This is a genomic window from Candidatus Liberibacter sp., from assembly GCF_014048425.1.
Lineage (GTDB): Bacteria > Pseudomonadota > Alphaproteobacteria > Rhizobiales > Rhizobiaceae > Liberibacter.
Genome location: NZ_JACETX010000003.1, coordinates 1 through 42580, shown reverse-complemented (window position 1 = coordinate 42580; position 42580 = coordinate 1). Strand labels below are relative to the sequence as shown.

The window sequence follows — 42580 nt, the reverse complement described above, 5'->3', positions numbered from 1 at the left end:
AGACGGTGATGAACTCGCCTGTGCTAGGGAGGCAGGAAATAAGAACCCACCACTCCAGAACTGCAACAAAGCAGGGATTATTAAAAAATATATAAAATGAAATCGACTAGTCCACATTAAGGAGATTCTAATAATGCAATCACATAAAGAAATCACTAAGTCGACAAAATAGGACAATCTTTGTAAGGAATTCCTCTTTGTCAATATAAAGTTACACTGCACGATTCTATGCCATAATATTCTAATATGCAAGGTGCAAAGCGATTTAGTTTAAATCTTAAAGATGTAATTTTTGCACATTCATTCAGATGATGAGGGGAGAATGCTTCCTGTGAAATTCGTGTCGCTAATATATAGATACAGAAGATTGGGAGAATGCATCTTGTAAAATCCGCCAATGGGTTCTTGCTAATAGAAACAAATTAAACAGGAGAGCCTGAAGATTGGTTTTTATTTTTTTTAGAGATAGTATCATCAACATGAGAATCAATCCGATAATTTTGATAGAATCCGACACAGAAGGGACAGTTGTTCCTAGTGTTTTTGTATTGCTCTTGCAATCAGTTTCCGGACCATATTCCTATGCAGTTCCGTTTGGAATTCAAGTTGAACTTGGATCCATTGTGCGTGTTCCCCTGAAATCACGTTCTGTGCTTGGTGTGGTTTGGTATAACAGATCAAAACATCAGATTGATGTGCGAAAATTGCGTTTTATTGAGCGTGTCTGTGACTGTTCTCCGCTTTCACAGAAAATGTGTCAATTCATCGATTGGGTTTCTAATTACACATTATCACCAATAGGATTGATAGCGCGTATGGCGGTTTCTGTCTTTTCAGAAGCAGAAAAAATGGAAGAAAAGATTCAATTTACTGGCGTTTTTCCTCAGCGTAACTCTCCAGCTCGTCTTCGTGTGATGGACAAGATTAAGGATGGGAAAATATGGCAAAAAAGAGAATTGCTTCGTGCTACAAAGGTATCGTCCGGCGTCATTGATGGATTAAAAAGGCAAGGAGTGATTGAACAGATTTGGGAGTTGCCTTCACCTGTTGTAGGAAAGCCTAATGTAGAATTCTTTTCGCCAAAATTAGAAAAGAATCAACAGGAAGCTGTCGCACAGCTTTTGCCTATATGTGCAGATGGTTTTTCGGTTTCACTTATTAGTGGAGTAACGGGTTCCGGAAAAACCGAAGTTTATTTAGAAGCCGTTTCTGAAGTTTTGTCTTTGGGTAAGCAGGTGTTGATTTTATTGCCAGAAATTTCTTTGACTTCCGCCATTTTAGAGCGTTTTCAAAAGCGTTTCGGGGTCAAGCCTGCAGAGTGGCATTCAGCTCTTTCTTTAAGTGTGCGTCAAAAAATTTGGAAACAGGTGCAAAGAGGCGAAATATTGGCAGTTGTTGGAGCACGATCTGCATTATTCTTATCTTTTAAAGAATTAGGTTTGATTGTTGTCGATGAGGAACACGATCCTTCTTATAAACAAGAGGATGGGATCACTTACAATGCTCGGGATATGTCCATTGTTCGTGGCAAAATTGAATCTTTTCCTGTTGTGCTTGTTTCAGCCACGCCGTCGATAGAGAGCCAAGTTAATAGCGTGTGTAAACGTTACGGCTGTGTCCACTTATCTTCGAGATACCGCAACGTTTCTTTGCCTGATTTACGATTAATTGATATGCGCAATCAATCACTGAAATATGGGAAATTCCTCTCTTTGGAAATGCTGAATAATATCAGAGATACTCTTGATAAAAATGAGCAAACTTTACTTTTTATTAATAGAAGAGGATATGCGCCGCTGACTTTATGTCAGGTATGTGGATATAGGATAAAATGTTCTTATTGTTCTTGTTGGTTGGTAGAACATCGCTCTCGGGGAAAGTTGCATTGCCATCAATGTGGTTATGTCGCGCCTTATCCAGAATCTTGTTCTGAATGTGGCGTTTCTGGACGTATGATAGCTTGTGGTCCTGGAGTTGAGCGTATTGATGAAGAAATACGGGGATATTTCCCTGCGGCGCGGATTTCTGTTCTATCATCTGATTTAGACGGAAGTGAAAAGAAACTGAGATCACAGTTGGAAGCTATTTCTAAAGGCGAAGTTGACATTGTTATAGGTACGCAACTCGTTGCAAAAGGGCATAATTTCCCGCGCATGTCTTTGGTTGGTATTGTTGATGGTTATTTCGGTCTTTCCAGTGCAGATTTTCGAGCTGCCGAGAGAACGTTTCAGCTATTATCACAAGTAACAGGTCGCGCTGGGCGTTTTGGCATAAAAAGTCTTGGGCTTATTCAGGTTTATCAGCCGATACATCCAGTCATGCAGGCTCTTGTTTCTGGTGATTCCAACGCCTTTTACGAAGCGGAAATTCAAGGGAGAAAAGATCTGTCCTTGCCTCCATTTGGTCGTTTGGCGGCAGTCATTGTTTCAGCTAGTGTGCGTCAAGAAGCAGAAACATATGTGCGTGAGCTAAAAAAAAGATCTCCTGTTAATTCAGATATTTCAGTTTTTGGACCAGCAGAAGCGCCGTTGTTTTTGGTGCGAGGACGATATCGTTTTCGCCTTTTGCTTCATGGGAAGAAGCGTAACGCTAATTTGCAAAAATTCTTTAGTTGTATGTGTTACGGCATGCCTAAGAAGCCAATTTCGTTGCGTATACAATTTGATATGGATCCACAAAGTTTCTTATGAATATCTGCAAGAAAACTACGGTTTTTGTGAGCATAAAAGATCGATGGAATAGCTTTATAGGATTGAGGGATTCTATCGTCAGGACAAGAAAAGTTTTTATGGAGTTTTGAATGTAAGTTTAATATTAAAATATATTGTTTACCTGATATAAATTCTCTGATATCCTTATAATATGTTTGTTGCGATTCAATGTGGTATTTAACAAAGAGTGATCTATCTATCTATCTTGGAAAGATTGTTCCTGATCAATGTGTGTTGCAATCAAAACAGTTTATGGATAGGTTTTTTAACAAAATGCATGCTTTAAATTCTGGAGTGAATTTATGATGGGATGGATATCTGTGGTATAGCATTTGAATTATCGTTGATTGTTTGTGTGGTCCAAAGAAACAGGGGATGATGCAGCTTTGTATAAAAAAGATATGGTTTTTTTTAATGAAAAGAAGATTTGTAGCTTTTATGGTGCAATTGATATGTGAGCAAATTATTGCGCGTTTGGCTGTCCTGTGTTAGACACGATAGGTGAGATTTTATTCAGGATATGTTTTTTGGTTTTTTATCTATTGGATTTTAAAATTCTATTTGATGGTAGAGGATTGGTGTAGGTGTCAGATCTATATAGTCTTTTTTCTGGTTTGCCTGGAAGATATGCTCATTCCTTGTTCGGAGTAGCTAGTGCTGAGGGTTTTTTGGAGAAAATTACAGAGGATATTGCTCTTTTGGAAACACTTCTTTCAGAATCTGTTGATTTTAGATGTTTCGTTACGAGCCCTATATATTCTATGAAAGACAGGAAATCTGTTGTTGATGATTTGATAAAAAAAGCTCATTTTTGTACGACAATGGGAAATTTTCTACAGCTTTTAGTTGTTAATGGTCGGATGTCAATTTTATCCTCTATTATCACGTCTTTTCATAGGGTATGCTCATATTATCGTGGTGAAGTTTTAGCTCGCGTCAAAACATCTTCAGGAAGTTTATCGTTGGATCAGCAGGATCAATTAAAGGATTTTTTGGGAAAAATGTTACGTAAGCGAGTTTTATTGGATATAGTTGAGAATTCTTCGCTTATGGGTGGTTTCGTAGTAGAGATGGGATCCACTCAAATAGATGCATCTCTTCGCGCAAAGTTTTCTAGGCTTGCGCTTATATTAAAAGAGGTTAATTAATGAATATCCATGCTGCAGAAGTCTCTGAAATTCTTAGAAATAGGATTAAGAATTTTAGCGATAGTGCGGAAATATCTGAGATAGGTCGCGTCCTTTCTGTTGGGGATGGTATTGCGCGTGTCTATGGTCTGGATAAAATTCAGGCGACTGAGATGGTTGAATTTCCCCATGGCGTTTATGGGATAGCTCTTAGTTTAGAGACTGACAACGTAGGTGTGGTGATTCTTGGTTCTCATGAGCATATTTCTGAAGGAGATATTGTAAAGCGTACAGGTCGTGTTGTTGATGTTCCGGTTGGTCCAGAGCTGCTTGGTCGTGTCGTGGATGCTCTTGGGAATCCGATTGATGGACGAGGTCCTATTAAGAGTACGCGTAGATCTCCTGTTGAGGTTGATGCGCCAGGCATTATAAAACGTCAGTCTGTGCATGAGCCATTGTACACCGGCATCAAAGCCATAGATGCGATTATTCCGATAGGTCGTGGTCAGCGTGAATTGATAATTGGCGATAGGAAAACCGGGAAGACTTCAATAATTTTGGATTCTTTTTTGAATCAAAAACATATCCATGAGAATGGTGAGGAAAAGGATAAGGTTTACTGTATTTATGTTGCAATTGGACAAAGACGTTCCACCGTGGCTCGGTTGGTTAAGACTTTGGAAGATCGTGGCGCTTTAGAGTATTCTATCATTGTCGCGGCAACAGCTTCGGATTCTGCATCAATGCAATTTTTAGCACCTTTTACAGGTTGTGCTATGGGAGAATATTTCCGCGATAGTGGTCGTCACGCATTGATTGCATATGATGATTTATCTAAGCAGGCCGTTGCGTATCGGCAGTTATCTCTTCTCTTGCGTCGTCCTCCTGGTCGAGAGGCTTATCCTGGAGACGTTTTTTATCTACATTCGCGTTTGCTAGAAAGAGCTGCGAAGATGTCGGATGCAATGGGAGCTGGTTCTTTAACCGCTTTGCCTGTCATCGAAACGCAGGTTAATGACGTTTCTGCTTATATCCCGACTAATGTGATATCTATTACAGATGGTCAGATTTTTTTGGAAACAGAATTGTTTTATCGTGGTATTCGTCCAGCTATTAACATTGGATTGTCAGTGTCACGTGTTGGTTCCTCAGCTCAGGTCAAGGCTATGAAACAGGTCTCGGGTTCTGTTAAGGGGGAGTTAGCTCAGTACCGTGAAATATCCTCTTTTTCAAAATTTGGTTCTGATCTAGATGTAGCTACTCAAAAGTTTTTAAATAGGGGAGAAAGACTTACAGAGCTTTTGAAGCAACCACAGTTTTCTCCTTTAAGGATGGAAGAGCAGGTAATAATGATATTCGCTGGGATTAATGGATATCTTGATGGGATTGAGCTGTCGCAGGTAAGTAAGTTTGAGCTAGAGTTTTTAGCTCATTTGCGGGTTTCGGCTAAAGAAATTTTGGAAGATATCAATGCTCAAAAGGTATTAACTGACGAAATCAGCAGCAGGTTGAAAAGTGAGCTTGATGCTTTTTTGAAGAATTTTTAACTGAGATATTGAATAATGTCCTCTCTAAAAGAGCTAAAGAATAGAATATGTTCTCTGAAAGAAACGCAGAAAATCACTGAAGCCATGCGGATGGTTGCGATTTCTAGTTTGCGCCGTGCACAGACTGCGATGAAGGACGCTTCCTTATATCAGTCCCGCATACAAGAGTTTCTTAGGATAATAGAGATTGATATAGATTCTGATGGGAGTCTGCCTGCTTTAGTTAGGGGCACAGGCAAAGATAAGACATATTTGCTTATCATTTGTGCTGCGGAGAAGGGATTGTGTGGTGGTTTTAACTCCCAGATTATCCGTTTTAGTAGAGATAGAATAGAAGAGTTCATTGCAGAAGGTAAGAAAGTTAAGATATTGGTGGTGGGGAAGAAAGGTTATGAAATTTTATCTCAAAAACTATCTTCAATGATTATTGATTATGTGAAATTATCTTCTAAACAGGGAGTGGATTTTATCCAAGCTCATAACATTAGTCGTAAAGTAATGTCTCTTTTTCAGAATGACGTTTTTGACTCTTGCTTTTGTATATATTCAGAGTTCAAATCGGTCATACAACAGGTTCCTGTAATGCGGAAGTTGATACCAGTAGATTTGGTTCAGGACTTTAAGGAAGGAAAAGATAAAAAAAGTGATATTTCATCTGTTTATGACTATGAATCGACTTTGCATTCAGTATTAAAAAAGCTTTTATTTCAAAATATTTCAGCTCAGTTATTTCAAGTTCTTTTAGAAAATGGAGCGAGTGAAGTGGGGGCAAGGATTACTGCTATGGATAATGCTACTCGTAGTGCTGGTCGGATGGTAGAAGATCTGGTTGTCTCATATAATCGTCAGCGTCAGGTACGTATTACTACTGAGCTTATTGAAATAATTTCAGGCGCAGAGGCAGTTTAAAACAATAAGGGATAGAAAAGAAGGAAACGCGCTCATGTCCACTAAGGCGGAGACTAGGAATTTTGGTACGATACGGCAAGTTATGGGTGCTGTTGTAGATGTTGTATTTGCGGACTCTTTGCCGGAAATTTTTGGTTCCCTTGAAACCAAGAATGGTGAATCTCGTGTCGTACTGGAAGTTGTTCAACATTTAGGCGAAAGAACAGTTCGATGTATTGCCATGGGTAGAACGGAAGGTTTAGTTCGAGGTGAGGTTGTTATTGATATTGGAACGCAGATTGTTGTCCCTGTGGGAGAGGAGACATTGGGACGTATCATGAATGTCATAGGAGAGCCTGTTGATGAGCAGGGTCCGATCGTTTCTTCTGAAAAACGTGCAATTCATCAGTCAGCCCCCTCCTATGTTGAACAATCACCAGTTTCCAATATTCTCACGACGGGAATTAAAGTTATTGATTTGATTTCTCCGTACCAAAAAGGTGGAAAAATAGGGCTTTTTGGTGGCGCAGGTGTTGGTAAGACTGTTTTAATTATGGAATTAATCAATAATGTTGCAAAGGCTCATGGTGGTTATTCGGTGTTTTCCGGTGTTGGTGAACGTACTCGTGAGGGAAATGACTTGTATTATGAGATGATCGATTCAAAAGTTAATATTGATCCAAGTAAGAACAATGGTTCGGCTAAGGGTTCAAAATGTTCTTTGGTTTATGGTCAGATGAATGAACCTCCAGGTGCTCGTGCCCGTGTCGCTTTGACAGGTTTGACAGTTGCTGAGCATTTTCGAGATCAGGGTCAAGACGTTCTATTTTTTGTGGATAATATTTTTCGATTCACCCAAGCTAATGCGGAGATCTCGGTTTCTTTGGGGAGGATACCTTCAGCGGTGGGGTATCAATCCACTCTTGCTACGGAGATGGGGGAGCTTCAAGAGCGTATCACAACGACTTTGACAGGTTCCATTACTTCTGTGCAGGCTGTATATGTCCCTGCGGATGATTTGACAGATCCTGCTCCCTCCACATCTTTTTCTCATCTTGATGCCACGACTGTCTTGTCACGAAAAATTTCAGAAAAGGGAATTTATCCCGCCATTGATCCTTTAGATTCGAGTTCAGTGATTTTAAGTCCGGAAGTTGTTGGTGAAGAGCATTACAACGTATCTCATATGGTACAGGAGATCTTGCAGAAATATAAATCTCTGCAAGATATCATTGCAATTCTTGGAATAGATGAGCTTTCTGAAGAAGATAAGTTGGTGGTTTCTCGTGCACGTAAGATTGAACGTTTTATGTCACAGCCATTTCATGTTGCCGAGGTTTTTACGGGATCTCCAGGCAAGTTTGTTCCTTTGGAAGATACGATTAAGGGTTTTAAGGGATTGGTAAATGGTGATTATGATCATTTGCCAGAGCCTGCTTTCTATATGGTTGGTTCAATAGAAGAGGCTGTTAAAAAAGCAGAGTCGTTGTCTCTTTAGTGTTCTCATTGGTTTTTCAGATTGTTTTTATATAAACTAAGATTTTATGGTTATAACATGCAATGTCTACAGTGAGTGATTTTTATTTTGAATTAGTTTCTCCAGAAAAATGTGTTTTTTTGGAAGTGGTTAGGTCTGTTATATTACCAGCTGTTTCTGGCGATATAACAGTTCTTATCGGTCATTCTTCCCTTTTGACGACTGTAAAACCTGGTATTATTACGATTGAGCTTCCCTGTGGAGATCTTCGTCGCTACGTTGTGTTTGAAGGGGTTTCAGATATTACGCCTTTTCGTTGTACGGTTTTATCTGAGACTATTTTCTCAATGGGAGAAGGATGCGTCGACACATTGAATAAAAGGATTGAGGAAATTCAGCATGATCTTGATGGTGGTAACCATGAGCCCTGTCAAAGATCTCAACTTGAAAATTTTTTAGTAGATTTATCTCGTTTACGTACGATTTTATAGCTAGTATTATATTTGTACAATGTAAAATACTATTGCAAATGATTTATGATTTGATATCTGAATAATAAAATAGAAAGACTAATCCCTTAAAATTTTGGTTTGAACATTTGGTATAATCAGATTTTTATCTACGAAGGATTCTTCTATGAGGGTGATGACGTCTAGAAGAATGAACAAGATGTTTTAAAACTGAGTTTTCTAAGGTGGATTTCAGCATAAATCCGAAGTCATTCATATTATAACTTTTATAATTATCACCCTTGCCTTTTTTATTGGAACTAGGGAGAGAGATATAATATCTATTCTGCCTACGGGCATACTATCAAGTAAATGCAGGAATATGCGATTGGTTTCTAAACCAGAAAAGGCAGTTATACGAAAAGAATTTGAAGAATTGTCTACTAGGTTGATCGCATAGATGCCTATAATGAAGATTCAAAAAAGAGAGATGAGAAGAAACAGAAGGGCATAGATGAGCTTTTAAATATCTTTCATGCCTGGTATTTTTTATGCTTATTGAGAAGAAAAAAAGCTATTAATGTTATTTCAGGGATACAAAGGTTCCTGTTGTGGAGTTAGGGATATGTTTTCCTTTGTAGCCCGACATGCATTATTTTCTAGGTTTGCATTCTAACATTAAAAAATTAAAAACTGAATACCTGTATAAGGATTTATAGGAACAGGGAAATTCCCTTTTTGAGAACGTTCATTGGAGGCTTTTATGTAATCTGGCAGTGGTGCGGGTGGTCGGAATCGAACCGACACTCTGTTACCAGAAACGAATTTTGAGTCCGTCGCGTCTACCATTTCCGCCACACCCGCTTAATTTTTTAATAGCATTTTTACAAAAGAAAAAAATTCACATAATACCTTGTAAACGTAGTAAGTCTCTAATGTCATAGACTGTTTTAAAAGTCCAGTCTCCTACTTAAATAATTTTTGTTAAATTCACAATACAGTTTATGTGTCTTTATGAAAAATCCATTGTATCTATGCCCTTTGCTAAGTATTCTCTTGAAGAGATTCAGGTGATATTTTGAGAGAGAGTTTTGGTTGAATATGGGTTGTGTGTGTGTTTTATATGATGGGTAATTTGCGATTTTTTATTGAGTATGATTTTTTATCACTCTTGAAAGAGTTGTGAGTAGACATATTTAGTGGGGGATTATTTTATTGGATAATGTAAAGGAAGCGAGAGATTCTTAATGGCAAATGTAGTGATAGTCGGCTTGCAATGGGGTGATGAAGGGAAGGGAAAAGTTGTTGATTGGCTTGCAGAAAATGCTGATGTCATAGTCAGGTTTCAGGGCGGACATAACGCTGGACATACTCTAGACATTGGTGGTGTGGTCTATAAACTGTCGATACTTCCTTCAGGTGTGATGCGTCCTGAAAAAATATCCGTCATAGGCGGTGGTGTTGTAGTTGATCCGTATACTTTGATCACTGAAATTGAAAATTTAGAACGTCAAGGAGTATGTGTTACACCCAAGAATCTCCGTATTGCCAATAATGCAACATTAATACTTTCTGTCCACCGAGAATTGGATGTATTACAGGAAGATTCTCTTTCTTATTCGGGCATCAAGATTGGTACGACTCAAAGGGGTATTGGCCCAGCTTATGAAGATAAAGTTGGTCGAAGAGCTATTCGCATGATGGATCTCGCTGATATGGAAAGTCTTTCAGAAAAAGTTGAGCGATTGTTAATACACCATAATGCATTGAGGCATGCTTTTGGTGCACAAGCAGTCCATTGTGACACAATCATGAAAGAATTAATATCTGTGAAAGAAAAAATTCTTCCTTTTATGGATGTCATATGGTTGCTTCTTGATCGTGAATCTCGTAAAGGATCTCGCATTCTTTTTGAAGGTGCTCAAGGTTCTCTATTGGATGTTGATCATGGAACTTATCCTTTTGTTACCTCTTCAAATACGGTATCAGCGCAAGCTTCGATTGGCTCTGGAATGGGTCCTAGTTCTTTAGGATATGTTTTTGGTATTGTTAAAGCTTATGCAACGCGTGTTGGTGAAGGACCTTTTCCTACTGAATTAAATGATGAGATTGGTATTTTTTTACGAGAAGCAGGCAAAGAAATTGGGACAGTTACTAGCCGTCAACGTCGTTGTGGTTGGTTAGACTTGGTTTCGGTGCGTCGATCGGTTATTATCAATGGTGTTAAAGGCATAGCCTTGACTAAGCTTGATGTTCTTGATGGGCTTGATGAATTAAAAATTTGTGTAGGATATCGAGTTGATGGTCGTGAAGTAGAATATTTGCCATATTCTTTTGATAAACAGGCTCGTATTGAGCCTGTTTATGTGGTATTAGAAGGTTGGAAGAAGCATACTTCTGCAGTACAGAGATGGTCTGATCTTCCTAGGCAAGCGATCGATTACATACGAAAAATAGAAGAGATAGTGGGTGTCCGGGTGGCTCTTCTATCCGTTGGACCGGGAAGGAATAATACTATTTGTTTGTCTGATCCATTTGAAGATTAGGAGCGTTTTTTCGCATAAATTTACCTCCAATTTTAAAAATTGGAGACAATAGAAATGTGATCAATGGTAAATCTTGTATCAGTAATTCGACGGGCTGTAGATAGTTTGCCTGAGAATACGCCCGATATGCGTTCTCAGATATATGAACGTGCTCGTAGTGCGGTTGTTCGACAGCTGGAATCTATGAAACCACGTCCTCCTGAGGAGATTTTAAATCGTCAATTTAGTAAATTAGAGAAGGCGATTCTGCAAGTTGAGAGGCAACAACAGAAGACAATTCGGACAGTAAAACAGGAGAGCAAGCGTGCTCTCTCTGAGAATAGTATTATTGATGTCAGGAATAGGAATTCTTTTCTCCATACGTCTCGGTTAATGACTGATTCTCCGATTGTTAAAAATCCAGATGGTAAGAGTATTCACAGCAGTCAAAAAGAAGCAGTTGTTCCATCTCTTCAGGAAAGAAAAAAATCAAAATTGAGCATTTCTTCAAGATATCTTTCCCAGGATCTTAGAAGTATTTTAAGTTCTTCTGCTTCTGCAAAATCGCAGCGTAGACAAGACAACTTGATTCTTCCTTCTGGATCGATTGGAAGTGGTTTGGATAATTTGAAGCTATCTAAGATTAAAGAAATCGCTTCTTTATCTATATCAATATTTTTTCTAGCAAAAAAAATCTTTTTGGATGCAATACGTATTATTTTAATGTCATGGCCTTTGTTATATGAGCGTCATATTTTGAGATATGCTGTAGTTTCATCAGTATTTTTAGGGATTTTTATAGGAACGATTTATTTATTTTGGTATGATCAAGGAAGTGTTGCTGGGATTTTAATCAAGACAGCAAAGAATGAGATTGTTGGAAAAAAGAAGATGCCAGGTTCTGTTCGTGCTGTTCAGGGAAAAATTACTCGAAGATTATTGGCAGATGGCTCTGAAATTGACATGGATTCTCGCCCTTTTTCTGAAAATTCTTCATCAGATAAAACTAAATTTTTACTTAAAAGTGTTCCAAGAAGCTATGGAATAGATAGTGTAAATGTATTGAAAAGCACAAAGTCAGAAGGGAAAAATACAATTGATGAAAAAGGTAGAAGTTTTGCTAAAAAAGGGAATGAAGATCCTTTTATTATTTTAGGGAAAGTATCTTGGTCACTACAAAAAGAAGAGAAAAAGGGATCAAAAGGATCGGTAATCAGAGGAGATATATCTGTTCCAGAAAATGAATTTTTGATGTCGCTTACTTTAAAGCGTAATCCTGATATAGCTTTATCTTCAACTCATTTAATGGAAATAGTCTTTTCTTTTCCAAAAGGATTGCAAGGAAGAGGTATTGCAGATCTACAACAAATATCTATGAAAAAAACAGAAAAAGAGCCACGTATTCTTTTGGAATCTAATATTTTCAGGATATCCAACGATGTTTATCGGATTTCATTGAAGCATCTTCCGGATAATCCTTACAGAAATTTGAATATTTTAGAAGAATACCAGTGGATAGAGATTCCAATTACTTATCAGAATGGTAGAAAAGCAGTATTGACTCTTGATAAGGGTCAGATTGGCACAGAAATTTTTAAAACAGTTATCCAAGAATGGAAAAATCAACCGTAAAAAGACTCGTATAATACGTCTTTAAGCTGATATAGATTTCTTTTTTCTCGCTATTTTTGGAATTGCTAGGATGTTTGATTTGTGAGGATTTTTTGTTAAGGTTTCTGCAATATTATTAAGCAGTCGTGAGCGAATTATACAGCGTGCACGCTAGATATATGCTATCATTGACATTAATTTTGCCAACATCGAAAGGGTACTTGGAAATTCGAAGTTTCCTGGGAATATTGGATTGATAAGGGTTTCCAATACGTTTTTTCGTGTTTATTGTATTCTCCTGAAGTCGCTTTTATGCGAAAAGATGTCGTTCAAGAATCCCTGTCATATTAAGGGTTTTTATTCAGTTTTAAAAACTAAAAGATTTTCTTGTTTATAGGATGTTTCTTCTGGATAATATCCGATTTAGTGGTGCGAATATTCTGGGATAATCCCTGCGTTTGCTTTTGCATTTCTTCTTGCACTTTTTCAAAAGCACGTACTTCTATTTGGCGTACGCGCTCGCGGCTAACATCAAATTCAGCAGACAAATCTTCTAAAGTTATAGGATTTTCGTGCAACCGCCGTGCTTCGAAGATGCGTCTCTCGCGATTATTTAATACAGACATGGAACGCGTCAACATGTTGCGACGATTTCGTAGTTCTTCTTTTTCTATAAGAATTTTCTCTTGGCTATCATGGTCATCTATAAGCCAATCTTGCCACTGACTAGAATCGTTTTCTGATGATTGTATAAGTTTATTTAAGGATTCATCTCCAGACAAACGACAGTTCATAGATATTACTTCTGACTCTGAAACGTTTAGCTTATGAGCTAGTTCCACGACTTGTTTTTGATTTAAATTTACATCGTTTACGGCTTGAATATGAGTTTTTAGACGACGCAAGTTAAAGAAAAGACGCTTTTGGTTTGCTGTAGTGCCGATTTTGACCAATGACCATGAACGCAAGATATATTCTTGCATTGAGGCTTTAATCCACCATATAGCATATGTAGCCAGGCGAAAACCACGTTCCGGATCGAATTTTTTAACTGCTTGCATCAAGCCTATATTACCTTCGGATATGACTTCTCCAATAGGCAATCCATAGCCACGATATCCCATTGCGATTTTTACGACCAGTTTTAGATGACTCGTCACTAACTTATGGGCAGCACTTAAATCATTATGCTCACGATATCTTTTAGCAAGCATGTATTCTTCCTGTTTTTCCAACATAGGAATTTTTTTTGTTTCGTGAATATAGCGACCGAGACCAGCTTCATTGCCTGCTATTATTGGCATTATTCTACGATTCATGGGTTTTTCTTTTGCCTTTTCATTGAGTAATTTTTGCTTTGATTATCAACTTCTGAAATCTAAAACTATACCTCGTTTTGAGGATACGATACCTGCGTCAATATATCAATATTCCGTTTATATTTGAATATTGGTAACACTTAAAAAAAACTTATTTTTTTCGCAATTCTTTAATTACAGTTAATATATCTTCGGGAATGGGAGTTTCAAAGTTCATGCGTTTATTTTGAAGGGGATGGTTAAATGATAAAAAATAGGCATGTAATGCCTGCCGCGAAAGGCCAGAAACTACATTTTTTACGGCGGAATCGAGAAGATTTTCTTTAGTCTTAAATCCTTTTCCATAAAGGGGATCACCAACGAGAGGATGTCCTTTATAGGCCATATGAACACGAATCTGATGCGTTCTACCTGTTTCTAAACAACATTTCAAGAGTGATATTGAGCAATTAGAATTGATGGTATAGCTTTCAATTGTTTGATAATGGGTTATTGCTCTATCCGCATCTTTGCTGTCTTCTCTTTTAACTGCGCGACGCAATCGATTTGATTTGCAACGTCCCAGCGGGGCATTAATTGTTCCGGAATCCGGAGATGGTTTTCCCCAAACCATTGCGTAATAGAAGCGTTTTAATCCCATGGTTAGTCCGTGATCGGCAAACTGTTCAGAAAGTTTTTGGTGTACAATATCGTTTTTGGCAACAACGATGATACCCGTTGTATCCTTATCTAATCGATGCACGATACCGGGACGTTTTATCCCATTGATACCTGAGAGGTTATCGCCGCAGTGATGTAGGAGTGCATTAACGAGAGTGCCATGCCAGTTTCCAGGGGCAGGATGAACTACGAGACCTGACTGTTTATTAACAACAATTATATCATTATCTTCATATAAGATATCAAGAGGTATATCTGCGCGATCTATATTGGATGGCTGTAGCTCTGGGACAGAGATAAAGAAGTTTTCACCAGGAAGAACCTTGCGAGCTGGATCAGAGGAAACCACGCCATTGACACAAACTGAACCGTTTGCAATGAGCATTTTTACGTGCGATCGTGAAAATTTCCCATTTAAATTAAGAGTGAGCCATTTATCCATCCTTCCAGATGCATAATTATCAGATAACAATGAAATCTTGACAGCCAAGGAACTGTCGGATGTAGCCTTCATAGCATTTTTCTTAAAGGTCATATTGCAAAGAGGTCAACGATAATATTAAAATATTCTCATAAACAAAGAATCTATGCAAGTGCCTGTGATTTTTTGGCATCAAGGAAATATAATCAATTTTTGCAACACGGCTCAATAATATATTTAAAATAGGTTGATTCGGATTTTCTTGGTAAGGGACGCAATGGAATATCGGGTATATTGATTTAGATCACGTGAGATATGAAAGATATTTTTCTTTGGCGCTACTCAAACGGTGATAGGATTCATGTCTTAAATTTTAATTTTGGATTCATAAGGTGCAATAGAAAATTTAATAGAATGAGCAATGTAGTAGTTTTTGCGAGAGAATGCGAATACTTTGATTCTATTATAAAGAGCTTTTTTATAAGTTATGAGGAGCGTTTTTTGGAATATCTTCAAATCATGATTCAGATGATAATCTTGTATTGTCGGGAAATGAAGAAAGCGGAAATTGACTTTTAAAAAAAATTTCGTTGGGAAAGATATTGGAACATTCTTCGTGGACATGTGTAGAATCTGGTGAAAGGGTATATCGTGCGCCTCTTAGATTCCAATAATCGCCATGCCTTGCAATATAGAAAAGATTATAAGAAGCTTGAGGTTTTTTAGTTTTTATTCTATGAGAAGCTGATGCGATGCCCACAACAGGTGTCCGTCCTCCTGGGCTTTGAATCCAATGAAGGCTATTGAGATGTGTATGTCCGTGTAGTATTAGTTCTGCTCCTTCACACAAGATCATGTCTTTAAAGCGTTGGATACCAAACATGCGATTGTATATGGAAGTTGTGTTTAAAACAGGTGGATGATGCATCATAACGACTCGAAAGATGCCGTCCTTATTGGCTTTTCGCAAAATTTTCGCCGTATCCTCAGCTTGTTTTGGTCCAAAGTAGCCATTAGCGGTGAAAGGTGGAGTCATTATCGCGGTAGAGCAGCCAATTAAAGCAATATTATTGCGTATGCGTAAATAGGGGAATAATTTCTTTTCTGTACACGGAATATCGCTTGTAATATAGTTGCGCCATGCATGCAGAGACTTCATTTGTGATCCGCTTGCATAAGCATCGTGATTTCCAGGGATAATTGAGATATCGTGAGGATTTCCAATGCTTTCGAGCCAATGCGTAGCAGCGGACACCTCTCTGTTATTTGCTAGATTAACAATATCACCTGTTATGGAAAGATGATCAATGTTGCGCGTTGAGATGTCATTGACCAATAAATCAACAGCCGTTTGAGAAAAATGTTTTTTTCTATTGAAATGCCAATTTGCTAATCCAACTAGTCGTTTTATGGATAATTCGGTGATAGTTGGAGGACAGCTGAGATGAATATCTGACATATGTGCAAGTATAAACATAGTAGAAAGTATAACCTTTTATTCCATTCAGTAAATAGGCATGTTTTGGCATCCTTATATTTTGCAGGATTTTTGTTCTGATTCAGACACAATTATTCATGCAAAAAGAAATTTTTAAAAACATCCAGTAAGGTGAAATAGACCAAGATATGCAAAACAATTTTTACGGATAGATATGTTTCTTCTTCTGGATACTCCATACTATTATAAGATGATAAACTGTTTATTCCTTAAAGATAAAGGCTTGTATTTGTTGTATTCTTGTAGGATGTAAACGTTGAATTGCTTGAAATAAGGAAATATTTTTTATGTTATGTGTTCAGCATATAATAATCGATAGTGATGAAGGAGGAATGCGTTTTGATCGTTGGTTTAGGATTCATTATCCTCATATCAGTTTTGGTAACCTTCAAAAATTATTGCGTTCTGGTCAGATAAGATTGGATAAAGGACGTATCAAGTCGAATGATCGTGTTCAGCCCGGACAAATAGTACGAATTCCCCCGGTTATTTGCGCCACGTCTGCGACGCAAGGAAGTCGTTTTGATCAGTCCAAGAATTATTCGGATAGTTCGGAATTTTTAAAGCGCATTTTGCTTTATGAAAATAGCAAGATTTACGTGTTCAATAAGCCACCAGGAATTCCTGTTCAGGGTGGTTCAGGGATTACTCGCCATATTGATGGTATGTTGGAATCATGGACCAATCTCAAAGGGGAAAAACCGCGTCTTATTCATAGGTTGGATCGGGAAACTTCCGGAATACTTATTGTTGCTCGTACACGTGCAGCAGCCCAAAGTCTTACAGAATCTTTTCGAATGCGTAGGGTGCGCAAAGTATATTGGTCTTTGGTCAAGGGAATTCCAAAACAAAGTGAAGGACGTCTTTCTAGTTGGTTAATGAAGAGCAGACAAGCTGGAGGGGATTACGTAAAAGTCGTTGAGCAGAACGAGGACGGTGCTAATCATGCGATTTCTTGCTATAAGGTCATTGATACTTTTGAACAACAGTTTTGTTGGTTAGAAATGCAGCCTCATACTGGTCGCACACATCAGTTACGTGTGCAGGCTCTTCAGATGGGGCATCCGATTATAGGAGATAAAAAATATTATATCGAAGATCATGATGATAATTTTCTCAATAATATTCCAAATCAATTGCATTTACATGCTCGTTATATAGATTTTCCTTATCCTGAAGGAGGGAGGTTGCAAATGACAGCTCCGTTGCCTTCACATATGGCTAAAACTTGGGATCTCTGTGGTTTTAAATATGGTACAGACATGCCAGTGGAGTAATTTTGAAACGTTCAAGTATGTACAAGATTTTATACATGCATAAACTGTATAGGAATGGAATAAAGACGTATAATCAATAACTTACGCAAAAGTAAGACTAAATCGGACTCAGTATTTTCAATAACTTACAAAACGCTTAGTCTTACCTTTTTAGGTGTGATCTGCTATCATTTTGGCAGTTTTATACGCTAGTTTTTTAGCGTTAAATTCACGTGTATACACACAATTACAATAAACGACTTGATCTTCAAAATGCTCTCTGTAATGCCGTAACTCATCTTCGATATCGCATAGTCGAGTATAAAACTCATCTCTTTTATTTATTCTAGCTTTACATAAAGCCCTATTGCGTATCCCATTCATTTTAAAAACCACAATCATAGATATATAAAACTAAACTATAGATTGCATCTTAAAACATGACTTAAATAATTAAGTCAAGATTTATTTGCTGAAATATTATGAGATCCTCCGTTTTGACCCTTTTGATGTTATAAGCCTCTTTTCGCAAGACGTTATAGGGCTTATTTTAGGCTTCTGATTCACGGATGGAATCGTTAGAAAGAGGGCTTAAAAGGTGCGGGATAGGAATCTAAAAGATGCAGGGAAATCCACAACATCGGATTCAGGGTTAGGGGTTTATTAAGAATTTGATATTGCTTGTGATTTAAGTTAACATCCAAAAAGTGTATCCAGATAAGATAAATAACCTTTATTGCAAGGGCAATTTCTTCTCTTCAAGAGAAAGACAAAACCATTCTACAATGCCTCTATAAACCCAAGCATTTTATTCATTTCCGTAGTTTATTTATCGTTTCCTTGTTATTTTATGGAGAATTTCACCTTTTTTCTCGTTTGTTATATGCATATGCCTTTGTCGTTTTTGTATTGTAACTTTTAATGACATTGATTGAGATGATCAGACAAAATATGTCGTTTTCCGACGTGGTTCGCTGTGCTAATAATTTTTTCTTGTTCCATACGTTCAACGAGTAGTGCAGCTCGATTGTATCCGATCTGCAGACGACGTTGGATAAAGGAAGTTGAACATTTTTTATTGCTTATTACTAATTCAACTGCTTTTTCGTAGAGTTTACAAGGAGGCTTTGCCTCCTCGGAGCTCCCATTTGGATTCGAATTGTCCTTTTCACTATTATCGGCGATTACAGTCTTGAGATATTCAGGGTTGCCTTGTTCTTTGAGATGTTGAACAACCTCTTCTATCTCCAGGTCAGATATAAAAGGTCCGTGAACGCGCTGAATACGTCCCCCTCCAGACATATAAAGCATGTCTCCTTGACCAAGAAGTTGTTCAGCTCCATGTTCTCCTAGGATTGTTCGACTATCAATTTTTGAAGTCACTTGAAAGGAAATACGAGTGGGCAAGTTTGCCTTTATTGTTCCAGTAATAACATCTACGGAAGGTCGCTGTGTTGCCATAATTAAATGAATACCTGCTGCACGTGCCATTTGTGCTAAACGTTGAATTTCTCCTTCGATTTCTTTTCCTGCAATCATCATCAAATCTGCCATTTCATCTACGACAATAACAATATAGGGCATAGGCGTAATTATGTCTTTTCGATGTTCCGGAGATTTCTCGCTTTTATGAGAGGAGGAATTCTTTTCTGCATTCATTGCGGTGATACGTTCATTGTATCCCTTGATATTTCGTACAGAGAGTTGTGACATTTTGCGATAACGTTCTTCCATCTCACGAACTGCCCACTTCAAGGACATAATAGCTTTTTTAGGATCTGTGACGACTGGGGTTAGAAGATGTGGAATTCCATCGTAAATAGAAAGTTCTAACATCTTGGGATCTACCATTATCATACGACATTCATCGGGACGAAGACGATAGAGTAAAGACATGATCATGGTGTTTATGGTGACAGATTTCCCGGATCCGGTAGTGCCTGCCACGAGAATATGTGGCATTTTGGCAAGATCAGCTATGAGAGGCTCTCCGCTAATTGTTTTCCCCAAGCATAAAGCTAATTCTGCCTTTGAATTTGAAAATCTTTGCGATTCAATGATTTGACGAAGATAAACGGTTTCTCGAATATCGTTAGGTAATTCTATACCGATAGCGTTGCGTTTAGGGATTATGGCGACGCGTGCTGATAAAGATGACATGGAACGTGCAATATCATCTGCCAACCCTATGATTCTTGAAGACTTGATCCCTGGAGCTGGTTCAAACACATAAAGGGTAACTACGGGACCAGGATTTACGTCGATGATTTCACCCTTAATGCCGAAGTCTTCGAGAACATTTTCTAAAATTTCAGCACTTCTTTCCAAGTATTCCGGAGTGATGGTTTTTAAGTGTGTATTTTGTTTTTCCCGTAAAAAAGAAAGTCGCGGTTTCTCATAATTTTCCTCTCTTTCCTGTGTTTCTTGTGCAGTTTGATGGATCATATGCTCAGATTTTTTTTCAAAGGATATAGGCTTTTTACAGGCGCAATTTTTCAAAATGACTTTTTGATCATTTTTCACGATGGAGATGGTAGGTATGCGAAGAGAGACTGGTTCTTCTTCTTTATGAGCTTTTGCTGTTTGGAATTTTTCTGTAACACACTCCGGATTTCCTGAGTGATTTTCGGGTAATGTTGGTGGGGTAGTATATACGCGAGATTTTTGTTCAATGAAGGAAATAAGAGGATTTTGAGTAGTGTATCCTTCAAAAAAGGCAAAATCTGATAACCAAGAAAGTTTTTCAGGAATTGAAAGAAATTCTCGTCTGGGAGGAGAAGATTCGCTTGCTGATTTGGTGTTTTCTGAAGAGAATTGAATCGTCACTTTTTCCAAGATACGCTTGACACTGGCTGTGTCTTCTTTTGTTGCATGCAGTTTATGCGACTCGGTTTTTGAGCTTGATTGATTTCCTTCAGTGGAATTCATCATAAGTTGGGTTTTTAAATTAACGAGAGAACTGGTGGATTTTAAGTTTTCTTCTGTCCATTGTACGTTTGGATATCCTCCAAGAATATCGTTTTTTATCGCTTTAGGATTTTGCAAGAGAGAATTATTGTGATGGCGATTAAGTCCGTTTTCGGGAGTGCGTGTGAATCGAACATTTGGAGCTAGGAGAAATGCCTTGTGCCATGATGGTAGGGAAGAAAGTCTTAGATCAACTTTCTTGTGGGTTGGATTGTTCCAGTATGAATCAATTTTTGAAAGTTTCATGTTTATCACTAAGGTTAATTTTCTCTTGACCCTGAGAATAGGGAAAATCGGTTAATAATTTATTGCTGGAATACAGTTCAACGGGTCTAATATATAAAATATGACGTAATTTGTACGATTATGAATAGGGGTGCCAATATTTATAGACTTTAAGGATATTGGACATCATGAGAGATTTTTTCATGTTCCAAGCGCGATCATTAGTCAAGGGAAAATGCGATATCTCCACTTGCCTCACGGATATCAGCAAAATAGTTCGAAGGCTTGCGCTTAAAAGCCGATTAATATTCTTTGGAAGTTTTGGACTATCGGTTATGTCCATATAGGTTTTAGATGTCTTTATGAGTACAATGATCACGGTGAAAAGAGCAGATGAACTATTTTATACAAGACTCTTCAAAGTGCGTAAGCCAAGTGCCCAAAGCCTTGCCAGTTTTACTGTTTTCTATCATCAATTAGATATCAGGACAAACAATTGAATTCCTAATAGAATCGAAGTCTTTATCTCCTATCTGAGGATTAAAAAAATTTACGTTCCCCTTGATTCATTCTGTATATCTAGTCATTGCTATTTGTCGATATAAAAATATTTTCTTGCCTTTTCGTCAAATCTGGAATCTCTCCTTATTTCAAAGAACTCGTCGCACGCGAATTTTTCAGATCAATACGCAAATCCAAGGACTGCATTTCTTTCGGCAAAACATTGAAACTTTCCAGAATGTTGGTATCAGAAGAATTCTTTCCTTGAATAATAGTTTCATCAACCTTGGTGTGATTTGCAATATTATCAGACTTAATCATACGTATCTCTTTAAAAATATAAGATGTACTCGAGGATTTTAAAGTTTTTAGTCCATTCCAGCTATTATATATTTTATTTTTAAGCTGGGTGTTAGAAGGTGTCGTTCTAGTACGCTTTGCAAATGTTTCTATATAGAAGACTGGGAGTATGCTTTTCATGAAATTTGCAAATGGATATTGGCTGGAGAGAAGCGACTACAGAGATTGGGGACATCCGAAGAGAAGTGGAGGAAGAATTTCTGTTAAAAGGTTAGGGATGGGTATAGATAAAACACTATAGAATCAATGCTCCAAAACCAGAAAAATAGACGATTAAGACATTGATTTTTATATGTATTTTAGTTAATTATCTGTTATAAATAAATTCTGGAGAAGAGTATGTTTCAATCTTTTGCGCTTAAATCATTTCCACAAAAGGCGTCGGAAAGGTTGCAAAAATTACGATCCCGATTTGATGATTTGGGAATAGATGCGTTTCTTGTGCCGCGTTTTGATGAATATAGAGGTGAATTTCTTTCTGAAGATTCCGAAAGACTCGCTTGGATTACAGGTTTTACAGGTTCTGCTGGAATAGCAATTATCTTGAGAGAAAATGCTGTTATCTTCGTTGATGGGCGTTATGTTTCTCAAGTAGAACAAGAAGTAGATACGGAGGTATTCAGTACAAAGAATATTGCCATTGAATCACTACATACATGGATTGCACATCATGCTCCAACTGGTCTCCGCCTAGGAATTGATCCTTGGTTACATTCGGCTTCTGCAGTTCGTCTTTTGGAAATGGCACTGGGTAAAATAGGAGGTGTTGTAATTGGTTTGTCGTGTAATCCTCTTGATTCCTTATGGGAAGAGCGTCCGATGTCCTCAATGCGAGGGATTGAAATCCAGGATATAGCTTACGCAGGGAAGCCTGCAGAAGAGAAGCTTGCGGAAATTTGTAGTGAAATCAATAAAAAGAAAGTAGCAGCGGTTGTGATATGTGATCCTGCTTCTGTCGCGTGGATTTTTAATATTCGTGGATTTGATGTTCCGCGTGCACCGTATCCGTTGGCACGTGCTATCTTATATGCAAATGGTAAAGCTGAAATTTTTCTTGATAGGAGAAAAATTGATAAGGAATTAGAAGGGTATTTGTCGGGGATAGCGTTGCTTTCAGAGGCAAAGATGATTGACTCGCGATTAACTGATTTAGCATGTAAAAACAAATCTATTCTTATTGATCCGGCATGGATACCTTATCATCTTTTTAGAATCATTGAACAAGCTGGTGGAAACGTTTTTGAAGGTTCCGATCCTTCCTGCTTATTGCGTTCTGTAAAAAATACATCCGAAATTCAGGGAATGATTTCGGCACATATACAAGATGGCATCGCTATGGTTTATTTTCTTTCTTGGCTTGATTCACAAAATCCAGGAGAGATTACTGAAATTGATGTCGTAAAAAAATTAGAGGAATATCGAGAAGAATTAGGACTTCGTATGAAAAACCCTCTTCGAGATATTGCCTTTGATACGATATCTGCTTCTGGTGCAAACGCTGCAATCATTCACTATAGAGTAGATATGGAGAGCAATCGATTTTTGCAAGAGGGAGAGCTTTTGCTTCTGGATTCGGGTGCGCAGTATGTGAATGGAACAACGGATATTACTAGAACAATAGCCATAGGCGATGTAAATGATGAAAAGAAGCATTTTTTTACACTGGTATTAAAGGGAATGATTGCTATTTCAATTGCAAGATTCCCCCAAGACACACGCGGCTGTGATCTTGATAGTATAGCACGTTTATCTTTGTGGAAAGCAGGCTCCGATTTTGCTCACGGTGTTGGCCATGGTGTTGGTTCTTTCCTTCCAGTTCATGAAGGTCCTCAAGGTATTTCTCGAACAAATCAACAATCTCTTCTTCCTGGGATGGTTCTCTCGAACGAGCCAGGTTATTATAGATATGGTGATTTTGGAATTCGTATTGAAAACATTCTGTATGTCACAGATCCTGAAAGAATTGATTGTGGAGATCAATTGATGCTTGGTTTTAGGACGTTAACTCTTTGTCCGATAGACTTGCGTCTTGTGCTCGTTGATCTTCTTACCTATGAAGAAAAAAAATGGTTAAATGATTATCATAAATACGTATATACGACACTTGCGCCACTTATAGATAAGGAAAAGCCACTTAAGTGGCTCCTTTCCTCAACGGCATCAGTACCTTTGTGAGCCAAAATATCCAAAGAGATTCTTTCTTAGTCCGTGGAACGTGCGAGAGCACAGCGCGACCAGAGATTTTCTAGTCCTAAAACCAGATGTTCTATATCAGCATTGGTATGTAGAGGGGTTGGGGTTATGCGCAGTCGTTCTTTTTTGCGTGCAACAGTTGGATAGTTGATCGGTTGTACATAAATGCCAAAATCTTCCAATAAAATATCGGATATCCATTTGCACTTTTTAGCGTTTCCAACCATGATTGGGATAATATGACTTTTCTTGGATATATAAGGAATAGCCCTTTGATCAAGAGCATTACGGAGTTGTTTTACGCGTTTTAGAAGGAGTTTTCGTTCAAAGTCATGTTCTTTCAGGTGCTGGATTGAAGTTAGAGCAGCGCTGGCAACAGCTGATGGTAAGGAGGTTGTAAAAATGAAGCCGGAAGAAAAAGAGCGTATGAAATCACATAAATTAGCAGAAGCTGCGATATATCCACCAAATACTCCAAATGCTTTTGCAAGAGTTCCTGATACAATCGTTATTTTATCCATTATTCCTTCGCGTTCGGATATGCCGGCTCCTCGTGCTCCGTATATACCAACAGCGTGTACTTCATCCACATAAGTTATGGCGTTATATTTCTCAGCAAGATCGCAAATTTCTTTGATGGGAGCAATATCGCCATCCATTGAGTAGATCGATTCAAATAAAATTATTTTTGGTGTAGACGGACTAGTGATAGCAAGCTTCGACTCCAGATCATTGAGATCGTTGTGTTTCCATATAACCTTTTTACATTGAGCATGACGAATACCTTCAATGATAGAAGCATGATTATGAGAATCTGAAAAACATACGATATCTTTAATTTGAGAACAGAGGGTGCTTATAGTCGCCCAATTTGCGATATAGCCGGAACTAAATATAAGAGCGGAATCTTTCCCGTGTAGATCTGCTAATTCTTTCTCAAGCAGAACATGATAATGATTTGTCCCTGCGATATTGCGGGTGCCACCAGCGCCGACACCATAATTTTCAACGTTGTTTTTAAAAGACTCTACAACTTTTGAGTTTCTCCCCATGCCTAAATAGTCATTACAACACCAGACGGTAACCTTTTTAGAGCCTTTGCTTGAATGGTATGAGGCATAAGGAAAGCGATAATGTCCATATCCCAATTCTGTGAAAATACGATATCTTCCCTCATCATGCAGGTCATTAATCCGGTCTTTAAAGAAGGTTTCAAAATCCATTTGGCTTTCCTCTACCAAGTGCGATCTACGCATGATGTTATACTGAAATTTCAAGAATTTTTCTCTCTCTATATATTATAGATAGGATTTAAAAAAATATTTTTGAGGCTATCAGTATAATATTCTTGTTTCAATTTTTTGCACTCCCAAAAACAGAACAAGGAATCTGGATCTCAATATTTTAAATGTTGCAGAATACTCTTATCTCTTGCACCACATATCTTGCAATGGATTCTTCCTCACGTTGTTTTGGATATGCTTGGGTTTTCATGGCGATGCTTCTCGGCGGAGATCTCTTTTGGCATTTATATTTGTATCCTTTTAATTTTCTTCTGATAAAGGACAATATTCTTCATGCTATCACCTTTTTTGGGAGAGAGCAATGATTGTGTGCATCAGAATTTTTTCGATCAATGAAAAATGTTTATGCATTTATCTGATCTTTTGTTCTGTGGATATGTGCGAAGAATTCGCGGAGAATCTTTTCAAGTTATTTATTACGTTAGGAAATTTAGGTGGATGGAATGACTCGAAAGAGCAAGAATTATAGTCCTTTGATCAAGAGTATTGCGGATATGTGACAGTTTTTATTGAATATTGAATCCCTGTCACAAGATAGGTTTGTAGTCGGGGCAAAAATTGCTGTTTTTTCTTTGCAAGGATTCATAATAGCTCGTTCCATTTGTAGAGTGCATATAAACGAAAGGTTTTTTTAATAAGGGGTTTAAAGAGTTCTCTGCTATGCAATGATGGTGAGAGGAAAAATACAGAAATCGTCTTCAAAGCCTATGCTGAGATTCAAGTTTTATTAAGCACTTGCCCATTTTACTATTCTGGCGAATGCGCTTTTCATCTAAGATGCCACAAAGTTTTTTAAGCCCAGTGTTTAAAGCAGAGTGCGTTTTAAGTGGGTATGAACGGTATAGAGTGCAATAGCTGCGGCATTTGATACGTTGAGAGATTTAATTGCGCCAGGCATATCAAGACGAGCCATTGTATTTAATGTTTCTTGAGTTTTTTGACGAAGCCCCTTGCCTTCAGAGCCAAAAACAAGGGCGATTTTGTTGTTTTGAAATGCTTTTTCAAGGGGAGTATCGCTTTTTGAATCAAGTCCTATGGTTTGAAACCCAAGTAAATGAATTTGTTTTAAAGTATCGGTTAAATTACCAATTTGAATATAGGGAATGAGTTCTAATGCACCAGAGGCAGATTTAGCAAGGACAGCTGATTCATTTGGGCTATATCGTCGAGTTGTAATAATGCCACCGCAACCAAAGGCGACAGCTGAGCGCATAATGGCACCTATATTATGGGGGTCATTAACTTGATCAAGGACGATCAACAATTGACAATTTTCAATTACAGACAGTTCTGAGGAATATAAGGAGCGTGTTTCCAATGCGACACCTTGATGGGTGGTTTCTTTTCCAACAATTCGATCTATTTCTTTTGGAGAAACTATCTTGATGGGAAAAGGATGAGATGAGTCTTCTTTCCAGTTTAAGCGGGTTAAGGCATTACGCGTTGCCAGTAATTGAAAGATTTTTCTTTTTGGATTATTGAGTGCTTTGCGTACAGTATGAATGCCGTATAAGAATAGAGGATCTTTCTGAGATGAAAGTTGATTTTTGGAATTTTGCAATTCTTTTTTTTTCTCCAAAACATTTGTAGATTTGTTCCTATCGCGATAGTTTCTACGGAGTTTTGCATAGTGAGAATCTTGGGGAGAGGATGTTTTATTTGTCGTTTTTTTTGAAATAAGTGTCATGATTATTTTGTCCTTTTGGGGGTCAGTGCGCACCAAGAGATCTTCTATATTTTTAGGTATGGATATGTTTTCGTCATTCTATTATAAATGTACAGCGAATTTGGAAAATAATTTGGCTATTTTTAACTTCTTTTTGTTGACAGTTTTATACTTGAAAGTCATACATGGGATTGTAAACTTTCTTTAATAAGAAAGGTTCTTGATTTTTATGTAGCTGGAGGGATGCCCGAGGGGTTAAAGGGGGCGGACTGTAAATCCGCTGGTTTATCCTACGTTGGTTCGAATCCAACTCCCTCCACCATTTTTGCGGGTATAGCTCAGTGGCAGAGCAGCAGCCTTCCAAGCTGAATACGCGGGTTCGATTCCCGCTACCCGCTCCAAACTTTATCCATTTCTGGAAAGTTTGTTTCTGGCAAGGTAGTATATCTTTGGCGTCGGTTTTTCAAAAAAAAGATCTGGTTAGTCAGTGTGTTTTTTATCAGGTGTTTTTGTTTTTAAAGGGTTTTTATAATCATTGAATGTGAAGTTGTATTACTTTTCAACGGTGATAACGTTTTGGTTGTTGGCGTCCCCCCTTATTGTTTTATAGGTGGCAGATGTTGTGTCCATAGTGACGACAACGATGAATGATGGAAAGGTGCGATCTGGTTGATATGACATTTATTTCTGGAATCCTTGATGGTATTAATCCTTCTGCCACTATTGCTGCTGCGCAAAGAGCTGCTGGTTTAAGGTCTCAAGGTATTGACGTATTGAGTCTTACTGCGGGGGAACCTGATTTTGATACGCCAGAAAATATTAAGTCCGCGGCTATCCGTGCTATTGAGTGTGGAAAGACAAAATATACGCCTGTAGCAGGTATACCGCAATTGCGGGAAGCGATAATTGAGAAGCTTAAGAGAGAAAACAATCTTTCTTACAGATTAGATCAGATCATAGTGGCTACTGGTGTAAAGAATGTTCTTTTTAATGCTTTAATGGCTACGCTTAATCCAGGAGACGAAGTTTTAATTCCCAGGCCTTATTGGGTTTCATATCCAGAGATGGTGTCGATTTGTGGGGGTAAATCCGTTTTTATTGATGCGGAAGAGGAAGATCATTTCCAAATTACTCCAGAAATTCTTGAGCGTGCGATTACCCCAAAGACGAAATGGTTAATGCTCAATTCTCCGTCTAATCCTTCCGGTGTGGTTTATTCCGAGAATCAATTAAGGGTTTTGGCTGATGTTCTGATAAAATATCCTCATATCTCGATTATTTCGGATGATATTTATGAACATTTGGTTTATGGTGGTTGTAAATTTAAAAGCATCGTAAATGTTGAGCCATCTTTATATGACCGCACCCTTATTACGAACGGTGTTTCTAAGGCATACGCAATGACTGGTTGGCGTATTGGTTATGCTGCAGGTGCTCCGAATTTAATAAAAGCTATGTCCATTATACAGGGTCAACAAACTTCAGGAACATGTTCTATAGCGCAGTGGGCGGCTTTGGAGGCAATTTCTGGTTCGCAGGATTTTGTTGCTTATAGTAACAAGGCGTTTGAACGCCGTCGCGATCTATGTTTTTCTTTGCTAAAGGACGTAGAGGGTATGAGCTGTACGATTCCTGATGGTGCGTTTTATTTATATCCTTCTTGTCGTGGGTTGATTGGGAAAAAATCTCCTGCCGGGAGAATATTGAAGACAGATTTGGATGTTTCGAATGCTCTTTTAGAAGAAGAAAGGGTGGCTGTGATTCAGGGATCCGCTTTTGGTTTGGGTCCAAATCTTCGTATTTCCTATGCAGTATCAGATTCAGTATTGGAAGAGGCGTGCGGGAGAATTAAAAGATTCTGTAATTCTTGCCAATAGCACGAGCATTCTTTGTTTTATTAGGCGTGCATAGGTTATCTTTAGTATTGTCAAATATAGTGATATTTTCGTATGCGCGTTGGTATTACAGATTTTCCCTTGCTTTCAGGATATATTGAAGAGGATGGAAAAATCCGTATCTTGGAAATATACGCTTTCGTATACACATAAAAACTCGGACTACAAGATTTTATTTGTAGTCCGGAAATTTATACAGGATAGCGCTTATAGTTATAGTGATTTATAATTATTTGAAAATGTTAGATTAGTGTACTGATCGCTAAAGCCATATTTCATTCTTGGGGGCTGTATTTTTTTTAATGTAGACTAGTATTTTTAGAATGTTTTCATTCTAGAGTTGTTGTAGTAATATTGACAAAAAGATTCTCTCCAAGCATAATCACTTCGCAGGAGATTAGTCGTGATATTTTCATAAGTGTGCGAAGAAATCTATCGGACTTAATTTTATAGTATCCGTTTGTTTTTCTATGTGTACGGCAAGCTTTCTTGAGGTGGTCTAAAGAACCATTGTATTTGGTAAGTTTTTTGCCTATTTGTGATTTTATGATTGGTTTTTTTGTTGTTTTCGTGGGAGACGATTCATTTTGTAGTGATATGTCGTTTTCCCGTTTTTTGTTTTAAGTAAAATTATCTGGTGCTTTGTTGATAACTCCTATAAGGTTGTTCTTTGATTTTTTCTTTGATGATGTAGCCGAAGATTTTCTTGATCAGCTGTTCGCCTCATTGGGGTGGATTCTTTTCTTCTTTGAAGTGTTTGAGAAGAAGAAAGAGGAAACGTTGTCGCTTTGTTTGCGGCATAGATCGTATGAGGCACGGGAGAGTAAAGTCTGGAAGATTCGTACATGAAAACTTTTGAAAATATTCCTAAAGTTATAGGAAAGGCGCTTTCCGAGCGCGGTTATTCCGATTTGACACCAGTCCAGAAAGCTATTCTTGATCCCAATTTGGAATGTAAGGATATTTTGGTTTCTGCTCAAACAGGTTCTGGTAAGACTGTTGCTTTTGGGCTGGCTTTAGCTCCTAATCTTTTAGATGGAGCCGATCGTTTTGGTCCTGCTAGTGCGCCTCTTGCGCTTGCTATTGCTCCTACACGGGAGCTGGCTATGCAGGTTGGGCGTGAATTGGAATGGCTTTATGCAAAAACTGGGGTTGTCGTTTCGGTATGTATTGGTGGTGTGAGTTTGCATCGCGAACGTCGGGATTTGCAGAATGGTGCGCATATTATCGTTGGGACACCGGGTAGGTTATGTGATCATATTCGAAGTAAGGGTTTAAATATGTCTCATCTCAAGGCTGTTGTCCTGGATGAGGCTGATGAAATGCTGGATTTGGGTTTTCGTGAAGATATTGAATTTATACTTGATTCTTCTCCGCGAGAGCGACGTATGTTAATGTTTTCTGCTACCTTGTCTCCAGCTATTGCGAATTTAGCTAAGAATTATCAAAGGGATGCCATTCGCATTAATATAGCAGCGGAAAATCGTCAACATAGTGATATAGATTATCGTGCGGTTTTAGTAGCGCCAAGTGATCGAGATGATTCCATTATTAATATATTGCGCTATTATGAGGCAAGAAATGCGATAGTATTCTGTTCGACGCGCGTATCTGTCGCTCGGCTTTCTAAAACACTGGGAGAGCGTTCTTTTCAGGTTGTATCTTTGTCGGGAGAGTTAAGTCAAAAAGAACGTAGTAGTGCACTTCAGATGATGCGTGATGGGCGAGCCCGAGTCTGTATAGCAACAGATGTTGCAGCGCGAGGTATTGATTTACCAGATCTTGAGCTTGTTATTCATGCTGAATTATCTTCCAATCCCGAGACTTTGCTGCATCGAAGCGGTCGCACAGGTCGGGCTGGGCGTAAGGGCGTCAGTGTTCTTGTTGTTCCTCAAAATATTCAGCGTCGTGCGGAGCGTTTGCTCAGAGATGCTAAAGTTACTGCAACTTGGGCATTAGCACCTTCAGAAGAAGAAATACTAGAAAAGGACGCTAAGAGAATTCTTGACGATTCATTATTGGTTGATCCGCCTAAAGAAGATGAGAAGAAGCTTGTGGGTGCTTTATTAGAAAAATATGGACCTGAGAACATAGCTGCTGGTTTTTTGCGTCTTAATCGAGCAGGGCGTTGTCCTCCACCAAAATTAAAACTTATCACTCTAAGCACTGGAAAAGATCGTCCTCAAGAGGAATTTAGGTCATCAAGGTCTTCTTCTGGAGGATCGCGGGAAAATTTTGGAGATTCCAGTTGGTTTTCTGTTTCAATTGGGAAAAATCAGAATGCTGAGGCTCGATCGATTATACCTATGCTATGTCGCAACGGTGGTATTAGTCGGCATAGTATTGGTGCAATTCGTGTCCAGCCTGAACAAACTTTTGTAGAAATTTCGGCGGATGGGGTCAATTTTTTGCGCCGTACTACGACATTGGATAAGGGAGTTCAGATTAAGTTTTTGAATGGAGGAAAACCAGATTTTAAGAAACGGAAGTCCTCTGGATTTAAATCGCAATATCCTCAAAATAGCACATCAGAGAAGAGATTCAAAAGATCAAGGAGCGTTGTTTAATAATTGAACATACATTCAATTTTACATCCATTGTCCTATAAGGATTTCTTCCCTTCTTATAAGGTATTCTCCTGGAAGGTAAGGGATATAGGGCATAGGGTGTCATCAAAAATAGCGATGTGATTTATTTTTTTATTGATGAGAAGACATATTTTGTTTTTCGATTTTGCTTTTGATCTGGTTCATGCTGTTTTCTAAATCGAAAATTGACCAAGGTAATTTGGAGTACTATCTGAATTAGACAGATTCTTCCATCACCCTTTTTTTTGGGGGGATTGAGGAGAATTTAGGGTGGTGCGGACACATATCTTAGAAGACCCCTCTAAGGTTATAAATAATTGATATTCCTGTCTATATTGGATTACATAAGAGCAAAATCGTGAGGAATAAGTTGTCAACCAACCACAATTGCCACCCATAACATTATGGAGATGTAATAGAATTATCGTATGGTCGGTGTAGGTAATATTGACAATGGACATAGAACCCTTCGCATTGAATCCGCTTTGAAAATCAAGCAAGCAACCAATAAAGCACTTGATTGAATCTACTTCGGTGATGAGATCATAGTACCTAAAAGCGTTGAGCGTGCTAAAAAAGCAATAATATAATCCTCCGAATTCTTCAGGAAAAGATCGCTTCAAACAAGACACAACACACATCATCAATAACAACATCATAATTCAGGCATCGAAAGAGGGGTAATATTGCGTCGATTTGTATAGTCCAAAGTCTAATAATTAAATATACTTCAAATAGTATATTTTGCGTTGCAAAAAAGGGTATTTTACACCGCAAGATTTATATGTTTGGGGTGTGTCTAAAAATTGTGTCAAAAGGGTCAAAAATATAGTCTCTGGTATCGTCAGTTCTATCGCCAGTTTTATAGTAAATAATTGATATATATTGATATTTTTATGGGAAAATATGTCTTGGCGTTGATGTTGCATTTGTGTCTAGAAGCAAAACCTGCGGGATTAATGAAGCATATCTAGGAGTTAGGAATAGCATCGGCAAGGCGTCAACGAAATAACTATTCGTGAGTCTGGTGCTATACTGATTTATAAAAATGGAACTGAATTTGAATTAGTTAAAGACTACTCCAGAGATCCTTTAACAGATATTCGAAAAAGCATCGGGGTATCTTCTCAAGAAGATTTCATAACTAACGAAATAAAGATTAAAACTCTTGCAGTCGCAGCTAAGAATTTAACATCCGTAGTTGAGGTTGCATGCAAGAAGATCGATAGCTCATATTTCAAGAAAATGGAAGAAGACATATCGTCTCTTCAAAAAGGAAACTTTGGAAATTTAATGATATTAAAAACCTCCGAGGGTAAAAAGGCTGGTATTTTCATCGTCAATGGGTTTGCTAAATTTGGCAATATTTCTGAAGATGGAACGTTCACATCTTGTTCTGTGACAGACGATAAAGGCGGAGGGGAGGGGTATACACATATCAAGCATGATGGACTCGCAGAGGTTTTCATTGCGCCAGAAACCGACATACCTTTAGAGTCTTTACGCCAAAACCCCAACGCCGTATCCCAAAAAGAGTTTGATGCCAAGATTAAAGATCTTGAATCTAGACCAGCAGGAGGATCTGAAGGGGGATGAACCAAAGAGGACTGAGAATAAGGTCGTATTGGGGGATATCATTAGATTGCCTCATTCCAATCCCCCGCCCTGCATGGAATAACTATGAAGCACAGATACAGACCGACCAATTTGGGCAACCGCTGACCGGTCTATATAGTAAGGATGCTCGTAGCTTCAATTCTGGATTTCAGTTCACGTTGAGCTCCATAGATATTTGTAATGAAAGTGGTGTCTTCATTACCTTAATGCGTTGCAATATTCCTAATCCATTGGGAAGACCTGCGTACGCGCATCAAAGTCGTTCCTGAAGACGACTTTGACACTAAAATGAAAGAGCTTGAAGACAGAATTAAAGCTCTTGAAGCAAAAATAGCGAAATGAAATGAAAACAGAAATACGTAAAGATATTAACGATCTTCAGAAGGTCTATCAGAAAATCCTAGCCACACAAGAGGAGCAGACTCGGAGGCTGGACAAAATGGATAAACACATTAAAGATTCAAGGGTGAGAGCTGAAACCAAAGGATCAGAGATGAGAAACAGCAAAGAGGTCTGGATGAACTGTTAGATTTTTCTCAAGGGTTAAAGATGTTTTTGTCTTCATTAAAAAACACTTCAATATATGCCGCATCTACAATAGTCCTCATATACAGTGTATTGCATTTTAAGAATTGGTTTAACAAATGATAGGTTCTTTTCTAACTGGTAAGTTTGGCACGGTTTCTCCTTAGATTTATCCCGTATATAGCTGAAAATCTATTTTTCCTATACGTGAACAAAGCCAAACAAAAACATGCCATGGAGATGACTAAGCTCCAAATCGAGGCTAAAATCAATATTAAAGAGCTTGAATATGATGCGCCGTTAAAGATGTCCAAGCTTGAATCCCTTAAGCCCAAAACGAAGATAGAATAGATCATAGGGCTTAACGATTTAATGCGTCCATTTACAACTGTATTTTGGTCTGTTGTATATCCAGCTGTCTTTTACTATATGATCAAAGCCAATATCGTTTGTATTGACTCTTTTGAGGTATTGAGCTTGTTCTCTCAAGAAGTTATAGGGCTTATTTTAGGCTTCTGGTATACGGGATGGGATTGTGAAAAAGTGGGCTTAAAAAGCGCGGTAAAATCCACAATATCTTATTCTGGGATCCGATCGGTTAAGTCATTGGTATTACTTGTATTTTTACATTTCGGACAGGATTTATGTTTGGCATCATCCATGGCGGATGAATGGATTTTTTTTCGCTTATCCTTCGATGTGTTTTAATCCTACCCGAAAATAATCGTAACCACTGTAGATTGTCAGGAGTGCTGCAATCCAAAGGAGAACAGTGCCGATTTCCCAAGCGTATATTACAAAGTTTTCGCAAGCGGGGCTTGCTAATAAAAATCCAATAGAAACCATTTGGGTTAAAGTTTTGAATCTTGCGATGCGTGTGACGGGTACGCTCACTTTTAGCTCAGCCAAATATTCGCGCAATCCGGATACCAAAATTTCACGACATAAAATCGTAATTGCTGCCCAGGTTGAGTATCTATTGATAGTTCCATCTTCTGTCATCAACAAAAGAATTGAGGATATAAGCAGTTTATCTGCTATCGGATCAAGCATGCGGCCAATATTAGAGGTCTGATTCCAGATTCTTGCAAGATATCCATCAAAAAAATCGGTTATTGAAGCCATTACGAATAGGGAAAAGACTGTCCATCGTATAAAATATGATTCCACAAAGGGATCCATCTTTTCCACAAAAAAGCATAAGACAATAAGTGGTATGACTAGGATACGACCGTAAGTAAGTATATTGGGAATATTGTAAGAGCGATAATTCATAGGTTTTCTCTCGGAACAGCAGATAGAAGGGATAGAAAACGTGTCGTGTACAATTTCTTGAGCGAGATGATAGCAAAACCCTATATAAGAACAAATTTAAGCGATCTTAGGAGCGTTTTTATGGAAATGAATATAAATTTTATGAGCCATTTTTTTTGATATCCCATCCGTTGATGCGAGAACTTCAGGAGAAGCTCTCGATATCATTTTCACCGTACCAAATGATTGAAGGAGCGAACGCTTGCGTAGAGATCCGATGCCATCAATCTCATCAAGTGGACTATAAGATAGCTTTTTTCTTCGGCGTTTACGATGTGCCGTAATAGCAAAACGATGTGCTTCATCACGAAGTCGCTGAATAAAATGGAGTACGGGATCACGTATGGGAAGCATAAACTCTTTTCCACTTCCTGTAAAAAACCTTTCTAGACCAGCGTTGCGTTTTGGTCCTTTAGCAACACTTATAACTGTAATACGATCTTCAATTCCTAATTTTTTGAACACATTGTGTGCTGCAGATAGCTGTCCTTTCCCTCCGTCAAGAATAACCACATCTGGCCAAGAAGGAAAGGAATATTCTTTTTCTTGCTGACAGAAACCTGGTTTTTCTGTTTTTTTGATTAATCTTAAGAATCTTCTTTCCAGCATCGTGCCCATCATAGCGCAATCATCTCCTGGGTTTATGTTATGTGAACATAGGTTATATTTTCGGTATTGATTTTTCATAAACCCATTCGTTCCTACTACGACCATGCTTCCTACGGGACTACAGCCCATCATATGGGAATTGTCATATATTTCAATACGTTTTGGGATATGTGATAATGAAAATTTTTCCGAGAAATCGTTCATAAGTTGTTTTTGAGAAGTTTCTTCCGCGATTTTATACAAATGAGCTTCACGAGCATTTATAAGGGCTTGTTCAATAATTTTTTTCTTTTTTCCGCGTTGTGGAACAGTGATTGTTACTTTATGTCCATGTTTTTGGGAAAAAGATGCTTCCAGTAACTTGGATTCTTCGACATCTTCTGACAGTATAATATTTTTTGGACAAGGTTTGTCGTCATAGAATTGTGTCAGGAAACAACTGAGAATTTTTGCATTAGAAAGTTGAGGATCTGTTTTTAAAAAGAAAATACGAGTTCCCCAATTTTGTCCAAATCTAAAGAAGACAGTTTGTATACAAGCAAGATTTTTTTTGTGGTAAAGTGAAAAGCAATCTGTTGTGTCAGTGCTGAATTCACTATGGTTTTGGATGTGAGATAGGGCTGCAAGTCTATCACGGTGTATGATAGCGCTTTCAAAGTCTTCTTGAAGCGCTGCCTTGTTCATGTCGTGGGAAATTTTATCTTTGAGATTTTGGTTGTGACCAGAGAGAAATTTTTTGGCTTCACGAACGGATGTTGCATATTTTGCTGCGTTGATTTCGCCGGTACAAGGTCCGGAACAGCGTTTGATTTGGAAAAGCAGGCAAGGTCGTGTTCTGCTTCTAAAGGTATTGTCAGAGCAGTTTCGAAGGAAAAAAGCGCGTTGGAGAACGGTAAGAGTCTTTTCTACGGCGTCAACAGATGCAAATGGGCCGAAATAGCTTCCTTTACGAAGTGGTGGTCCACGGTGTTTATAAAGAGCGGGTATTTCTTGTCTATCTGTAATCAAAATATAAGGAAAAGATTTATCATCGCGTAAAAGTACATTGAATCGAGGTTGCAAGCGCTTGATCAAATTGGCTTCCAAAAGGAGAGCTTCTATTTCTGTCTGGGTCGTTACAAATTCTACATTGGTTATTTTATTAATCATACACATAATGCGCTTAGTATGATTTTTCTGTTGTGCGTAACTTGTAATGCGTTTTTGAAGATTATAGGCTTTTCCTACATACAATACTGTTCCGGTAGAATCCAGCATGCGATAAATTCCTGGAGACTTGGGTATCTGTTTGATAAGTTGTGTTATAACTTTTCTACCTTGCATGTTGATTCTATAAATTACATACTTTGCATGTGTTGAGTATTATGATTCAAATCTCTTTTTTGGTGTTTACAACTTGTCTTAGGGCTCTCCAAAAAAGATTGGGTTTTTCGCAATTCTAAATGAATACAAATCCATTTAGAATTTATCAAATAAATATACCTTATTTATATAATTATTGCATATAATATTTATATTGATTATAAAGGAACTGATAATTTGGAGGATGGAAGGCGTGAGCAAATGCTTTTAATCATGATAAATTCTCTGTCCTAAGGGAAATTTTATTGGATTTTGGGTGTCTTTTCGTTCTTTTTCAAATTCCGAATTTTTTAATATCGTTATCGTTGAGTGTGCTGTTCAACTATTTATAGCATTGGTAGTTTTTTCTGCAATCCAAGATTTTCTTGGATTGTGATGAGAGTTTTTATATAAGAGAGCGGGAACAAGTGTTGCTTTTTTGCAACTTTTGGGATTGACCTTTCGTAAATATAAAAAAAATACACTTTAGCTCTTTATTATGAAGTGGTTTGATGTGTACATTCTAAGTGGCTTCCGTTTCGTATTGACCTTTGTGTAATTAGTGTATATTTTCGAGAGGATGATGTGGGAGCTGTGTTATCTTGATAGTTCAAGATATTCTGAGTAAGTTGTCCGTTTGTCGGATGCGTGCTTTTTTATAATTTAGGAGAATACGAATAATGCAAAAACTTGTTTTAGCTGTTGGGGTATCTAGTATTTCCATCGCTTCTTTCTTTTCCGTTCAGGCTGCTGATGTACATCGCCCTGTTCATATGCCTTCATCGCCTACGTCTCATTCAGGTACATACGCGTTACGCAATCCATTTTCTTCTTCTTCAGCAATGAATTTTGTTGGTTTGTATGGAGGTGGTAGCCTTGGATATAATGTTACAGGTGATTTGCATGTTCAGCAAGCAGGAGCTGTTACTACCGATCCAAAAGTAGACAAAGTGATAGCTAAAGGCGATGGATTAAAGGGTGCTGGGCATGTAGGTTATAATCACCAGCAGGACCAATTGGTTGTCGGTGTCGAAGGTGATCTTGGTTACTCTACTAATGTTGGATATAGTGGTGTAGACAGTACTCCAGAAGTAAAATTTGACGGCAAATCTGTAAAAGGTGTGAGGATTGCTGAGGAGACTTTAAATGGTTCTGTGCGTGCTCGTGCAGGTTATGAAGTCGTTGATTCTGTAATGGTTTATGCAACAGCTGGTGTGGCTGGTGCGGTCTTTAATCTTGCTAATAAGGTAGAAGAAGATTCCACAAGCACAACTACTCCGAAAGCAAATAAGGCTACTCTCGCTAGCAGTATGGCTTTAGGTTACACTGGTGGAATCGGTGTTGAAGGTGTTGTAGCTGATGACATCACTGCTCGTGTTGAGTACCGTTATACAGGATTTCCTCAGTCTGGATTTGGTTTCAAGGCTGATGCAACTAATCTTATAAAAGAAGGTTCCGTTGCTAATAACAATTCTGTTAACCTAGGTGTTTCATTTAAGTTATAATGCTACCACTTGATTTCAGACTTTGAACCGGGCTTAAAGCCCGGTTTTTTGTTTGATTATTTGTATGCTTGAATATTTTTTATTCGTCATTTGGAAATTAGTTGTTTATTTTCTGACTTTTTGAATAAGCGACAATGTCATTTCAAAGACAGAATTTTTATGTTTTTATTATAATTTTGACATTGAATTTCGTGGGATTTGCTGACAATTTTTCTTGGTTGGGATGTAAAACGTTTTTTGATTATTGAGAGGCATTCCTGTTTTTGGCAAATGTTTATCGCAAGTTCATGGGTTTTAAGTTTGCGATCGCATCTCTTTTGGAGGAAGGCAATGTTTTTATACAATCTGTTACCATCTTCTGTGTCCCGAGAGATTGCGCCCAATATTTTTGATGTTTTAGCATTTATCCTAGTTGTGGGAGCGATAATTCTTTTGCTCCATGGGATTCACGAAACGACAGTGTCACGTGATATTATAGATATTAATCCTATCTCACTTAATATTGGATATTTGCCAGAATATGCACTACGTACTATTTTACGTATGTTGATTGCAATTGTGATTTCGTTATTATTTGCATTTATCTATGCAGCTCTTGCTGCCAAGAGTCGTCGTGCTGAAATGTTTCTTATTCCTGTTTTAGATGTGATGCAATCTGTTCCGATACTTGGATTTTTGACGTTTACGCTTTTCTTTTTTATGAATTTATATCCAGGACGCGTATTGGGTGCCGAATTGGCTGCAATTTTTGCAATTTTTACTAGTCAAGTATGGAATATGACGTTTAGTCTGTATCAATCGCTTCGCAATATTCCAAAAGATTTAGAGGAGGTCTCTCGGAGTTTTTGTCTTTCAGGTTGGCAAAAATTTTGGAAATTAGATGTTCCTTTTGGTATGCCAGGATTGGTTTGGAATACGATGATGTCGATGTCAGGAAGTTGGTTTTTCGTCGTAGCTTCTGAAATGATTGCGGTTGGTGATACCGTGATATCTCTTCCAGGTATTGGTTCGTATGTAGCTTTGGCTATTAAGCAAAAAGATTTATTGGCTGTTTTTTATGCGATGTTAACGATGTTTCTTGTGATAGTTCTCTATGATCAATTGCTCTTTCGTCCTATTGTTGCATGGGCGGATAAATTTCGTTTTGAACGCACAACGATAGTTGCTTCTTCTGATTCTTGGGTATTGGATTTATTTCATAAAACAAAGTTATTGCGTTTTTTAGGATGTAATGTTTGGAGAATTTTTCTGCCATTTTCAAATATTTTTGGTAAATTATTTCGTATTTTGAGAAAAATTCAATTTTTCCCCACGGGACATTTCAAAACTCTCCGCTATAGTCAGAGGGTTTTATGTTTTTTGGATATAATTTGGTTGTTGTTAATTTATTTTGCTACTATCTGTGTAGCTTGGAAGGCTTTTAAATACATTTCTGCGAATTTGAGTTATAACGATTTTTTAAATGCAGTCTGGTTGGGATGTATTACAATGATTCGAGTGGTTGTTCTCATTATCATTGCGACATTTATTTGGGTTCCGATAGGTGTTTGGATTGGTCTTCGCCCAAAAATTTCCAAAAGAATACAGCCTCTTGCTCAATTTTTGGCAGCGTTTCCATCGAATCTTTTTTTCCCTCTCGTGGTTTCTGCTGTTGTTTATTACAATCTTAATCCTGATATATGGTTATCGTTATTAATGATGCTTGGTACTCAGTGGTATATTCTTTTTAATGTTATTGCTGGAGCAAGTGCATTTCCAAATGATCTGAGAGAAGCGGCAAAAAGTTTTCACGTGACTGGTTGGTGTTGGTGGCGAAGTGTTATTCTTCCGGGAATTTTCCCTTATTATGTTACAGGTGCTGTGACGGCATGTGGAGGAGCTTGGAATGCTAGTATTATTTCTGAAGTAGTAAGTTGGGGCAATATACATCTCAGGGCAAGTGGTTTAGGAGCTTATATTGCACAGGCAACAGAAGAAAGTAATTTACCAGAAGTCGTCCTGGGTATTGTTGTAATGTGTTTTTTTGTTTTATGTTTGAATAGACTTTTGTGGCGGCCTCTTTACGTATATAGCGTACGGAATTTGCGTTTTAAATGAGATTCAAGCGTTTTTTGGGAATTGATTATGATAAATATTGCTCCTGATACTGGTTCTCTTTTGGAGATTCGAAGCGTTTGCCGGAATTTTTCTCTCAGAAAAATGACAGGGAATCTCCTTGTATTGGAAAATGTTAATTTTAACATTTGTTCTGGTGAAATTGTTGGATTATTAGGTCGTTCTGGTTCTGGAAAGTCGACTTTATTACGTATTATTGCAGGTTTGGTGTCTCCAACTTCAGGGGAGGTTGTATTCCAAGGAAAAACGATAGAATCTCCGCCAGAAGATATTAGTATGGTGTTTCAGTCCTTTGCGTTATTTCCGTGGTTGACTGTATTGGAAAATGTTGAATTGGGTTTGGAAGCGAGAGGGATCGATAAAGATGAACGTCGTAAGCGGGCATTATCTGCAATAGATCTTATTGGATTAGATGGTTTTGAATCCGCCCATACAACGGAGATTTCGGGGGGTATGCTTCAGCGTGTCGGTTTTGCGCGAGCTCTTGTGGTATATCCAAGTCTTCTTTTGATGGATGAGCCATTTTCTGCGCTTGATGTTCTTACTGCTGAAACTCTACGCACCGATATTATTGATTTGTGGACAGAAGGTCGATTGCCTATTAAATCTATGTTGATGGTTACGCATAATATTGAGGAAGCCGTTTTAATGTGCGATCGTATTCTGGTTTTTACATCAAGTCCTGGTCGCATAGCAGAAGAAATACATGTATCTATTCCACATCCACGAAATCGTCTTGCTCCAGAATTTCGACAGATTGTAGAAAAAATCTATTCTCTTATGACTAAAAAAGAAGAAACAAGCTCTGATGGTTTTGGAAATATTCCAGGTGCGAGAGTTGGTATGTTACTTAAGCATGTTTCAACGAATTTATTATCAGGTCTTATTGAGGCAGTTATGGCGCCTCCATATAACGGAAAGGCTGATCTTCCGGAATTAGCTGGTAGTTTGCAATTAGAAGCGGATGAACTTTTCCATATTGGGGAAACTCTTCAATTGTTGAAGTTGGTTCATTTAAGTGAAGGGGATATTGCGCTGACAGAATCAGGTAAAAAGTTTGCAAATCTTGGAACTGATGCTCGTAAGAAGCTCTTTGCGAAACACTTACTGAAATATGTTCCTTTGGTTAATCTTATTCGTCGCGTTCTTGATGAGCGCAGCTCGCATATGGCTCCAGCCGCAAGGTTCCGCAATGAACTAGAAGATTATATGTCTGAAGAATATGCAAAAGAAACCATGGATGCAGTTGTTTCTTGGGGAAGATATGCAGAATTGTTTTCTTATGATGAGCAGTTTGAATTATTTAGCCTTGATAATCCACAGTAAGATTCTTCAGAATTTTCGCTTATATTTTTCTTGAAAAACAGATATTTTGGGAAGAGTTGCGCATTGTTATGTTGCGGAATCTATAGAGATTAGAAAAAAAAGGGGGGGGGTATAGATCCTATCGTTGGTAGGTTTTAATTCAAATTGATAGGGACGATGATAAGGCGTGAGTTTGATATTTTAGTGTCTTAAAAACATCTTCCTATTCCAGAGGGATAGATTAGGATATTAGCTTTAAATCTTTAGGATTAAAAGAATATATTCCTTTTAAAATTATATCTAAACTGCTAAGAACACCTTTTTTCTTTTATATGTAATCATTGTCTTCCCATAATTGCCGTAATGACATGCGATAATTGGGGTAGAGAAGTTGAAAGCCAAGTGATTTAATTTTGGTATTAGAAACCCGTTTATTATCTGAATAAAACAATCTTTTGGCGAGGGAATTGTCTTTCTCAAAACTCTGTTTAGGTGGAGGATTCTCGTTCATGAGAAAAGCTGTTTCTGTTAGGACATCTTGAGGCGGAGAGGGGTCGTCGTCACAGATATTGAAAATACCTTTAAGATTATTTGTGATAAGAAAAATCACGCAATTAGCGATATCCTCTACTCGAATTCTATTAAATACCTGATCTTTTTTAATCAGTCGTACTGCTTTTTTTTCTCTTATCTTGATAAAAGAATTGCGTTGAGGACCATAAATACCGGCTAATCGCAAGATTGCGACTTTGATGTGTAATTCTTTCCCTATCGAGAGCCATTTTTGTTCAGCTTCAAAGCGTCGCAGGGCATTACAAGATATTGGGTATAGAGGTGTATTTTCGGTAACCCACTGTCCTTGACGATTTCCATAGACACTGGTCGTAGAAATATATCCAATCCACTGGAGATTAGGCATGAATTTACGAAAGTCTCCATGCATAGAATTGACTAACGGATCCCCATCATGATCCGGTCTAATGCACTGCACAACGTGTGTAATAGAACGGAGTTTTTGTTGTAACTTTATATCTATTTTTTGCTTATCAAATAAAAAAGGG

General features: G+C 37.9%; 29 protein-coding genes, 3 tRNA genes and 1 pseudogene. 21 read left to right on the top strand and 12 right to left on the bottom strand.

The annotated features are described in order from the left end of the window. Positions 1 to 479: 479 nt before the first annotated feature. The 6 genes from H0G72_RS00855 (at position 480) to atpC (ending at position 8241) form a co-directional block, all read left to right on the top strand. The gene (locus H0G72_RS00855; protein WP_182016676.1) at positions 480 to 2690 is read left to right on the top strand and encodes a primosomal protein N'; all 2211 of its coding nucleotides are present in this window, start codon (positions 480 to 482) and stop codon (positions 2688 to 2690) included. A 605-nt stretch (positions 2691 to 3295) separates the two neighbouring features. After that, positions 3296 to 3859, top strand: coding sequence for an ATP synthase F1 subunit delta (gene atpH, locus H0G72_RS00850; protein WP_182016674.1), 564 nt, complete (start codon positions 3296 to 3298; stop codon positions 3857 to 3859). Beyond that, entirely contained in the window at positions 3859 to 5385 is a 1527-nt protein-coding gene (gene atpA, locus H0G72_RS00845; protein ID WP_182016672.1) for a F0F1 ATP synthase subunit alpha, read from the top strand. The genes atpH and atpA overlap by 1 nt, the downstream gene beginning before the upstream one ends. Positions 5386 to 5400: 15 nt before the next feature. Then, positions 5401 to 6294, top strand: a complete 894-nt coding sequence (locus tag H0G72_RS00840; protein ID WP_182016670.1) for a F0F1 ATP synthase subunit gamma — start codon at positions 5401 to 5403, stop codon at positions 6292 to 6294. A 34-nt stretch (positions 6295 to 6328) separates the two neighbouring features. Next, positions 6329 to 7771, top strand: a complete 1443-nt coding sequence (atpD, locus tag H0G72_RS00835; protein ID WP_182016668.1) for a F0F1 ATP synthase subunit beta — start codon at positions 6329 to 6331, stop codon at positions 7769 to 7771. Between the two features lie 62 nt (positions 7772 to 7833). After that, positions 7834 to 8241 (top strand): ATP synthase F1 subunit epsilon, encoded by a 408-nt coding sequence (gene atpC, locus H0G72_RS00830; protein WP_182016666.1) that lies wholly within the window; start codon positions 7834 to 7836, stop codon positions 8239 to 8241. A 735-nt stretch (positions 8242 to 8976) separates the two neighbouring features. On the opposite strand, the gene H0G72_RS00825 is transcribed toward atpC, so the two are convergent. Then, positions 8977 to 9063: transfer RNA gene (locus H0G72_RS00825), tRNA-Leu, on the bottom strand. Between the two features lie 383 nt (positions 9064 to 9446). Here H0G72_RS00825 and H0G72_RS00820 point away from each other — a divergent pair. After that, entirely contained in the window at positions 9447 to 10745 is a 1299-nt protein-coding gene (locus H0G72_RS00820) for an adenylosuccinate synthase (RefSeq protein WP_182016664.1), read from the top strand. A 63-nt stretch (positions 10746 to 10808) separates the two neighbouring features. Then, complete coding sequence (locus H0G72_RS06390) at positions 10809 to 12356, top strand: hypothetical protein (RefSeq protein WP_182016662.1); 1548 nt, start codon at positions 10809 to 10811, stop codon at positions 12354 to 12356. A 353-nt stretch (positions 12357 to 12709) separates the two neighbouring features. Here the strand turns inward: H0G72_RS06390 and rpoH are convergent, their stop codons facing one another. From rpoH to H0G72_RS00800, 3 genes are all read right to left on the bottom strand, one after another. Further along, positions 12710 to 13654 (bottom strand): RNA polymerase sigma factor RpoH, encoded by a 945-nt coding sequence (gene rpoH, locus H0G72_RS00810; protein WP_182016660.1) that lies wholly within the window; start codon positions 13652 to 13654, stop codon positions 12710 to 12712. Positions 13655 to 13805: 151 nt separating this feature from the next. After that, on the bottom strand, positions 13806 to 14828 hold the full coding sequence (locus H0G72_RS00805) for an RluA family pseudouridine synthase (RefSeq protein ID WP_182016658.1): 1023 nt from the start codon (positions 14826 to 14828) through the stop codon (positions 13806 to 13808). A 424-nt stretch (positions 14829 to 15252) separates the two neighbouring features. Then, the gene (locus H0G72_RS00800; RefSeq protein WP_182016656.1) at positions 15253 to 16212 is read right to left on the bottom strand and encodes a metallophosphoesterase family protein; all 960 of its coding nucleotides are present in this window, start codon (positions 16210 to 16212) and stop codon (positions 15253 to 15255) included. A gap of 308 nt (positions 16213 to 16520) precedes the next feature. Between H0G72_RS00800 and H0G72_RS00795 the strand changes: the two genes are divergently transcribed. Further along, positions 16521 to 17510: an RluA family pseudouridine synthase gene (locus H0G72_RS00795; RefSeq protein WP_182016654.1), complete on the top strand. Its 990-nt coding sequence runs from the start codon at positions 16521 to 16523 to the stop codon at positions 17508 to 17510. Positions 17511 to 17660: 150 nt separating this feature from the next. Here the strand turns inward: H0G72_RS00795 and H0G72_RS00790 are convergent, their stop codons facing one another. The 3 genes from H0G72_RS00790 to H0G72_RS00780 all read right to left on the bottom strand — a co-directional run bounded on the left by H0G72_RS00790 (position 17661) and on the right by H0G72_RS00780 (position 21503). Next, positions 17661 to 17873 (bottom strand): adenine-specific methyltransferase EcoRI family protein, encoded by a 213-nt coding sequence (locus H0G72_RS00790; protein ID WP_182016652.1) that lies wholly within the window; start codon positions 17871 to 17873, stop codon positions 17661 to 17663. Positions 17874 to 18407: 534 nt separating this feature from the next. After that, positions 18408 to 20702: a DNA translocase FtsK gene (locus tag H0G72_RS00785; RefSeq protein ID WP_182016650.1), complete on the bottom strand. Its 2295-nt coding sequence runs from the start codon at positions 20700 to 20702 to the stop codon at positions 18408 to 18410. Between the two features lie 624 nt (positions 20703 to 21326). Beyond that, a complete protein-coding gene (locus H0G72_RS00780) occupies positions 21327 to 21503 on the bottom strand; it encodes a hypothetical protein (protein WP_182016648.1) in 177 nt (58 codons plus the stop codon). Positions 21504 to 21660: 157 nt separating this feature from the next. Between H0G72_RS00780 and H0G72_RS06190 the strand changes: the two genes are divergently transcribed. Together H0G72_RS06190 and H0G72_RS00775 are read left to right on the top strand one after the other, a co-directional pair. After that, positions 21661 to 21783 carry a hypothetical protein gene (locus H0G72_RS06190; protein ID WP_259345075.1) on the top strand — a complete coding sequence of 41 codons (123 nt, stop codon included), beginning with the start codon at positions 21661 to 21663 and terminating at the stop codon, positions 21781 to 21783. 98 nt (positions 21784 to 21881) lie between these two features. Further along, positions 21882 to 23717, top strand: a complete 1836-nt coding sequence (locus H0G72_RS00775) for an aminopeptidase P family protein (RefSeq protein ID WP_182016646.1) — start codon at positions 21882 to 21884, stop codon at positions 23715 to 23717. A gap of 26 nt (positions 23718 to 23743) precedes the next feature. Here H0G72_RS00775 and hemA read toward each other — a convergent pair whose 3' ends face one another. Together hemA and H0G72_RS00765 are read right to left on the bottom strand one after the other, a co-directional pair. Then, positions 23744 to 24958 (bottom strand): 5-aminolevulinate synthase, encoded by a 1215-nt coding sequence (gene hemA / locus H0G72_RS00770; protein WP_182016644.1) that lies wholly within the window; start codon positions 24956 to 24958, stop codon positions 23744 to 23746. Between the two features lie 886 nt (positions 24959 to 25844). Beyond that, positions 25845 to 26717: a TrmH family RNA methyltransferase gene (locus H0G72_RS00765; RefSeq protein WP_409049301.1), complete on the bottom strand. Its 873-nt coding sequence runs from the start codon at positions 26715 to 26717 to the stop codon at positions 25845 to 25847. 225 nt (positions 26718 to 26942) lie between these two features. Here H0G72_RS00765 and H0G72_RS00760 point away from each other — a divergent pair. The 7 genes and pseudogenes from H0G72_RS00760 (at position 26943) to H0G72_RS00735 (ending at position 34038) form a co-directional block, all read left to right on the top strand. After that, positions 26943 to 27027, top strand: a tRNA-Tyr gene (locus tag H0G72_RS00760). 5 nt (positions 27028 to 27032) lie between these two features. Continuing rightward, positions 27033 to 27106: transfer RNA gene (locus tag H0G72_RS00755), tRNA-Gly, on the top strand. 273 nt (positions 27107 to 27379) lie between these two features. Next, positions 27380 to 28582, top strand: a complete 1203-nt coding sequence (locus H0G72_RS00750; protein ID WP_182016717.1) for a pyridoxal phosphate-dependent aminotransferase — start codon at positions 27380 to 27382, stop codon at positions 28580 to 28582. An 863-nt stretch (positions 28583 to 29445) separates the two neighbouring features. Next, on the top strand, positions 29446 to 31167 hold the full coding sequence (locus H0G72_RS00745) for a DEAD/DEAH box helicase (RefSeq protein WP_182016640.1): 1722 nt from the start codon (positions 29446 to 29448) through the stop codon (positions 31165 to 31167). 500 nt (positions 31168 to 31667) lie between these two features. Next, positions 31668 to 31778, top strand: a pseudogene (locus H0G72_RS06365) (transcriptional regulator); the annotation flags it as partial. A 703-nt stretch (positions 31779 to 32481) separates the two neighbouring features. Continuing rightward, positions 32482 to 32784: a hypothetical protein gene (locus H0G72_RS00740; RefSeq protein ID WP_182016638.1), complete on the top strand. Its 303-nt coding sequence runs from the start codon at positions 32482 to 32484 to the stop codon at positions 32782 to 32784. Positions 32785 to 33702: 918 nt separating this feature from the next. Beyond that, positions 33703 to 34038 (top strand): hypothetical protein, encoded by a 336-nt coding sequence (locus H0G72_RS00735; RefSeq protein ID WP_182016636.1) that lies wholly within the window; start codon positions 33703 to 33705, stop codon positions 34036 to 34038. Here H0G72_RS00735 and pgsA read toward each other — a convergent pair. Beyond that, on the bottom strand, positions 34018 to 34605 hold the full coding sequence (gene pgsA / locus H0G72_RS00730) for a CDP-diacylglycerol--glycerol-3-phosphate 3-phosphatidyltransferase (protein ID WP_182016634.1): 588 nt from the start codon (positions 34603 to 34605) through the stop codon (positions 34018 to 34020). The two genes, H0G72_RS00735 and pgsA, sit on opposite strands and share 21 nt — an antisense overlap. Before the next feature lie 96 nt (positions 34606 to 34701). Next, positions 34702 to 36576 (bottom strand): excinuclease ABC subunit UvrC, encoded by a 1875-nt coding sequence (uvrC, locus tag H0G72_RS00725; RefSeq protein ID WP_182016632.1) that lies wholly within the window; start codon positions 36574 to 36576, stop codon positions 34702 to 34704. Positions 36577 to 37274: 698 nt separating this feature from the next. On the opposite strand from uvrC, the gene H0G72_RS00720 reads away from it, so the two are divergent. From H0G72_RS00720 to H0G72_RS00710, 3 genes are all read left to right on the top strand, one after another. Beyond that, positions 37275 to 38099, top strand: coding sequence for an outer membrane protein (locus tag H0G72_RS00720; protein WP_182016630.1), 825 nt, complete (start codon positions 37275 to 37277; stop codon positions 38097 to 38099). A gap of 330 nt (positions 38100 to 38429) precedes the next feature. Continuing rightward, positions 38430 to 40196, top strand: a complete 1767-nt coding sequence (locus tag H0G72_RS00715) for an ABC transporter permease (protein ID WP_182016628.1) — start codon at positions 38430 to 38432, stop codon at positions 40194 to 40196. A 27-nt stretch (positions 40197 to 40223) separates the two neighbouring features. After that, positions 40224 to 41540 (top strand): ABC transporter ATP-binding protein, encoded by a 1317-nt coding sequence (locus tag H0G72_RS00710; protein WP_182016626.1) that lies wholly within the window; start codon positions 40224 to 40226, stop codon positions 41538 to 41540. Positions 41541 to 41847: 307 nt separating this feature from the next. On the opposite strand, the gene H0G72_RS00705 is transcribed toward H0G72_RS00710, so the two are convergent. After that, positions 41848 to 42580 (bottom strand): NAD-dependent epimerase/dehydratase family protein (locus H0G72_RS00705; protein WP_182016624.1); only part of this gene is annotated, 733 nt, incomplete at its 5' end.

Coding starts and splice junctions, on each gene's coding strand:
- H0G72_RS00855 (WP_182016676.1), top strand. CDS start 480: ATGAGAATCAATCCGATAATTTTGATAGAATCCGACACAGAAGGGACA.
- atpA (WP_182016672.1), top strand. CDS start 3,859: ATGAATATCCATGCTGCAGAAGTCTCTGAAATTCTTAGAAATAGGATT.
- H0G72_RS00840 (WP_182016670.1), top strand. CDS start 5,401: ATGTCCTCTCTAAAAGAGCTAAAGAATAGAATATGTTCTCTGAAAGAA.
- atpD (WP_182016668.1), top strand. CDS start 6,329: ATGTCCACTAAGGCGGAGACTAGGAATTTTGGTACGATACGGCAAGTT.
- atpC (WP_182016666.1), top strand. CDS start 7,834: ATGTCTACAGTGAGTGATTTTTATTTTGAATTAGTTTCTCCAGAAAAA.
- H0G72_RS00820 (WP_182016664.1), top strand. CDS start 9,447: ATGGCAAATGTAGTGATAGTCGGCTTGCAATGGGGTGATGAAGGGAAG.
- H0G72_RS06390 (WP_182016662.1), top strand. CDS start 10,809: ATGGTAAATCTTGTATCAGTAATTCGACGGGCTGTAGATAGTTTGCCT.
- rpoH (WP_182016660.1), bottom strand. CDS start 13,654: ATGAATCGTAGAATAATGCCAATAATAGCAGGCAATGAAGCTGGTCTC.
- H0G72_RS00805 (WP_182016658.1), bottom strand. CDS start 14,828: ATGAAGGCTACATCCGACAGTTCCTTGGCTGTCAAGATTTCATTGTTA.
- H0G72_RS00800 (WP_182016656.1), bottom strand. CDS start 16,212: ATGTTTATACTTGCACATATGTCAGATATTCATCTCAGCTGTCCTCCA.
- H0G72_RS00795 (WP_182016654.1), top strand. CDS start 16,521: ATGTTATGTGTTCAGCATATAATAATCGATAGTGATGAAGGAGGAATG.
- H0G72_RS00790 (WP_182016652.1), bottom strand. CDS start 17,873: ATGAATGGGATACGCAATAGGGCTTTATGTAAAGCTAGAATAAATAAA.
- H0G72_RS00785 (WP_182016650.1), bottom strand. CDS start 20,702: ATGAAACTTTCAAAAATTGATTCATACTGGAACAATCCAACCCACAAG.
- H0G72_RS00780 (WP_182016648.1), bottom strand. CDS start 21,503: ATGATTAAGTCTGATAATATTGCAAATCACACCAAGGTTGATGAAACT.
- H0G72_RS06190 (WP_259345075.1), top strand. CDS start 21,661: ATGAAATTTGCAAATGGATATTGGCTGGAGAGAAGCGACTACAGAGAT.
- H0G72_RS00775 (WP_182016646.1), top strand. CDS start 21,882: ATGTTTCAATCTTTTGCGCTTAAATCATTTCCACAAAAGGCGTCGGAA.
- hemA (WP_182016644.1), bottom strand. CDS start 24,958: ATGGATTTTGAAACCTTCTTTAAAGACCGGATTAATGACCTGCATGAT.
- H0G72_RS00750 (WP_182016717.1), top strand. CDS start 27,380: ATGACATTTATTTCTGGAATCCTTGATGGTATTAATCCTTCTGCCACT.
- H0G72_RS00745 (WP_182016640.1), top strand. CDS start 29,446: ATGAAAACTTTTGAAAATATTCCTAAAGTTATAGGAAAGGCGCTTTCC.
- H0G72_RS00740 (WP_182016638.1), top strand. CDS start 32,482: ATGATATTAAAAACCTCCGAGGGTAAAAAGGCTGGTATTTTCATCGTC.
- H0G72_RS00735 (WP_182016636.1), top strand. CDS start 33,703: ATGCGTCCATTTACAACTGTATTTTGGTCTGTTGTATATCCAGCTGTC.
- pgsA (WP_182016634.1), bottom strand. CDS start 34,605: ATGAATTATCGCTCTTACAATATTCCCAATATACTTACTTACGGTCGT.
- uvrC (WP_182016632.1), bottom strand. CDS start 36,576: ATGCAAGGTAGAAAAGTTATAACACAACTTATCAAACAGATACCCAAG.
- H0G72_RS00720 (WP_182016630.1), top strand. CDS start 37,275: ATGCAAAAACTTGTTTTAGCTGTTGGGGTATCTAGTATTTCCATCGCT.
- H0G72_RS00715 (WP_182016628.1), top strand. CDS start 38,430: ATGTTTTTATACAATCTGTTACCATCTTCTGTGTCCCGAGAGATTGCG.
- H0G72_RS00710 (WP_182016626.1), top strand. CDS start 40,224: ATGATAAATATTGCTCCTGATACTGGTTCTCTTTTGGAGATTCGAAGC.